At 62.7% G+C, this 54,196-nt stretch carries 58 protein-coding genes, 4 tRNA genes and 1 pseudogene (1 of these 63 cut by a window edge); 26 read left to right on the top strand and 37 right to left on the bottom strand.

The features are described 5' to 3' along the window. The first annotated feature begins 110 nt into the window (after positions 1-110). From PSEEN_RS21420 to PSEEN_RS21435, 4 genes are read left to right on the top strand one after another with little or no spacing between them, the layout of a single operon-like run. On the top strand, positions 111-1,160 hold the full coding sequence (locus tag PSEEN_RS21420) for an agmatine deiminase family protein (RefSeq protein ID WP_011535668.1): 1,050 nt from the start codon (positions 111-113) through the stop codon (positions 1,158-1,160). After that, positions 1,157-2,053, top strand: a complete 897-nt coding sequence (gene aguB / locus PSEEN_RS21425; RefSeq protein ID WP_011535669.1) for an N-carbamoylputrescine amidase — start codon at positions 1,157-1,159, stop codon at positions 2,051-2,053. Before PSEEN_RS21420 ends, aguB begins: the two co-directional genes overlap by 4 nt. Positions 2,054-2,056: 3 nt before the next feature. Continuing rightward, a complete protein-coding gene (locus PSEEN_RS21430) occupies positions 2,057-3,151 on the top strand; it encodes an extracellular solute-binding protein (RefSeq protein WP_011535670.1) in 1,095 nt (364 codons plus the stop codon). A gap of 4 nt (positions 3,152-3,155) precedes the next feature. Further along, positions 3,156-4,280 (top strand): agmatine deiminase family protein, encoded by a 1,125-nt coding sequence (locus PSEEN_RS21435; protein WP_011535671.1) that lies wholly within the window; start codon positions 3,156-3,158, stop codon positions 4,278-4,280. A gap of 84 nt (positions 4,281-4,364) precedes the next feature. On the opposite strand, the gene PSEEN_RS21440 is transcribed toward PSEEN_RS21435, so the two are convergent. Next, entirely contained in the window at positions 4,365-4,898 is a 534-nt protein-coding gene (locus PSEEN_RS21440) for a cytochrome b/b6 domain-containing protein (protein ID WP_011535672.1), read from the bottom strand. Next, a complete protein-coding gene (locus PSEEN_RS21445; protein WP_011535673.1) occupies positions 4,895-5,167 on the bottom strand; it encodes a PepSY domain-containing protein in 273 nt (90 codons plus the stop codon). The genes PSEEN_RS21440 and PSEEN_RS21445 overlap by 4 nt, the downstream gene beginning before the upstream one ends. 218 nt (positions 5,168-5,385) lie before the next feature. Here PSEEN_RS21445 and PSEEN_RS21450 point away from each other — a divergent pair, with 218 nt between their 5' ends. Beyond that, a complete protein-coding gene (locus tag PSEEN_RS21450) occupies positions 5,386-6,567 on the top strand; it encodes an acetyl-CoA C-acetyltransferase (RefSeq protein ID WP_044488455.1) in 1,182 nt (393 codons plus the stop codon). Between the two features lie 132 nt (positions 6,568-6,699). On the opposite strand, the gene PSEEN_RS21455 is transcribed toward PSEEN_RS21450, so the two are convergent. Beyond that, on the bottom strand, positions 6,700-7,407 hold the full coding sequence (locus PSEEN_RS21455) for an SDR family oxidoreductase (protein WP_011535675.1): 708 nt from the start codon (positions 7,405-7,407) through the stop codon (positions 6,700-6,702). Positions 7,408-7,483: 76 nt separating this feature from the next. Between PSEEN_RS21455 and PSEEN_RS21460 the strand changes: the two genes are divergently transcribed. Then, positions 7,484-8,437 (top strand): arsenic resistance protein, encoded by a 954-nt coding sequence (locus PSEEN_RS21460; RefSeq protein ID WP_011535676.1) that lies wholly within the window; start codon positions 7,484-7,486, stop codon positions 8,435-8,437. Positions 8,438-8,593: 156 nt separating this feature from the next. Here PSEEN_RS21460 and PSEEN_RS21465 read toward each other — a convergent pair whose 3' ends face one another. Beyond that, positions 8,594-9,118: a histidine phosphatase family protein gene (locus PSEEN_RS21465; RefSeq protein WP_011535677.1), complete on the bottom strand. Its 525-nt coding sequence runs from the start codon at positions 9,116-9,118 to the stop codon at positions 8,594-8,596. Positions 9,119-9,249: 131 nt separating this feature from the next. Next, positions 9,250-11,538 carry a 5-methyltetrahydropteroyltriglutamate--homocysteine S-methyltransferase gene (gene metE, locus PSEEN_RS21470; protein WP_011535678.1) on the bottom strand — a complete coding sequence of 763 codons (2,289 nt, stop codon included), beginning with the start codon at positions 11,536-11,538 and terminating at the stop codon, positions 9,250-9,252. A 291-nt stretch (positions 11,539-11,829) separates the two neighbouring features. Here metE and PSEEN_RS21475 point away from each other — a divergent pair, with 291 nt between their 5' ends. Further along, positions 11,830-13,311 carry a methylenetetrahydrofolate reductase C-terminal domain-containing protein gene (locus PSEEN_RS21475; RefSeq protein ID WP_011535679.1) on the top strand — a complete coding sequence of 494 codons (1,482 nt, stop codon included), beginning with the start codon at positions 11,830-11,832 and terminating at the stop codon, positions 13,309-13,311. Positions 13,312-13,320: 9 nt separating this feature from the next. On the opposite strand, the gene PSEEN_RS21480 is transcribed toward PSEEN_RS21475, so the two are convergent. Continuing rightward, entirely contained in the window at positions 13,321-13,656 is a 336-nt protein-coding gene (locus PSEEN_RS21480) for an HdeA/HdeB family chaperone (protein ID WP_011535680.1), read from the bottom strand. 171 nt (positions 13,657-13,827) lie between these two features. Between PSEEN_RS21480 and PSEEN_RS21485 the strand changes: the two genes are divergently transcribed. The 5 genes and pseudogenes from PSEEN_RS21485 to PSEEN_RS27405 form a co-directional block, all read left to right on the top strand. Then, positions 13,828-14,511 (top strand): hypothetical protein, encoded by a 684-nt coding sequence (locus PSEEN_RS21485; protein ID WP_011535681.1) that lies wholly within the window; start codon positions 13,828-13,830, stop codon positions 14,509-14,511. Further along, positions 14,508-15,377, top strand: a complete 870-nt coding sequence (locus PSEEN_RS21490; protein WP_011535682.1) for a hypothetical protein — start codon at positions 14,508-14,510, stop codon at positions 15,375-15,377. Before PSEEN_RS21485 ends, PSEEN_RS21490 begins: the two co-directional genes overlap by 4 nt. A 160-nt stretch (positions 15,378-15,537) precedes the next feature. Continuing rightward, positions 15,538-15,969, top strand: coding sequence for a DUF2846 domain-containing protein (locus PSEEN_RS21495; RefSeq protein ID WP_044488457.1), 432 nt, complete (start codon positions 15,538-15,540; stop codon positions 15,967-15,969). 200 nt (positions 15,970-16,169) lie between these two features. Next, positions 16,170-16,409: a type II toxin-antitoxin system RelB/DinJ family antitoxin gene (locus tag PSEEN_RS21500; RefSeq protein WP_011535684.1), complete on the top strand. Its 240-nt coding sequence runs from the start codon at positions 16,170-16,172 to the stop codon at positions 16,407-16,409. A gap of 26 nt (positions 16,410-16,435) precedes the next feature. Next, positions 16,436-16,546 (top strand): annotated as a pseudogene (locus tag PSEEN_RS27405) (type II toxin-antitoxin system mRNA interferase toxin, RelE/StbE family); the annotation flags it as partial. 2 nt (positions 16,547-16,548) lie between these two features. On the opposite strand, the gene PSEEN_RS21510 reads toward PSEEN_RS27405, so the two are convergent. Next, positions 16,549-17,322 (bottom strand): carbon-nitrogen hydrolase family protein, encoded by a 774-nt coding sequence (locus PSEEN_RS21510; protein ID WP_011535685.1) that lies wholly within the window; start codon positions 17,320-17,322, stop codon positions 16,549-16,551. A 233-nt stretch (positions 17,323-17,555) separates the two neighbouring features. On the opposite strand from PSEEN_RS21510, the gene PSEEN_RS21515 reads away from it, so the two are divergent. Further along, positions 17,556-18,596 carry a DMT family transporter gene (locus PSEEN_RS21515; protein WP_011535686.1) on the top strand — a complete coding sequence of 347 codons (1,041 nt, stop codon included), beginning with the start codon at positions 17,556-17,558 and terminating at the stop codon, positions 18,594-18,596. Positions 18,597-18,795: 199 nt separating this feature from the next. On the opposite strand, the gene PSEEN_RS21520 is transcribed toward PSEEN_RS21515, so the two are convergent. Beyond that, entirely contained in the window at positions 18,796-19,938 is a 1,143-nt protein-coding gene (locus tag PSEEN_RS21520; protein WP_231845282.1) for a helix-turn-helix domain-containing protein, read from the bottom strand. A gap of 144 nt (positions 19,939-20,082) precedes the next feature. Here PSEEN_RS21520 and PSEEN_RS21525 point away from each other — a divergent pair, with 144 nt between their 5' ends. Beyond that, a complete protein-coding gene (locus PSEEN_RS21525; RefSeq protein ID WP_011535688.1) occupies positions 20,083-20,679 on the top strand; it encodes a transglycosylase SLT domain-containing protein in 597 nt (198 codons plus the stop codon). A gap of 189 nt (positions 20,680-20,868) precedes the next feature. Here the strand turns inward: PSEEN_RS21525 and PSEEN_RS21530 are convergent, their stop codons facing one another. From PSEEN_RS21530 to PSEEN_RS21540, 4 genes are all read right to left on the bottom strand, one after another. Then, positions 20,869-21,099 carry a hypothetical protein gene (locus tag PSEEN_RS21530; RefSeq protein WP_011535689.1) on the bottom strand — a complete coding sequence of 77 codons (231 nt, stop codon included), beginning with the start codon at positions 21,097-21,099 and terminating at the stop codon, positions 20,869-20,871. A 644-nt stretch (positions 21,100-21,743) separates the two neighbouring features. Beyond that, positions 21,744-21,938 (bottom strand): hypothetical protein, encoded by a 195-nt coding sequence (locus PSEEN_RS21535; RefSeq protein WP_044488459.1) that lies wholly within the window; start codon positions 21,936-21,938, stop codon positions 21,744-21,746. A gap of 148 nt (positions 21,939-22,086) precedes the next feature. Next, complete coding sequence (locus tag PSEEN_RS26755; protein ID WP_158020272.1) at positions 22,087-22,566, bottom strand: hypothetical protein; 480 nt, start codon at positions 22,564-22,566, stop codon at positions 22,087-22,089. A 327-nt stretch (positions 22,567-22,893) separates the two neighbouring features. Then, positions 22,894-23,124 (bottom strand): hypothetical protein, encoded by a 231-nt coding sequence (locus PSEEN_RS21540; RefSeq protein WP_011535694.1) that lies wholly within the window; start codon positions 23,122-23,124, stop codon positions 22,894-22,896. Positions 23,125-23,871: 747 nt separating this feature from the next. Here PSEEN_RS21540 and PSEEN_RS26760 point away from each other — a divergent pair. Continuing rightward, complete coding sequence (locus tag PSEEN_RS26760; protein ID WP_158020273.1) at positions 23,872-25,170, top strand: hypothetical protein; 1,299 nt, start codon at positions 23,872-23,874, stop codon at positions 25,168-25,170. On the opposite strand, the gene PSEEN_RS21550 is transcribed toward PSEEN_RS26760, so the two are convergent. The 6 genes from PSEEN_RS21550 to PSEEN_RS21565 form a co-directional block, all read right to left on the bottom strand. Beyond that, complete coding sequence (locus tag PSEEN_RS21550) at positions 25,133-25,735, bottom strand: GNAT family N-acetyltransferase (protein WP_011535696.1); 603 nt, start codon at positions 25,733-25,735, stop codon at positions 25,133-25,135. The two genes, PSEEN_RS26760 and PSEEN_RS21550, sit on opposite strands and share 38 nt — an antisense overlap. Before the next feature lies 1 nt (position 25,736). After that, on the bottom strand, positions 25,737-26,153 hold the full coding sequence (locus PSEEN_RS26380; RefSeq protein ID WP_011535697.1) for an ASCH domain-containing protein: 417 nt from the start codon (positions 26,151-26,153) through the stop codon (positions 25,737-25,739). Beyond that, entirely contained in the window at positions 26,131-27,189 is a 1,059-nt protein-coding gene (locus PSEEN_RS21555; protein WP_011535698.1) for a hypothetical protein, read from the bottom strand. Before PSEEN_RS21555 ends, PSEEN_RS26380 begins: the two co-directional genes overlap by 23 nt. A 3-nt stretch (positions 27,190-27,192) precedes the next feature. Next, entirely contained in the window at positions 27,193-27,771 is a 579-nt protein-coding gene (locus tag PSEEN_RS26385; protein WP_011535699.1) for an ATP-binding protein, read from the bottom strand. A 1,264-nt stretch (positions 27,772-29,035) separates the two neighbouring features. Beyond that, a tRNA-Thr gene (locus tag PSEEN_RS21560) sits at positions 29,036-29,111 on the bottom strand. A gap of 58 nt (positions 29,112-29,169) precedes the next feature. Further along, positions 29,170-29,580 carry a pilin gene (locus PSEEN_RS21565; protein ID WP_011535701.1) on the bottom strand — a complete coding sequence of 137 codons (411 nt, stop codon included), beginning with the start codon at positions 29,578-29,580 and terminating at the stop codon, positions 29,170-29,172. Positions 29,581-29,807: 227 nt separating this feature from the next. On the opposite strand from PSEEN_RS21565, the gene PSEEN_RS21570 reads away from it, so the two are divergent. From PSEEN_RS21570 to yacG, 4 genes are read left to right on the top strand one after another with little or no spacing between them, the layout of a single operon-like run. Then, the gene (locus PSEEN_RS21570) at positions 29,808-31,016 is read left to right on the top strand and encodes a type II secretion system F family protein (RefSeq protein WP_011535702.1); all 1,209 of its coding nucleotides are present in this window, start codon (positions 29,808-29,810) and stop codon (positions 31,014-31,016) included. 2 nt (positions 31,017-31,018) lie between these two features. Beyond that, positions 31,019-31,885, top strand: coding sequence for a prepilin peptidase (locus PSEEN_RS21575; protein WP_011535703.1), 867 nt, complete (start codon positions 31,019-31,021; stop codon positions 31,883-31,885). Continuing rightward, positions 31,885-32,508, top strand: a complete 624-nt coding sequence (coaE, locus tag PSEEN_RS21580; protein ID WP_011535704.1) for a dephospho-CoA kinase — start codon at positions 31,885-31,887, stop codon at positions 32,506-32,508. Before PSEEN_RS21575 ends, coaE begins: the two co-directional genes overlap by 1 nt. Beyond that, positions 32,505-32,705: a DNA gyrase inhibitor YacG gene (yacG, locus tag PSEEN_RS21585; RefSeq protein ID WP_011535705.1), complete on the top strand. Its 201-nt coding sequence runs from the start codon at positions 32,505-32,507 to the stop codon at positions 32,703-32,705. The genes coaE and yacG overlap by 4 nt, the downstream gene beginning before the upstream one ends. 150 nt (positions 32,706-32,855) lie before the next feature. Here the strand turns inward: yacG and PSEEN_RS21590 are convergent, their stop codons facing one another. Then, the gene (locus PSEEN_RS21590) at positions 32,856-33,563 is read right to left on the bottom strand and encodes an energy-coupling factor ABC transporter permease (RefSeq protein WP_011535706.1); all 708 of its coding nucleotides are present in this window, start codon (positions 33,561-33,563) and stop codon (positions 32,856-32,858) included. An 86-nt stretch (positions 33,564-33,649) separates the two neighbouring features. Here PSEEN_RS21590 and PSEEN_RS21595 point away from each other — a divergent pair, with 86 nt between their 5' ends. From PSEEN_RS21595 to PSEEN_RS21610, 4 genes are all read left to right on the top strand, one after another. Beyond that, positions 33,650-34,081: a hypothetical protein gene (locus tag PSEEN_RS21595; RefSeq protein WP_011535707.1), complete on the top strand. Its 432-nt coding sequence runs from the start codon at positions 33,650-33,652 to the stop codon at positions 34,079-34,081. Positions 34,082-34,136: 55 nt separating this feature from the next. Beyond that, the gene (locus PSEEN_RS21600) at positions 34,137-34,766 is read left to right on the top strand and encodes a DUF1780 domain-containing protein (protein ID WP_011535708.1); all 630 of its coding nucleotides are present in this window, start codon (positions 34,137-34,139) and stop codon (positions 34,764-34,766) included. A 132-nt stretch (positions 34,767-34,898) separates the two neighbouring features. Next, entirely contained in the window at positions 34,899-35,072 is a 174-nt protein-coding gene (locus tag PSEEN_RS21605; RefSeq protein WP_011535709.1) for a DUF3094 family protein, read from the top strand. A gap of 84 nt (positions 35,073-35,156) precedes the next feature. Beyond that, on the top strand, positions 35,157-36,452 hold the full coding sequence (locus tag PSEEN_RS21610) for an NAD(P)/FAD-dependent oxidoreductase (protein ID WP_011535710.1): 1,296 nt from the start codon (positions 35,157-35,159) through the stop codon (positions 36,450-36,452). 143 nt (positions 36,453-36,595) lie between these two features. Here the strand turns inward: PSEEN_RS21610 and PSEEN_RS21615 are convergent, their stop codons facing one another. From PSEEN_RS21615 to rluD, 7 genes are all read right to left on the bottom strand, one after another. After that, the gene (locus PSEEN_RS21615) at positions 36,596-37,132 is read right to left on the bottom strand and encodes a dihydrofolate reductase family protein (RefSeq protein ID WP_011535711.1); all 537 of its coding nucleotides are present in this window, start codon (positions 37,130-37,132) and stop codon (positions 36,596-36,598) included. 101 nt (positions 37,133-37,233) lie between these two features. Continuing rightward, positions 37,234-37,309, bottom strand: a tRNA-Lys gene (locus PSEEN_RS21620). 6 nt (positions 37,310-37,315) lie between these two features. Then, a tRNA-Pro gene (locus PSEEN_RS21625) sits at positions 37,316-37,392 on the bottom strand. Between the two features lie 4 nt (positions 37,393-37,396). After that, positions 37,397-37,472, bottom strand: a tRNA-Asn gene (locus tag PSEEN_RS21630). Positions 37,473-37,929: 457 nt separating this feature from the next. Further along, positions 37,930-40,494, bottom strand: a complete 2,565-nt coding sequence (gene clpB / locus PSEEN_RS21635) for an ATP-dependent chaperone ClpB (protein WP_011535712.1) — start codon at positions 40,492-40,494, stop codon at positions 37,930-37,932. Positions 40,495-40,749: 255 nt separating this feature from the next. Continuing rightward, on the bottom strand, positions 40,750-41,487 hold the full coding sequence (gene pgeF / locus PSEEN_RS21640) for a peptidoglycan editing factor PgeF (RefSeq protein WP_011535713.1): 738 nt from the start codon (positions 41,485-41,487) through the stop codon (positions 40,750-40,752). Then, positions 41,484-42,446: a 23S rRNA pseudouridine(1911/1915/1917) synthase RluD gene (gene rluD / locus PSEEN_RS21645; RefSeq protein ID WP_011535714.1), complete on the bottom strand. Its 963-nt coding sequence runs from the start codon at positions 42,444-42,446 to the stop codon at positions 41,484-41,486. Before rluD ends, pgeF begins: the two co-directional genes overlap by 4 nt. A 149-nt stretch (positions 42,447-42,595) precedes the next feature. Here rluD and PSEEN_RS21650 point away from each other — a divergent pair, with 149 nt between their 5' ends. After that, positions 42,596-43,615 carry an outer membrane protein assembly factor BamD gene (locus PSEEN_RS21650; protein ID WP_011535715.1) on the top strand — a complete coding sequence of 340 codons (1,020 nt, stop codon included), beginning with the start codon at positions 42,596-42,598 and terminating at the stop codon, positions 43,613-43,615. 94 nt (positions 43,616-43,709) lie between these two features. After that, complete coding sequence (locus PSEEN_RS21655) at positions 43,710-43,940, top strand: PP0621 family protein (protein WP_011535716.1); 231 nt, start codon at positions 43,710-43,712, stop codon at positions 43,938-43,940. 120 nt (positions 43,941-44,060) lie between these two features. On the opposite strand, the gene thiO is transcribed toward PSEEN_RS21655, so the two are convergent. From thiO to pilV, 5 genes are read right to left on the bottom strand one after another with little or no spacing between them, the layout of a single operon-like run. Further along, on the bottom strand, positions 44,061-45,158 hold the full coding sequence (thiO, locus tag PSEEN_RS21660) for a glycine oxidase ThiO (protein WP_011535717.1): 1,098 nt from the start codon (positions 45,156-45,158) through the stop codon (positions 44,061-44,063). A 53-nt stretch (positions 45,159-45,211) separates the two neighbouring features. Further along, on the bottom strand, positions 45,212-45,610 hold the full coding sequence (locus PSEEN_RS21665; protein WP_011535718.1) for a type IV pilin protein: 399 nt from the start codon (positions 45,608-45,610) through the stop codon (positions 45,212-45,214). A gap of 1 nt (position 45,611) precedes the next feature. Next, positions 45,612-46,082: a hypothetical protein gene (locus PSEEN_RS21670; RefSeq protein ID WP_011535719.1), complete on the bottom strand. Its 471-nt coding sequence runs from the start codon at positions 46,080-46,082 to the stop codon at positions 45,612-45,614. After that, entirely contained in the window at positions 46,079-46,726 is a 648-nt protein-coding gene (locus tag PSEEN_RS21675) for a PilW family protein (protein WP_011535720.1), read from the bottom strand. The genes PSEEN_RS21670 and PSEEN_RS21675 overlap by 4 nt, the downstream gene beginning before the upstream one ends. Continuing rightward, positions 46,723-47,085 carry a type IV pilus modification protein PilV gene (pilV, locus tag PSEEN_RS26390; protein ID WP_011535721.1) on the bottom strand — a complete coding sequence of 121 codons (363 nt, stop codon included), beginning with the start codon at positions 47,083-47,085 and terminating at the stop codon, positions 46,723-46,725. Before pilV ends, PSEEN_RS21675 begins: the two co-directional genes overlap by 4 nt. A gap of 109 nt (positions 47,086-47,194) precedes the next feature. Between pilV and PSEEN_RS21685 the strand changes: the two genes are divergently transcribed. Continuing rightward, the gene (locus PSEEN_RS21685) at positions 47,195-47,674 is read left to right on the top strand and encodes a GspH/FimT family pseudopilin (protein ID WP_044488465.1); all 480 of its coding nucleotides are present in this window, start codon (positions 47,195-47,197) and stop codon (positions 47,672-47,674) included. A 1-nt stretch (position 47,675) separates the two neighbouring features. Here the strand turns inward: PSEEN_RS21685 and ispH are convergent, their stop codons facing one another. The 6 genes from ispH to murJ form a co-directional block, all read right to left on the bottom strand. Further along, positions 47,676-48,623, bottom strand: coding sequence for a 4-hydroxy-3-methylbut-2-enyl diphosphate reductase (gene ispH, locus PSEEN_RS21690; RefSeq protein WP_011535723.1), 948 nt, complete (start codon positions 48,621-48,623; stop codon positions 47,676-47,678). Between the two features lie 14 nt (positions 48,624-48,637). Continuing rightward, positions 48,638-49,075, bottom strand: a complete 438-nt coding sequence (locus PSEEN_RS21695; RefSeq protein WP_011535724.1) for an FKBP-type peptidyl-prolyl cis-trans isomerase — start codon at positions 49,073-49,075, stop codon at positions 48,638-48,640. Continuing rightward, on the bottom strand, positions 49,068-49,583 hold the full coding sequence (gene lspA, locus PSEEN_RS21700; RefSeq protein ID WP_011535725.1) for a signal peptidase II: 516 nt from the start codon (positions 49,581-49,583) through the stop codon (positions 49,068-49,070). The genes PSEEN_RS21695 and lspA overlap by 8 nt, the downstream gene beginning before the upstream one ends. Further along, the gene (gene ileS / locus PSEEN_RS21705) at positions 49,576-52,407 is read right to left on the bottom strand and encodes an isoleucine--tRNA ligase (RefSeq protein ID WP_011535726.1); all 2,832 of its coding nucleotides are present in this window, start codon (positions 52,405-52,407) and stop codon (positions 49,576-49,578) included. Before ileS ends, lspA begins: the two co-directional genes overlap by 8 nt. Continuing rightward, positions 52,404-53,354 carry a bifunctional riboflavin kinase/FAD synthetase gene (gene ribF, locus PSEEN_RS21710; protein WP_011535727.1) on the bottom strand — a complete coding sequence of 317 codons (951 nt, stop codon included), beginning with the start codon at positions 53,352-53,354 and terminating at the stop codon, positions 52,404-52,406. Before ribF ends, ileS begins: the two co-directional genes overlap by 4 nt. 119 nt (positions 53,355-53,473) lie before the next feature. After that, on the bottom strand, positions 53,474-54,196 hold the 3' end of the coding sequence (gene murJ, locus PSEEN_RS21715; protein ID WP_011535728.1) for a murein biosynthesis integral membrane protein MurJ. It continues 816 nt past the right edge of the window; 723 of the gene's 1,539 nt are visible here — the last part of the coding sequence; its start codon lies beyond the right edge, outside the window — the gene reads right to left on this strand; its stop codon occupies positions 53,474-53,476.

Consider the following 54,196-nt stretch of genomic DNA (forward strand, 5'->3'; position numbering starts at 1 on the left):
ATCCGCTAAATCTATCGTTTGTCGGGCCAGCTTCCTAGCCATAGCATTGACACCAACACCCGCGACGGCGGGCTTCGTTGATAAAAATCCCTAATAGATCGGAGTTCACTATGACCCTGTCCCTCGACAGCGGCTGGCGCATGCCCGCCGAATGGGCCCGCCACGCCGCCACCTGGATGATCTGGCCACACAACCAAGCGCTGTGGGAATCGGGCTGGGGCGTGACCCTGGCCGACGTGCAGCGCGACTATGCCCGTGTCGCGGCCACCATCGCCCGCTTCGAGCCGGTGAAGATGGTGGTCGACCCCTCGGCCATCGCCATCGCCCGTGAGTTGTGCGGCCCCGGTATCGAGCTGATCGAGCTGGCCGTGGACGACAGCTGGTGCCGTGACAGCGGCCCGACCTTCCTGACCCACCCGCAACACGGCGTGGCCGGCCTGAGCTGGCGCTTCAATGCCTGGGGCGGCAAGTCCGAGCACGGCAAGGACCGCAGCCTGGCCCGGCGCATCCTCGACCAGCTCGGTTTCGAAGGCCTGAGCACCCCGCTGTGCAACGAAGGCGGCGCCATCCATGTGGACGGCGAAGGCACGCTGATCACCACCGAGTCGGTGCTGCTCAACCCCAACCGCAACCCGGGCCTGAGCAAGGCCGAGTTCGAGGACTGCTTCGCCCGCCTGCTGGGCATCCGCAAGACCATCTGGCTGCCCGGCGACCCGCAGTACGTCACCGGCGACATGACCGACGGCCATGTCGATGGCGTGTGTGCCTTCGCCCGCCCCGGCGTACTGCTGGTGGACGCCACCCACGACCAGGGTTCGGAGTACGCCGAAGTGGCCCGCGAGAACCGCCGCGCCCTGGAACTGGCCACCGATGCCCAGGGCCGTGCGTTCGAGCTGCTCGACCTGTATGAAGCCAGCGCCGCCGTCGACCCGAACGCGGAAGTATTCTGCGCCTCGTACACCAACTTCTACCTGGCCAACGGCGCGGTGATCATGCCCGCCTATGGCATCGACGCCGACCAGGCTGCCGCCCAGCAGCTGGCCCTGGCCTTCCCCGGCCGCGAAGTCGTGCCGGTGCGCATCGACCACATCGCCCACGGCGGCGGCGGCATCCACTGCATCACCCAGCAGCAGCCGGCCTGGCAGGGAGCGCGCCCATGAGCACCCTGCGCATCGCCACCACGCAAATGGCCTGCAGCTGGGACCTGGCCGCCAACCTCGAGCGCGCCGAGCAGCTGGTGCGCCGGGCCGCCGCCCAGGGCGCCCAGGTGATCCTGCTGCAGGAGTTGTTCGCCACCCCGTACTTCTGCATCGAGCAGTGCCACAGCCATCAGGCCCTGGCCCAGGACTACCACGACAGCCCGCTGCTCAAGCGCTTCGCCGCCCTGGCCAAGGAGCTAGGCGTGGTGCTGCCGCTGAGCTGGTACGAGCGCGCCGGGAACGCCTTCTTCAATTCGCTGACCGTGGCCGACGCCGATGGCAGCCTGCTGGGTGTTTACCGCAAGACCCACATCCCCAACGCCATCGGCTACCAGGAGAAGGAGTACTTCAGCCCCGGCGACACCGGCTTCAAGGTCTGGGACACCGCCTTCGGGCGCCTGGGCATCGGCATCTGCTGGGACCAGTGGTTCCCCGAGACCGCCCGCTGCCTGGCCCTGATGGGCGCCGAGGTGCTGCTGTTCCCCACTGCCATCGGCTCCGAGCCGGGTGCCGCCGAGCTGGATTCGCGCGACCATTGGCAGATGGCCATGCGCGGCCACGCCGCCGCCAACCTGCTGCCGGTGGTCGCGGCCAACCGCGTCGGCCATGAAGTGGCGCGCACCGACGACAATCTGTCGATGCGCTTCTACGGCTCGTCGTTCATCTGCGACCACAAGGGCGCCATGCTGCAAGAGGCCGACCGCGACAGCAGCGGCGTCTGGCTGCACGACCTGGACCTGGAGCGCATGCGCGAGGACCGCCTGACCTGGGGCATCTACCGTGACCGCCGCCCCAGCATGTACGCGCCGTTGCTCAGCCTGGACGGCCGCACCCCACAGATCGCGAGGGCCTGAACCATGCCAAGCCGTCCATCGAAACTGCTCGCCATCGCCGCCCTGATGGCCTGCGCCGGTGTTGCCCAGGCCGAGCAGGAAGCCCTGCGCCTGTACAACTGGGCCGACTACTTTGCCGAGGACACCCTCAAGCGCTTCACCGCCGAAACCGGCATCCCGGTGATCTACGACGTCATGGACGGCAGCGAGGTACTCGAGGCCAAGCTGATGTCCGGGCGCAGCGGCTACGACCTGGTGTTCCCCGGCGACACCGTGGCTGAACGGCTGATGCGCGCCGGCAGCCTGCAGGCCCTGGACCGCAAGCAGTTGACCGCGCTCGACGATATCGAGCCCGGCCTGCGCCAGCTGCACGACCGCTACCCCAAGGCCAGCCAGGCCACCGTGCCCTACACCTGGGGCACCATCGGCCTGACCATGGATGCGAAGAAGATCCGCGAACGCATGCCCGACGCCCCGCTGGACAGCCTCGACCTGCTGTTCAAGCCGGAGCTGGCGGTCAAGTTCGCCGACTGCGGCATCTCGATCATCGACTCGCCCGACGAAGTGCTGGCCGTGGTGCTCCATTACCTGGGCCGCGAACCGCGCAGCGCCAAGCGCGAAGACCTGGCCGCCGCCAGCGAGCTGCTCAAGGGCATCCGCCCCTACGTGCGCAAGCTGCAGTCGCAGCCGGTCACCGAGCTGGTCAACGGCAACACCTGCCTGTCTCTGGGCTACAGCGGCGACGTGATCCAGGCCCAGCGCACCGCCGAAGCCGCGGGCAAGGCCATCGACTTCCAGTACCGCGTACCGCGTGAAGGCACCACCATCTGGATGGACACCATGGCCATCCCCGCTGACGCCAAGCACCCGGAATACGCCTATCGTTTCATCAACTTCGTCATGCGCCCGGAGAACATGGCCGCGATCAGCAACTTCACCGGCTACCCCACCGCCAGTGCCAAGGCCCGCCCCCTGGTGGACGCGCGCCTGCGTGACAACCCGGACATCTACCTCAGCGATGCCACCTACACCCGGCTGATCCCGGGCAAGGACATCCCCCAGGCCGACATGCGTGCGCGCATGCGCGTCTGGACCCGCTTCAAGACTGCACAGGACTGACCCCATGCCTACTCGCCGCACCTTCCTTCAACAGATGAGCGTCGTCGCCGGCCTCGGCGCCGCCGCCAGCTTTGGCCTGCCGTTGGGCAGCAACAGCGCCCGCGCCGCCGAAGCGGGCCGCTGGTTCATGCCCGACGAAGGCGAAAAGCACGCACGCGCCTACATCGCCTTCGGCGCCCAGGACGCCATCTGGGAAGACTTCACCGAAGACGTCCAGGCCGCGCTCGGGCGCATCGCCCGCGCCATCGCCGCCTACCAGCCGGTGACGGTGTTCTGCCGCGCCAGCGAGCGCGATATCGCCGAGGAAGAGTGCGGCAGCCACAACATCACCTACGTCGAAACCGAACTGGACGACATCTGGATGCGCGACATCGGCGCCAACTTCGTGGTCGACGACGATGGCGAGCTGGCGGCGGTGGACTTCAACTTCAACGGCTGGGGCGGCAAGCAGCAGCACCGCCAGGACGCCAAGCTCGCTGCTCGCGTGGCCAAGCTGGCCGGTGGTGGCTACCAGCGCAGCGAGCTGGTCGGCGAAGGCGGCGGCATCGAGGTGGACGGCCACGGCACCGGGATCATGACCGAGAGCAGTTGGGTCAACAGCAACCGCAACCCCGGCTGGAGCAAGGCCCAGGTCGAGGAGGAACTGAAGGAGCGGCTGGGGCTGCGCAAGATCATCTGGCTGCCGGGCATCAAGGGCAAGGACATCACCGACGCCCATGTGGATTTCTACGCGCGCTTCGCGGCGCCCGGGGTGGTGGTGGCGAACCTGGACAACGACCCGGATTCCTACGACCACGACGTGACCCGCGAGCACCTGGAGATCCTGCAGAACGCCACCGATGCCGATGGACGCAAGCTGGAGATCCACACGATGTCGCCGCCGCTGAAGCCGCGCAACAGCAAGTTCAGCAAGGGCAACCCGGATTTTGCTGCGGGGTATATCAACTACTTCGTGATCAATGGCGCGGTGATCGCGCCGCAGTTTGGGGATCGCAGTGCCGATGAAAAGGCCCGGGCCTTGCTGGAGCAGCTGTATCCGGGGCGGGACGTGGTGCAGTTGGACATTGATGCAATCGCGGCGGGAGGGGGCGGGATTCACTGCGTGACCAACCAGTGCCCGGCTGTGTGACCCATTCGCCGGCAAGCCGGCTCCTACGAGTCACACGCAGACCTGTAGGAGCCGGCTTGCCGGCGAACCTTACAGCCCCACACATCACGGCTTTTCAGACGACCGGCGCCGCCCCGTCACCATCGACAACGGCAGGTTCTCACGCAACCGCACGCTCTCCACCAGCGCCGCCAGCAGGTGCACGCAGACCAGCGCCAGCACGCCATCGGCCAGCCAGCTGTGCAGCGTATCCAGCCACTCGGCGCCCCAGAACGCATCCACCTCCAGCATCATCCAGCCCGTCACGCCCAGGCTGGCGATGCCCAGCATCATCAGCACCATCACCAGCGCACCGATCGGTGTATGCCCCAGGCGGTGATAATGCTCGCCACGCCACAGCGCCCGGCCATGCACCCTCAAACGCGCCGGCGTCGGCCAGAAATCCGCCCAGCGTGCACTGCGCGGCCCGACGAAGCCCCACACCACGCGCAACAGCAGGCATGCACAGGCGTAGTAGCCCAGCCACTGGTGCCAGTCGTCACCCACCTCGTTGAAAAAGTAATCGGCGAAGAACACCCCAGCGAGCGACCAGTGGCACACCCGCAGCAACGGGTCCCACAGCCGCACGCTGGCGGTCATTTATGGATCTCGGTCTTGACCGCCTTGCCACTCACCGGGTCGTGGTAGATCTCGACCTTGCGGCCGTCCTTGTCGAAGCCGTAGATCTCGTAGCAGTTGCCCTTGGTGACCTTGAACTTGTTGATCTTGTAGCCCTCGTCCTTGAGCTTGGCCTGGAACTGGTCGGCGTCCTGCCAGGTGGCCTTGTCGGCGGTGGTGCATTTCGGTTCGGCGGCGAAGGCAGCGGTGCTGGTGAGCAGCAGGATGGGCAGGATCAGGGTTCGGCGCATGATCGGGATTCCTTGCGGGTTGGAGAGAGGGATAGCGCCTGGCGTTGACCGGGTAGGAGCCGGCTTGCCGGCGAACAACTGCCAGCAAGCTTAGTTGCCCCTCGCCAAACCCACCCATTCATTTGAAATTCGGATCAATGGCAAAGAAAAACAAACTTCCCAAATAAGCGGCGCCCATGGATGCTGTGGCGATCACGCTCGTATCCCGGAGAACAACAATGAACGAAGTCGTCATCGTCGCCGCCACCCGCACTGCCATCGGCAGCTTCCAGGGGGCCCTGGCCAACGTGTCCGCCGTCGAGCTGGGCGCCGCCGTGATCCGCCAGCTGCTGGCCCAGACCCAGCTGGACCCGGCCCAGGTCGACGAAGTGATCCTCGGCCAGGTGCTCACCGCGGGCGCCGGCCAGAACCCCGCCCGCCAGGCCGCCGTGAAGGCCGGCCTGCCCTACGAAGTCCCGGCCCTGACCCTGAACAAAGTCTGCGGCTCGGGCCTCAAGGCCCTGCACCTGGCCGCCCAGGCCATCCGCTGCGGCGACGCCGAGGTGGTGATCGCCGGTGGCCAGGAGAGCATGAGCCTGGCGCCCTATGTGATGCCCTCGGCCCGTACCGGCCAGCGCATGGGCCACGGCCAGCTGATCGACAGCATGATCACCGACGGCCTGTGGGACGCCTTCAACGACTACCACATGGGCATCACCGCCGAGAACCTGGTGGACAAGTACGGCCTCACCCGCGAGCAACAGGACGCCTTCGCCGCCGAATCGCAGCGCAAGGCCGTGGCCGCCATCGAGGCCGGGCGCTTCAAGGACGAGATCACCCCGATCCACATCCCGCAGAAGAAAGGCGAGCCGCTGGTGTTCGACACCGACGAGCAACCCCGCCCCGGCACCAGCGCCGAGTCCCTGGCCAAGCTGCGCGCTGCATTCAAGAAGGACGGCAGCGTCACCGCCGGCAACGCCTCCAGCCTCAACGACGGTGCTGCCGCAGTACTGCTGATGAGCGCCGATAAAGCCAAGGCCCTCGGCCTGCCGGTGCTGGCCAAAATCGCCGCCTACGCCAGCGCGGGTGTTGACCCGGCGATCATGGGTATCGGCCCGGTGTCGGCCACCCAGCGCTGCCTGGACAAGGCTGGCTGGCAGCTGGGTGAGCTGGACCTGATCGAAGCCAACGAAGCCTTCGCCGCCCAGGCGCTGGCCGTGGGCAAACAACTGGAATGGGATGCCGCGAAGGTCAACGTCAACGGCGGCGCGATTGCCCTGGGCCACCCCATCGGCGCCTCGGGCTGCCGGGTGCTGGTGACCCTGCTGCACGAAATGATCAAGCGTGATGCCAAGAAAGGGCTGGCGACCCTGTGCATCGGCGGCGGCCAGGGCGTGGCGCTGGCGATCGAGCGCGGTTGATCCGGCTCGCCGGCAAGCCGGCTCCTACGAGGGGTCTATACGATACCTGTAGGAGCCGGCCTTGCCGGCGAATGGGCCACCCGCAGCGTCACCACCGTCCGGGTCTGCGGCCAATTGCCCATCAAACGCATTTCAGAAGCGCTCGTCCCGCAACGCCGGCAGGGTGACGTCGCGCACGTAGCTGGCCGACGACAGGCTCAACATCATCCGGCACACCTGCACCACGTCGTGCAGCGGGATCAGCGAACCCTCGCCGCGCTGCTCGGCTTGCGCCAGCGGCACGTCCAGCCCGTCTTCGGTATTCAGGTAGCCGAGGTTCAGGCAACTCACGCCAAGGCCCTGGTCGCGGAAGCCTTCACGCAGTGTCTCGGCGATGCCGCGCAAGCCGAACTTGCTGACGCCGAAGGTGACTTCAGGCCGACCGCTGCCCGGCAGGCCCGACGTGGAGCCGGTGAGAATGATCCGTGGCCGCTCGCTCTTGAGCAGCACCGGCAGCAAACGCTTGATCAACAGCAGTGGCGCGGTGAGGTTGGTGGCGACCATGCGCTCGATCTGCCCCTCGTCATCATCGAGGAAGCTGTAGCCGTCCTCGAAGGCCCGCTCTTCCCAGATTCCGACGTTGTACACCAGTACATCCAGCCCGCCGTCGGCCACCGCTTCATGGATGACCGCCGCGGCCTGGCGCGGCTGGCCGAGGTCAGCCTCGATCCAGTGCACCGAACTCGGCAACGACGCCGGCCGGGTACGCGACACGCCTGTCAGCGTATCACCCGCGTCACCCAGGCCCTCGACCAGTGCCTTACCCAATCCCTTGCTCGCACCTACCACTAGAATTCGCATCGAATTGCTCCCTATGGACTGAGCCAGATAGTACCCTGCCCCACCTAGTAATTCAGTCGGAAAAACCGGGCCATCCGTGGACAGAGATCAACTCGAACGCAATCAGATCCCCCTTTACTTCATCGCCGTGGTGCTCGCCGCCGCCATCGGCCTGCTTGCGCCGGGCGTTGCCCAGCCACTGGAGGCACTGGTGACACCTGCCATCGCGGTGCTGATGTACGCGATGTTCCTGCAGATCCCCTTCCTCGACCTGCGCGCGGGCCTGGGCAACCGGCGCTTCATGGGCGCGCTGCTGCTGGCCAACTTCGTGCTGGTGCCGCTGCTGGTGTGGGCTGGCACCCGTGGCCTGGTCGAACACCCCGCCGTGCTGGCCGGCGCGTTGCTGGTGCTGCTGACGCCATGCATCGACTACGTGGTGGTGTTCACCCATATCGGGAAAGGTGACTCGCGCCTGACCCTTGCTGCCACACCGGTGCTGTTGCTGGTGCAGTTGGCGCTGTTGCCGCTGTACCTGGCGTTGATGCTAGATAGCGGCCAGGTCGAGATTTCCGTCGCGCCCTTCGTCGAGGCCTTCGTGCTGCTGATCGTGCTGCCACTGCTGCTGGCCGTCGCCACCAGTGCCGGCGCACGGCGCTCGGTGCTGATTTCGAAATGGAACGACGCCTGGGCCTGGCTGCCGGTGCCGGCCATGGCGCTGGTGCTGATCGCGGTGATCGGCTCGCAGATCGGTGTGGTGGCCAGCCGGCTGGACGACCTGCTGCCGGTGGTGCCCGTATATATCGGTTTCGCCCTGCTGGCGCCGGTGCTCGGTTTGCTTGCGGCGCGGCTGTTCAAGTTGTCCACAGGCGAGGCCCGGGCCGTGACCTTCAGCGCCGCCACGCGCAATTCGCTGGTGGTGCTGCCGCTGGCGTTGGCGCTGCCCGAATCAATCCGCACACTGGCAGCGGCGGCAGTGATCACCCAGACGCTGGTGGAGTTGGTGAGCGAGTTGATCTATGTGCGCGCCGTGCCGGCGCTGGTCCGGCGCTAGGCATGCCCTGGGGCCGCTTCGCGCCCCTTTCGCGACACAAGGCCGCTCCCACAGGTACAGCACGCCCCTCAAGGGCACTGCTGAATCTGTGGGAGCGGCCTTGTGTCGCGAAAGGGCTGCGAAGCGGCCCCGGCAATAGCGGCCAATGCACAGTCGTCAGCCCAGTTGCAGCCGCCATTGGCCGTAATGGCTCAAGCGCACGCGGGCCAGGGGCGGCACGTCGATGCGATGGAACGACTCGATCGGCGCGCCCAGCGCATGCAGCATCGCGGCGCGGATGACGAAGGGGTGGGTGACGGCGATCCAATCACCCTCGCTCAGGGCGCTGTCCATCCAATGGGCGACACGCTGGCACAAGGCGGCAATCGATTCGCCGCCGTGGGGCGTGGCCTGCGGGTCTGTGAGCCACGCATGGAGCTCACGCTCGTCCAGTTGCTTGAGCGGCTGGCCTTTCCAGGAGCCCAGGTCGCAGTCGCGCAGGCCTTGATCGAGGGTCGCATTCAGGCTCTCGGCCGTCTGCCGAGCGCGTAGCTCCGGCGCGGTGAGGCAACGGGTGGTTGTGGACAGTTCGATGAGAGAGGACGGCGGATCGCGCAGTGGATCGTCGTCGAGGGCAAAGCGCCCCACCCGTTGCGCCTCGGTGCGGGCGTGGCAGATCAAGGTGAGGTGAATGGGCTTCATCGAGGGATTTCCGGACAGCAGGTCGGGCCACTCTAAATGAAGTATCGGGTTGGGTGAACCGTTCGCCGGCAAGCCGGCTCCTACAGGTATGGCGCACGCTCGTAGGAGCCGGCTTGCCGGCGAATGGGCCTTCAGGCCGTGGCGCGCAGTTCGCGGGCAGCAGCAACCATGTTCACCAACGCCGCCTCGGTCTCCGGCCAGGCGCGGGTCTTCAAGCCGCAATCCGGGTTGACCCACAACCGCTCCGCCGGAATCCGCTGGGCCGCCTTGCGCAGCAGCTTGACCATCTCCTCCTTGGTCGGCACCCGTGGCGAGTGGATGTCGTACACGCCAGGGCCAATCTCGTTCGGATAGTCGAACCGCTCGAACGCCTCCAGCAACTCCATGTCCGAGCGCGAGGTCTCGATGGTGATGACATCGGCATCCATCGCGGCGATCGACTCGATCACGTCGTTGAACTCGCTGTAGCACATGTGGGTGTGGATCTGGGTTTCATCCCGCACATCCGAGGCACACAGGCGAAACGCCTCGGTGGCCCATTCCAGGTAATGCGGCCAGGCACTGCGGCGCAGCGGCAACCCTTCGCGGAAGGCGGCCTCGTCGATCTGCACGATCTTGATACCCGCCGCTTCCAGGTCCACCACCTCGTCACGGATCGCCAGCGCCAGCTGGCGGGCCTGCACTTCGCGGGTCACGTCTTCGCGGGGGAAGGACCACATCAGCATGGTCACAGGGCCCGTGAGCATGCCCTTCATCGCCTTGCGGGTCAGGCCCTGGGCGTACTTGATCCACTCAACGGTCATGGCCTTCGGGCGGCTCAGGTCACCGAAGATCACCGCCGGTTTCACGCAGCGCGAACCGTAGCTCTGCACCCAGCCGAAGCGGGTGAACACATAGCCGTCCAGTTGCTCGGCGAAGTACTCGACCATGTCGTTGCGCTCGGCCTCACCGTGTACCAGCACATCCAGGCCCAGGTTTTCCTGGATCTCCACCGCGTGGCGGATCTCGCTGTGCATGGCCTCGACGTAGTCCGCTTCGGTCAGCTTGCCCTGCTTGAACGACTGGCGCGCCAGGCGGATCGCCGAGGTTTGCGGGAACGAACCGATGGTGGTGGTCGGAAACGCTGGCAGGTCCAGACCGGCGCGCTGCTTGGCGATACGCTGCTCGAAAGCGGTGGCGCGCTGGCTGTCGGCTGGTTTGATGGCCGCGACACGGGCCTGCACCGCAGGTTTGTGAATGCGTGGCGAGGTGGCGCGGCGGTGTTGCACGGCGCGGCTCTGCGCCAGTACGGTGACCACATCGGCAGCCTCGGGCTGGTTGATCGCTTTGGCCAGCAGCGCCACTTCCTGGCATTTCTGCACGGCGAAGGCCAGCCAGCTCTTCAGTTCGTCATCGAGCTTGTCTTCACGGGCCAGGTCCACCGGGCTGTGCAGCAGCGAGCACGACGGCGCCACCCACAGGCGATCGCCCAAGCGCTCGTGGGCATGGCGCAGCACCTCCAGTGCCTTCTCCAGGTCGCAGCGCCAGACGTTGCGGCCATTGACCACGCCCAGCGACAGCACCTTGTAGGCCGGCAGGCGGTCGAGGATGGTCGGGTACTGGTCCGGGGCGCGCACCAGGTCGATGTGCAGGCCATCGACCGGCAGGTTGGCAGCCAGGCCGAGGTTGTCTTCCAGGCCGCCGAAGTAAGTGGCGATCAGCTTTTTCAAAGGGGCGCGCTGAAGGATGTTGTAGACGCGCTCGTAGGCGTTCTTCCAGTCCTGCGGAAGGTCCAGGGCGAGGATCGGCTCGTCGATCTGCACCCACTCCACCCCTTGCACGGCCAGGCGGTTGAGGATCTGGTCATACAGCGGCAGCAGGCGGTCGAGCAGTTCCAGCTTGTCGAAATCGGCGCCCTTGGTCTTGCCCAGCCACAGGTAGGTCAGCGGGCCGATCACCACCGGCTTGACTGCGTGGCCCAAGGCCTTGGCCTCTTCGACTTCTTCGAACAGCTGCTCCCAGCTCAGGGCGAACTGCTGGTCGGCGGTGAATTCGGGGACCAGGTAGTGGTAGTTGGTGTCGAACCACTTGGTCATTTCCTGGGCATGGGCGCCGCCGCAGCAGCTGTCGCTCACGCCCCGGGCCATGGCGAACAGGGTCTGCAGGGTCGGCTTGGCACCGTCCTTGGCACGAAAGCGCTCGGGGATCACGCCAAAGGTCAGCGAGTGGGTGAGCACCTGGTCGTACCAGGCGAAGTCACCCACCGGCAGCAGCTCGATGCCGGCGGCCTTCTGCGCCTGCCAGTGCGCGGCGCGCAGGCCACGGCCCACGGCACACAGGCCGGCTTCGTCCAGCTCGCCCTTCCAGTACGCCTCCTGGGCTTTCTTCAGCTCACGGTCACGGCCGATGCGCGGAAACCCCAGGTTGTGTGCCAGTGCCATGTTGTCGTCCCTCGAACCTTGAAAGTGAATGAGGGAATTCTGGGCGCGCCGGCAAGGTGAGACAAACTCATAAAATTTGAGATGAACTCAAGATCTGTTCATGATGCATCGTATGGGTTCGCCGGCAAGCCGGCTCCTACCTGGCCCCTGTAGGAGCCGGCTTGCCGGCGAACCAATGGCCCAGGCAAACGAAAATGTCTCAACCAGCACAGTCCCCCGCGCATCCAGACATGCCTCCACCGCCAATATGCGCAAAACTGCCACCCTGCCCCAACCCGGTAGCCCGCCCCCATGAGCCTGCTGAAAACGACCCTGGACGCCAACGCCTTCGCCTGCATCCTGGAGTTCGTCCCCAAGCCCAGCGCCGAGCGTTTCGCCACCCTCGAAACCCTCATGGCCCGCACCCAGCTGTGCGGCTGGCCACTAACCGTGGCCATTGGCGACCGCGTCGGCAGCGCCCTGGACATGTCACCGCTGGAGGCCTTCAGCAGCCTCGCGAACCCCGTCCCCGCCCTGCTGCACTTCTCCGGCAAGGACCGCGAACGCCGCGACCTGCTCGCCCAACTGCAACGCATGGACGCCGCCGGCCTCGACCAACTGCTGCTGCTCACCGGCGACCGCCTGCCCGGTCACAACCCAGGCGAGCGCCCGGTGCGCTACCTGGAGTCCGTCGCCGCCCTGCAGATCGTCCGCCAAGCACGGCCACACTGGCTGCTGGCCGCCGCGCTAAACCCGTTCAAGTACCAGGAGGCCGAAGGCGGCGCGCAGTACTGCAAAGCCGAAAAGAAACTCGCGGCCGGCGCCGACCTGTTCATCCTGCAACTCGGTTTCGACTTCGCGAAACACCAGGAAGCCTTCGACTGGATGCAGCGCCAGCCCCGGCCAAAACCGCTGATGGCCTGCATCATGGCGCTGACCGAAGGCCGTGCCGGGATGCTCGATCACGTTGCCGGGGTGACCGTCACGCCGTCGATGCGGGCGCTGCTGGCCGCTGAAACGGCGGTGTCCAAGGCCTACGCCAAGGAGCGCGCCAACCATCGCCTGGCCTTGCAGGTGATCGGCCTGAAATTGGTGGGCTATGCCGGCGTGCACCTGTCCGGCATCCACGAGGTGGCGCAGTTCGAAGCGCTGGAACAGGCCATCGACACACTGCAACCGCAGTTCACCTCGCTGCAAGACTGGGCCCCGGCCTGGCAAGCGGCCTGGCAGGAACCTGACCTGACGCCGGTCACCTTCCACCCACCCGGGCATGCCTGGCGCCTCGGGCAACGGCAGATCAACGCCTCGAACAAGGAAAAGGCCCGCTACCACCTGCTGTCCGCGATGCACCATCAGCTGTTCAGCCGCACCACAGCCTTGAGCAAGGCCTTCGGCTGGGCCGTGACCCGACCGCTCTGGACCAACCCCACGGCAGCGCACTGGCTGCATCAACTGGAGCGACGCATCAAACGCCCGATGGTGGGCTGCGATACCTGCGGCAGTTGCCGGCTTGAAGACACGCTCTACACCTGCCCCGAGACCTGCCCCAAAGGCCTGGCCAACGGCCCCTGCGGCGGCACGAGCCTGGACCGTTGCGAATTTGGTGACCGGGAATGCGTGCACAGTGCCAAGTATCGGCTGGCGGTGAGTGTGGGGCGGACCGATGTACTGACCGAGCGCCTGATCCCCTGTGTGCAGGTGGAAAGCCGGCATCGCAGTTCGTGGCCCGCATGGTTCGACACGACGCTCGCCCCTGCCCCCCAAGTGAATGCCACGCCTGAACTCACCGAATAAGCGGGCACGCTAGATCTTCAGGGACAGCCACATGGCCGCTTCGAAGACACTCTTGTCGGGGTTCCTGGTGCAGTAGTCCACGGTGAACGCCTTGATCTCGGGAGGTTCCGGCAGGGCTTGCAACGGTATTTTCAAGTCGAGGTTGCGCTGCATGTTGACGCCGCTCAGGAAGCCCTGCAGCCACAGGATCGTGGCCAGGCTGGTGGTCTTGTCCTGGGTCTGCGCGTTCAGGAACCGCTCGCAAGAGATCGCGCCCGCCCCGGCGATGGCGTGTTCTTCAGCCTGAACGGCGCTGGCGGCCAAGGCCATGGACAGGGTGAAGGCCAGGCAGATGTTCCTTTTCATATTCGCTTCCTGTGATGCGCGCCCCCTGGCCTCGGCGCGTGATGCACCAGGCATGGAGGGCATGCGCGGGCCGGCATCATGCCATGCCGAAAAAATAATGTCTTATTGCCATCATGCTTGCCGGACACAGGCCGATACAGCGAGTCTCCACTACTCAAGGAATATTGTCCGATGCGTTACTTGCAGGGATGTGCGGTGCTCTTGTTGTGCCTGATCTTCACCGGCTGCGCCAATGTCCAGCCCCCGGTGGAGCTCGACCAGCAGTTCTGGAACGAAAAGGACCAGGTGATCGGCGTGGCCATGACCCCCGTCACCCCGCCCAAGCTGATGCTGACCGGCAACCAGGGGATCCTGGACCTTGCGATCAACACCGGGGTCAACAGCAAGCTCAGCGAGCATGTGAGCACCTGGGACCTGGCCGACGTCAACACCCTGCCCGACGCCATCATCGCCAAGCTCGAAGCCAAGGGCTACAAGACCAAGCGCATCGAAGAACGCATCGACCTGAGCAAGTACAAGGAAACCAAGTTCAAGGAAGGCTACATGGAGCGTGACATCAGCGCCCTGAAGGCCACCTACGGCATCGACCGCCTGCTGCTGGTGGCCATCGACAGCACCGGCGCCACCCGCAGCTACTACAGCGTGGTGCCCACCAGCGCGCCGATCCCGCTGGTGGCCGGCCGCGGCATCCTGGTGGACGTGCAGGACAGCCGCCTGCTCTGGTTCAAGCCCTTCGTGGTCACCCAGCCGGCCCAGGGCGAGTGGGACCAGCCGACCTATAGCAACCTGTCCAACGCCTTCTACCAGGCGGTCGACAGCAGCCGCCAGGTGATCGTCACGCCGTTCTCGCAATGAAACGCGGGCTGCTGCTGACCCTGCTGCTGGCGGGCTGCGCCCAGCAGGCACCGCGCCCGGCCGACATCCACGACCCGACGGCGCTGCGCTACCTGAACGAGCACGGCGCCCGGTTGGAGATACAGGTGCCGTCGGCGGGCTGGATCGACGCCAGCCTGATGATCGACGCCCAGGCCGCCGCGAAAGCGCGCGAGACCAACCAGTCCCTGGCCCACGGCGCCACCACCGGCGGTGGCGCTATCGGCTTGCTGCTGGCCAGCGCGATCAACACCCAGGTCGGCGAAGCCGCCTTGCAGCGCGAAGCCGAGCGCGATGCCAAGCAGGCGGCGCAGACGATGGCGGTGGTGCTGGCCGAGCATCCCTACAACGGCAAGCTCCAGCAGCGCTACGGCGAGGCGGCCGGCAATGCCGGGCTGCGCCCCTCCACCGGCGGCGTCAGCGCCAGCCTGCGCATTGCCCCGCAAGTGGTGGTAAGCCCTGATCGCGGCAGCTTCGTGCTGGTCAGCCAGGTGGAATTGCAGGACATCGCCGGCAGCCTGCTGTACCGCACGCGCCTCGAGGTGCAGAGCCTGTCGGTGCGCCGCTGCGGCGAGCAATGCATCGACGACGGTGGGATGGATGCACAGAAGGTCGATGCGCTGCTGGGGATCTGCATCGACGAGTCGATGCGGATGCTGGCGCAGGACCTGAACCGGGACCCGTCGGCCCAGCGGGGCAAGGCAGAAACGGTGCGCTACCTGCTCGACGGGCGGCGGATGGTGGAGCGTGGGCAGTTGTTGCCGGCGTCGGGGGAGTACACCCGCTACCGCAACCTGGATGGTGCGCTCAAGGCTGTGCCGTTGGTGTTGGTCAAGGCGGCGCAGTGAGGCCATTGGGCCGCGCAGTGCCTGGCCGAGTGTGGGCGACTGCCTGCCTTCGACGGCACCACGGCCAGCCGCAAACCCGCTTGTTGGAATACCGCTGCACAACGCGTATAACGCATGCCAACCTGGCCACGCGCCGTTTTTGTGAAGATAAGGAAGTCCGATGAAGAAACTGCTCGCCGCTTCGATGCTGATGCTGCTGTCTGCCTGTGTCACCGTGCCTAAAGGTGACCCCATGGTGGATGCTCAGATGAAGCGCTTCGAGACCGTTCCAGGCATGACACGGGTCTACATCTATCGCAATGAAACGATGGGAGCCGCCATGAAGTACGACGTGCTGATCGACGGGCGCATGATCGGCGCAACGGCGGCCCACACCTACCTGGTGGCGGAAGTGCCGCCTGGGCCGCACACCATTGCTTCCGACGCCGGCACCTTGAGGGTGATCAAGGTCGAGGCCCAGCCGGGCAAGAACCTGTTCATCTGGCAGGAGATGAAAATGGGCTTTGGCGCCGCCGATGCCAAGTTGCACGTGGTTTCCGAGGCTGTTGGCCGCAAAGGCGTGCTGGAGACGAAGTTGGTGGGTGGGCTGTGAGCATTTTGCGCGGCAGGAACGGCTAAGGAAGCGGTCCGGCGCGTGCGGGGATCGCCTGGCTTGCGGAGCTAAGCTGCCACATGGATGGTGGTATGCGAGCATGGGTTGACACGCCCGTCGGCAATCGCGTCGGCCCTCTTGCTCAATTGCCAGCCTTGGCCCATTGTACAGACCATTGTCATTACAAAGAGGTTGCAAGCATGGCGTCCATCAATGTGCGTATCGACGACGACCTCAAGGTGCGCGCCTACCGTGAGCTGGAAAAGCTGGGTGTGACCCCTTCCGAACTGATGCGCCAGGCACTGCAATATGTGGCTGAGCGCGGACAGTTGCCATTCAAACCCGTGTTGCTGACCGAAGAGGACGAAGCATTGCTCGCCACGGTACGCGAGCGCTTGGCCGCGCCGCAGAGGGTGAAGGTAACGCTGGATGACCTATAGCCTCGAATTCGATGCACGCGCACTCAAGGAAGGTCTATCAGGCCATCGATCTTGAAGTCGTGGTATTCGTGGTTGCCGTGGATAAACGTGAGCGGGATCAGGTTTACCGTAAGGCGGCCGAACGCCTGAGCGAGTAGCTTCAGGCTGACTCAGCGACACCCAGAGGCACGAACACCTCGTGCCCTCGCCATTCGCCCGCCTGTCCGGAAACAACCAACAGCCGATTCCCGCTCCCTGAGGCAGCCGCTACACACCGCCCCTGCTCGTCCCAGAACGCGCTGCGCCCAGCCGCCGCCCAGCCGCCCGTGGTGCCGCCATGATTGGCCATGAGCACTGCCATCGCATGCCGCTGTGCATGCCCCTGCAGCAACGCGCTGTCCGCCGGATACCCGCCCTCCCCGATCAACACGCCCGTCGCATACACCTGCGCGCCGCGCTGCGCCGCCTGGGCGGCATGCTCGGGATGGCTGAAATCGGCACACACCGACAAGGCCACGGACAGCCCGGCGACGGACAACAACTCGCCGCCGCTCCCGGCACTGAAGAACATGTCCTCGCCGGTATGCAGATGCTGCTTGGTATAGGCGGCAATCGAGCCATCCGGGTGGAGGATGCAAGCCGCAATTCGAGGCTTGTCCTGACCCGGCACCCTGAGCGGCATCCCGACCACCGTGGTCATGCCCGCTGCCTGGGCGAGCTGGCGCAGGGGCGCCAGCAGCGGCGTATCCAGGTCCTGCGCCAGGCCACTGGACACGGCGGGGGCGTAGCCCGTGAGGGACAGTTCGGGGAAGAGCAACAGGTCCACGCCTTGCTCATGGGCTTGGCGCATGAACGCCAGGTGCAAGGCCAGGTTGGCGGGGATATCGCCATCACGAATGGCGCATTGGGCGGCGGCGAAAACGGCTGGTGGCATGGGCGTCTCCTGACAAGGTAGGCAGACTCTGCTTGACCGCTATCCAGAAGACAACATCGACATCAACGATACGAAACCATGGAGAGTTTGCGTGGGAGCGGGCTTGCCCCGCGATTGGGCCACAGGGCGCCCCAGCATCCAGCCGGACGTGAGTCCACTCTTCACATAACGCATACCCAGGCAACGCTATGATGCTCCCCTGCACGCAATGAGCCTGACAGGACAGCCCCATCATGAATCTGAGTGTTCTCTACGCGCTGGTTGCAGCGGCGCTGTTCGGCGCAAGCACACCGCTCGCCAAACTGTTGGGTGTCGATACCCCGCCCATCCTGCTGGCCGGGCTGCTCTACCTGGGCAGTGGCGTCGGCCTGACCCTCGTCCGTCTGGTGCGCGATCGCGGCTGGCAGCGGCCCGGGCTGCCTGCCGGAGAATGGTCCTGGTTGCTGGGTGCGATCTTCTTCGGCGGCGTGCTTGCCCCTGTGGCGCTGATGTTCGGGCTCACTCGCACAGCGGGGGCCACTGCATCGTTGATGCTCAACCTTGAGTCGGTCCTGACGGCAGTGCTGGCATGGGTGGTGTTCAAGGAAAACGCCGACCGCCGGATCGTGATCGGCATGGTTGCCATCGTCCTGGGCGGTATCGTGCTGTCATGGCCACAAGAGACCGCAACCGCCCATGACTGGACCGGGCCGCTGGCGGTGGCATTCGCCTGCCTTTGCTGGGCGATCGACAACAACCTGACCCGCAAGGTCTCCGCCTCGGACGCGCTGTTCATCGCTGGCAGCAAAGGCCTGGCGGCGGGCGTGGTCAATGGCGGCCTGGCCTTGGCCATCGGCTCGCAACTGCCGGCCCTGGGCACGTTGGGGTCGATCCTGCTGGTTGGGTTTCTCGGCTACGGCGTCAGCCTGGTGCTGTTCGTCCTGGCCCTTCGCGGATTGGGGAGTGCGCGAACCGGAGCATACTTTTCCACGGCGCCGTTCCTGGGGGCTGCGGTCGCGATCCTGATGCTGGGTGAGACGGTTTCCGTGATGTTCCTGCTCGCTGCGGCGTTGATGGCCTTGGGTGTGTGGATTCACCTGATGGAGAACCATGTTCACGAGCATCAGCATGAGGCCCTCGATCATAGCCACCGGCATACGCACGATGAGCACCATCAGCATGAGCACGACTTCGAGTGGGACGGTACCGAGCCGCACAGCCACCCGCATGTGCATGCACCGCTTCGACATAGCCATGCGCATTTTCCGGATGTTCATCATCGGCATAGGCACTGAGCCAGTCAGGGTAAGGGGACTGGTTTTTCTCATCCGTCAGCGGTAGAGAAATTCGTCCTCTTTTCCGTTCGACGAATCGCCGCCTGTTAACCATTTTTTTGACTTGTTAACTGCTCAGGTTTACAGCACAAAAAATCACTTAACACCACACATCCTCGACATGGCCAAATCACACAAGGAAACCAAGCGTCACCTTGGGTCAGTCCTTGGTATGTCCACTCAGAGCAGCTGCATCCAGTAACTCCAGTTTGCGCGCCTGGTGGAACTGATAGACCGTCATGCCCAGCAGCTCCGCCGCCTTGGACTCTCCGACAATCCCCTCCCCCAGCGCACGGTAAACCAGTTGCTGGAACAACCGCGTGGTTTCCTGCCGGTATGCAGCCCCTGGCTCCTGCTTACGCCAACCCTGTTTGACGAACACCATGAACAGCCGCTCACGCACGGCGTGCGGGATGATCTCCAGGTCGCCAGCGCGATACAGGCAACCCTGCATGCTGAGGCCAAATTCCGCCTTGAGCAGATACAACTCGCGCACCTCCAGCATGTGGCGTTTGACGCCCAGATGCTGCCGCATGGCGCTGGCAGGCACCAGCAATGCCGAGGCAAAACGGTTACAGGCCTTTTCCTCGTCCAGCCCTTCGGCCAACCGACCGTGCATCAGCAAGTGACCTAGTTCGTGGGCCAAGGTGAACCGCTGCCGGTCACCCGGCCAGTCCGCCGACACCACGATGACCGGCTGCCCCGCCACGCTGGCCTGCAAGCCATCGAACTTCGCCTGTGCATCGACCTGGGTGATGATCACCAGAATCCCGTGCGTCTCCAGCACGTCGATCAAATCGGGAATCGGGCTCGCTCCCAGGCCCCACAGCTGCCGCACCTGGTCCGCCAGGTTGTCGACCGCCTGCAGCGAATCCAACTGCGCGGGCATCCCTGCCGGCGCGCTGAACGCCTGCACGGGATAATCCGGCCATAGATTGGTCAGTTCCTGCCAGCGCTCCGCCTGATCCAGCACATCGGCCTCGATGCGCTTGAGGATCGCCTTGGGTGTGCTGCAACGCTTGCGATATTCGACACCCGCCAGCTCGACCTTGGCAGGGCGGAAGAAATACTCGGCGCGCACCGACAGCGCCTTGCACAGACGCACGAGCACGCCGGAACTGGGCATGCTCTGGTCATGTTCATACTTCTTGATCATGTTGGCGCTCACGCCCACCTGATCACCTAGCGCCTGCATCGACAGGCCAGCAGCAGCGCGGGCACGTTTGAGCCGCTCGCCGATCATCGGCTGTCTCCCTCGGTTTACGATTCCATAAAATTTCAAAGAAATATAAACCCGATACACTTACCCGTCGAGCCATGGGCGACGACCGTCCCACCGCGTCCAGCTCGGCATCGCGCAACAGTCCCCTGATTCATATGCCTCCCCAAAGCCTGTATAAAGCGCCAACCACCTGCGCCCCCGACGTCTGCCAAAGGAAACCCCTTCATGCTTCGGCTCTTGATGCCAGCCCTGCTCCTGCTGCTTGCCGGCTGCGCCACCAAGCCCCCGGCCAACCCCGACAACCTCTGCGAGATCTTCCGCGAGAAGCCGAAATGGCACGAGGCGGCGCTGAAGATGCAGGCGCGCTGGGGTGCGCCGGTGCAGGTGCCGATGGCGATGATGTACCAGGAGTCCTCGTTCAAGCACGACGCCCTGCCGCCGCGCTACTACTTCCTCGGCTTCATCCCCTGGGGCCGGGTCAGCACCGCCTACGGCTACGCCCAGGCCAAGGACGAGACCTGGGCCGACTACAAGCGCGATGCCGGCGGTTGGGGCGCCGCCCGCGACGACTTCGCCGACGCTATCGACTTCATGGGCTGGTACATGCAGAAGAGCCAGCAGGTCAACGGCGTGTCCAAGTGGGACGCCTATGGCCAGTACCTGAATTACCACGAAGGCTGGGGCGGCTACCGCAACCGCAGCTACGACGCCAAGCCGTGGCTGAAGAACGTTTCGCAGAAGGTCCAGGCCCGGGCTTCGGTGTTCGGGGCGCAGTATCGGAGCTGCGAGCAGGAGCTCGCGCGGGGTGGGTGGTTCTGGTAGGGCCTGACGCAGGTGTGCTTTGAGAATTTTGGCCTGCTCAGTTAGCGCGTCATCGCCACTAACGAGGCTGCAGTGCAGAGCGCACCGCCGCTCAAACAGGACTGCGCAAAATCTAAAGCTAACGCCGTACCTGTAGGAGCGGCCTTGTGTCGCGAAAGGGCCGCAAAGCGGCCCCAATATCCCGCAGCATCAATCCCCAGAAACACTCTCCTCCTTCATCGCCTCCAGCTTGCCAAACTGCTCACTGGCCAACCGGCTGATGATCCGGATCGCCTGGTGAATCCCCGCCGTATTGCGAAAGCTCAGCTGCGGGTTGTGCTCGCACTCCAGCACCTCGTCATGCTGCACCAGCGCCTCACCGAGCAGTTCGAGGGTCCAGACGTAGCTCTGGAGGGTAGACAGGCGTTCATGGTCAGGCATGGGGCACCTCCCGGTTGGTGCGGGTGGCGAGGGAGTGGCTGTCGATCGGGTAGAAGGTTGGGGATGGGGTGGCCGCGGGGGTTGGGCGGCGGAGAGCGGATGCGAGGATCCTGTACAGACGTGTGATGGTCATGCATGAGACTCCAAGTTAGGTTGGAACCACCACGCACTGTCGCCAAACAATGGGTGGCAGCTGTACGCAGGTTGGCGAACCGGGAACTTGGAACCCGGCAGACCCGAAGGTCTCCCGCGCACAGCCGCCATGGCACGAGGCTGCGGACGCAAAAAAAGCGCCTGCAATCGTGTGGGGCGCTGCTGCGCCAAGTTTATCCGGGTCGCCAAACCCGGTCGCGGAATTTGCCGCGACTGGTAGGGAATTTATTCCTTGGGGGCTTCTGGTGCAAGGTTCTTGGGGTTAGGAAATGGCGATGGAAAGCGTAGGAAATGGCTTGCAGGAAGGAGTTAAGTGGCAACAGTGCGTTGGCCGAGCGGGACGAATGAGACCGGTACACCGGAGGTGTCCAACGTACTTCCTCCATGGTGAAAACCCGTGCGACATAGATAGCGTTCTGCGTGGTGAAGGTGACCGCTGTCATGGGACAGGCCCAAGATTAGCCGGCAGACTTGAAAAAATGGGGATTAATTTATTGTTCAGCAGAGGCTTCAAAAACAAATCCGTCCCCTTCTTGCGCTATTTGCGCTGTCCCTTTTTCGCGCTTGGCTTCCTCAGTAGGCTGGTTGGGCTCGGCTTCGTGGTACTGCTGCATGACATCGACGCCCTGCTGAATCAGCGGCTCACCAGGCTGTACCATTCCTACAAAGCTGCGCTTGTTGTCCACGTCCCTGCTCCGTCTTGACGGGAGATCAATATAGGCTTCCCTGCGGAACCCTACCGCCTCGTATGCCAAGCCCGCTATTCGGCTTCGATCAAACGCTGCCGCGAAGTCGGGAGTTTCGTAAAGTAATTACTTATACAGATTTCTGCGATCAGCAACTGCCCCACCCTCCCCAGTGTGAAGGATTGACAGTTTTAGTGGTGATGCTCTCCTTGACAGTTCCTTTTACGCAAGATTCAAGAGAGCTCTTGAATGTTGCAGCCGCGGCGGAAAGACCAGCTGCCCCCCCCGTTGCATAGCCCGTAATGAGTCCGGCAGCTGCACCAGATACAGCGGCTTCAGAAAAACACCTATTCACTTCATTCTTTGCTTCTTCTCCGTCAGGCCCCTCAACTACAACCGCAAGCTCTGAGTACATATAATTACATTGACTTGTCGGAGCCACGCATATTTTCGCACCCGGCCACGGATAAGCCCAATTAGAGCACCCTCCCTCTTTAACCTGCGGCAATGTAAAAGGGTCTCTACCATTATGAATTACCGAACGAAAAAGCTCTGCCGAAACGGCTAATTGTGAAACAGAGACAATAAGAGACAGCAAAGCAATCTTGGCGAGCTCAAGTCTATGCATTTTAGCGCCCTCAAACCGGTCTATGTTAGCCAGTTCGGCGAGCAATCAACAACCACCCAAACCAGCAACTTAAATATCGAATACGGTGACAATATTATCAAGCAAGCCTAATACTTTATCGGAATAAAACATAATTCTTTTTGCTTTAACTCAACTCTCTTAAACAGGTCCAACAAAGCCCGAGGCAAATTTGGATTACACTGAATTTAAAAATTTGTAGCCAATGGGGACCAGCCCAGATGTTATTTCTCGGTGACGGTTCATCTGGAGCCCGATCAGGACGGGCCACACAATAGGGCCGCAAAGCGGCCCCGATGATGCGCGGTATCAGTCTCTAGATACACATTCTTCTGTCATCGCCTCCAGCTTGCCGAACTGCTCACTGGCCAACCGGCTGATGATCCGAATCGCCTGGTGAATCCCCGCCGTGTTGCGAAAGCTCAGCTGCGGGTTGTGCTCGCACTCCAGCACCTCGTCATGCTGCACCAGCGCCTCGCCGAGCAGTTCGAGGGTCCAGAGGTAGCTCTGGAGGGTGGACAGGCGTTCATGGTCAGGCATGGGGCACCTCCCGGTTGGCGCGGGTGGCGAGGGAGTGGCTGTCGATTGGATAGAAGGTTGGGGATGGGGTGGCCGCGGGGGTTGGGCGGCGGAGAGCGGATGCGAGGATCCTCAGGATCTTGGTGGTCATGCATGAGTTCCTTTCGTTGTGGAACTGCCACCGCTCGCGGCCAAGCAAGTTTAGGTGGCAGCAGTACGCGGGTTGGCCGACCGGGACGAAAGGGGCCCGGCACACCCGAAGGTGTCCCGCGCACCACCGCCATGACGCGACATCGCGGGCACAAAAAAAGCGCCTGCGATGAAGACTGGGCGCTGCTGCGCCTTTCGATTCCGACCGGCCAAGGTCGCGTCGCCGATGCTTCGGCGACGGAGGGAATACCAACACGAAAGGGTCTGAATTCAATGGGTATTATTCTTAAGGATACAACTCTTTATCTCTAAAATTATCCCCAGCCTATTTTTAGGATCCCGACCACTGCGAGAAAGGCATGACAGGATGATGGAAAACGGCTACCCATTCGCCAAATCCAGGCTCAAGCTCATCAGGGGAAAGGCAGCTATCGACCCATTGTGGACGTTCATTTTCGCGACCAATCGCCGGCAAGCGCGGCTCCTACATGTATGGCGCGGACCTGGAGGCTCCATCTAATCTTACGGAACGGTGCCCGAGCAGGCTGGTCTCGTGCTGTGAAGACGGGCCCGATTGATGTATCCTTTAGAACCTTGCGCCATCTCAGGAAGGACCCTTTGAACCATTCATTTTCCGGTATTTTGGTTCGCTATCTCCTTAAAAAAAAGGACAGCACGGCAGTGGTAGCTGAGGCCCAGAGCGCAACTGGGACAGCGGTTACTACCGAAGTTGAGACTGCGGAATCAAAAGACGCGGGCCTTGGGCCACGACCGCTTCATTTACACGCAGCCCGAAAAGACGAGTTGCATGTCAACCTTTGGGAGACTGGTCAAGGGCACTTTTCGCCTTTTCTCGATATCGGCGTTATGGTCGGGATGCGTGCGGACGTTGAGGCCGTTGTAGTCGATCTTCCATGGTTGCTTGATGAAAAGCATGTCAGTGACCTTGGGTCGCGGCTGAATGGCGAGAAAAGCGTCGCGGCCATCTTCAACGAGGTTGTTCATTACGATGGTTTTGCGGAAGGAAATTTCGCAAATATTAGCTTTAGGAAAGATGGTCTCGATCACAAGCCATTTTCGCTTTTGAGGCTAAATTCGAACTCATTTAAAATTGAGCGAACCTACTGGAGTGAGGGTGGAAGCTGCAGTCGGCTGGTGGTCAAGCTTCCCGAGATGAATCAAGATACGGTGAAGGAAGAAGATAGGCGAAAATCTGCATATATTCGCTTTCGCATAAGAAATATTCCTCCATCAGTTTATTCGGTTAAGTTTAATCAAAAAGATCGGGCGCTTATTAGTTCGACGAATGAGACAAGAATCATTGATTTTCGTATTAATGTTTTGCGTGGTGTGCCTGAAGAGCTAATAAGCACAAATGTGCCGCTGTCGTTCCCGAAATTTGAAAGGATTCATTGCTTTCTTACCACGTTGAGAGATGAAGAATGCGCGTCGGTAACCAATCATTATAAGGGATATCGGTCTCTGATGGATGAAGACGTCTGGAACGAATACATTCGCCTGGATAGCTCCGTCGCTATATCCGACTCGAACAGTGTAAGGAATTATTTGGGGTATCAGTGGACCGCTTCGGCTGGGAAGGAGGCCGGTTCTTACGCAAAAGATCTGGTGGTTTTAGGACGATTTACGAAGCTGCGTTCAAATTATTGGTCGATCACCAGATTTATTTTCTTGGTAATTCTCTTCGGGGCGGCCGGAAGTGGCATATGGGACATTGGTACAGTTTGTGCGTTTGTCGATCCTCCGCCTAAGGATGTCGACTGTTCGCGCAAATACAGTCTCCTAACAACATACATTATCTGTGGTATTGTAATTATCGGCGCCATGCCATTTTTACGTTATCTTTGGAATTCTGTTCGGCCTAAGCTTGCCGCTTCGCTGGAAGAATTAACCCGCTAGGGGAAATTCTGGAGCTGATAGGCACCGGGATAAATTTAGGCTCAATCAGGCCATTGAAGCTAAGTTCGTCTTTCAATGGCCTGTAGTAGCTTTTGTATTCCTTCGCCAATTCAAAGCCATAGTGAGAAAAAAGCTTTTTGAAAGTGTCTCTTTGCTCTTCTGCTATGGAGAGAAGTGGCATATCGTTTTCTAGGTGTTCAAATGCTCGCTCAAATAGTCGAAGCCCGGTGCCAGAGCCTTGGAACTCGGGCATGACTCGCAAGCAACAAAGCTTCTGCTCTATCCCATCGTCCTTTATTATCGCCAGGCCCGAAAAGCGGCGCCGATAATATTCCACTAAGATGCTTCTTTCGCCGGACAGTATTCCCGGCAATACTTTGGACTCCAGCCACTGATCGAAAAGCGGATAGTATCCGGACAGTCCGAATAGAGAAGTTCTTATAAAACCCCCTATTTGAGGAAAAGAATCCGGATTCGCAATTATGAAATCTCGATCAATAATCTTGGTCGAATTCAAAAGCAGGCGCAACTCCGAGTTAGCATTAAGTAATGACTGATTGGCCATGCTACACCTCTAGCTCTCGCTGCTTATACCTGGCGAATTCATCACTCTTAATATATCTGAAAGACTGAGGGGGAGTAGTGCCAACCCCCAGCTCGGAAAGGCATTTGGGCTCTGCGTATTGTTTAACCTCTCCAACGGCAATCGCCACAGCTTGTTCTTTGCCGTGGTAATACGAGTCGAAGAAATGCCTATCGATACCTGCGTGCCTCTTAGTGCGCTCCCATATTTTAGAGGGCGAGTCAATGAGGATTCGAAGAATTTCGAACTCGCCAACAAGTTTCCCAATAGGCTTGGTGGCGTAGATAATAACTGTGCTAACGCTACTATCGTTAAATCCGACTTTTCTGAATTCGAATTTCTTCTCGCCGCTTAAAATCTTTCGAGCATATTCAGGTTTAATCGATAATAATACTTTCATTAATTTCGCCCTTCTCCGCGATCCACCTAATTTGAGTTTCGTTGAGAGCAATAAAATCCCATCTAGTCCGGGTGCTAATATTGCATTCCTCAATGAGGCGGCCGCGAATGATTCTTTTTTTCAGGGCGGCACTATATGTAAAGCGTATTATATACGATCTTTGCTTGTTAGTAAAATATTCTTTTAATTGCTCAGTGGTGAATATGCTGTAAGGCTTGGTGTATTTAATGAATTGCGACTCAGTGGCGAAGGATTTTATCTGTCGAACTTCCTCTACTACTCCAATTGAAGAAACCACAGATCGATAAAACGCCTTTCCCTTTCCGTCGGATGTTCGATAAATGGCGACCGTATCGCCTGGTTTCATTACCTTGGTCCGTGAGATTCCTGAGATGTAAACCTTGTGAATGCTGTTGGTGTGTGACACATCCTGAACAATGTCGTGGTTTTCGTTGTTTAAGATGGAGTCTGGGAGGAAAGAGGAGTGGTACTCCGGGTAGATGGCTAGCAAATAGTGTTTGCGGCCAGCAATACTGAAGTGGGGGAAGTCCTTGGTCACATCACTCGTTAGTGTTTTGAGCTCTCGGACATAAACGTTTTCAATGCCGTTTTTCCCAATTTTTCTTCCGTGTAAAACAAAGCCATAGCGCTCAATCAATGAAATTAAGCCGCTATGTTTTTCAAAAATGGTAACGTACATATAGTCGGCACGTTCAATCATAGCATGGTCGAAGGCTTTTTTTAAAAAACGCTCTCCAAGCTTGGTGCCATGTGCGTTTATTTTTAACGTCCCGACTTTTACGCTAAGTCCGCCTGGCAGTGGCGGCGAAATCTTGTCGTCGGGCTGATCCTCTCTTTTGAGATAGAGGAAACCATCAAGACGCTTGCGAGAGTTGAAGAAAACGTAGGCTTCGGCGCCGTCTTGGGCCTTTCTTTTGAACCACTCTTCAAATTCGGCGTAATCTGATTTCAACGAAGAGAAGAAGTCGTCAGAAATATCAATATTACTAAATTTTTCATATTTAAGGCTTTTCAATCCCTAGCTCCTTGGACTGACGTTTTTTGGCCATGCTGATACTTCGTACAGAAAACCATCATCCATGTCAAGTGGCGTATCGCCATTACGAATTACGTAAGGGATTTCTCTGGATAGACAGTATTTGATTGCCTGCTCCCTCTCTGCGTTCATTAGCTCAACTATTAGAGGGATTTTCCAGGTTGCCCTGTCTCGCAAGGTCAGTCGTTCGGCCACAATCTCAGGTGCCGACTGAACTAGGATGGTGCCGGTGATTTGCAGTTCGTCAAAAACCTTTGAGTCTATGCTTGTGGCTGATCCATCACTGCTGAGTAGTACGAAATGACCGTCCAGTATGAAAAATGGGGTGTGGCGTTTTACTGCGTTCACAGCCGAAATCAGAGCGTGTTGGTTTTCTCTAATTTGGCGTGCTCTCTTGTCCTCGCTCCATGACTGATCCTTACTCCATGCCTTTATGAGGGTGCTCGCGGAGTAGGTAGGTACCCCTAAAGCCTTTGATAGGCCAGAGCAGAAAGTCGTTTTGCCCGATCCATGAATTCCCGCAACGAATATCACATCCGCTTCCTTAGTCTGGAAAACCATAATATATAGCCTTTGGTTCTAGCTATTTAGAAAATTAGGAATAACGGTGACTATTCATCTAATCGTATATTAATCGCTCAGCTTTTTGGATAGTTCACGATGTTGCTTGGGGTGAGCGCGCGCCTGCGACGCTTTGGGTCTAGGAGCACGAGGGGCGTGGCAGCAGATACGCCTTTTTGGACTTCGAGAGCTGATGGGAGGCTTAGGAGCCGAATTCGATGCGCGTCCACTCTAGCTAAAGGAGAGCGCTGATTGAACCCTATGCGCAGACCAGCAAGAAATCCGAGGCAGGTATCGCGGCACTCGCGGCTCAATTCATTGATTTGGCGATCACAGAAATCCGCAATACGGATGGATGAGCCTGATCGAAGCCGCGAGCGCGGCAGATGAAAAATTCCCAGGCCGAAGCGAAGGTGGCAGTTGATGCGCTTGATGGGCTGCTCCAGGCGGAGCTTAGTTGCTGGGCAGCGTTCCGATTAGATGGAGCTTCCAGGTCCGCGCCATACCTGTAGGAGCCGCGCTTGCCGGGCGATTGGCCGCGAAGTAGGTAAACGAGACAGAGGCGGTCGAGCAAGTGGCCACGGGCTCCTGCACATCTAGCATGGAAAGAAAGCGTTTCTACGCAAAAGGGGGATCAAAAACCCGGATCAGCTGGCGGCTTTCATCGCCTCACTCATGGCAAAGGGCACCGAGATCTACCACGACGCCAATCATCCTCTAGCGTCTAAAAAGCGCATCACACTGCTGCAAACGCTAGACGGGACGCTAACGCTAGAACCACGCGAGGGAGATCGCGTACTCGGATTCCATGACTCGGTAGTGACCTGGACGCCCCAGCCCACCCCATGAGGAACCAAAGTCAGTGAAATCATGATCGATTGGGCAAAAGAAAAGGCGACCCTTGTGGGGTCGCCTTCGGATGTGAATGAGGCTGTAGTCGCAGCGATTCTTTAGTTTCCAGATCTACGACCCTTAAGGTCAGAACCCAGTCAAATCAACGGCCATATGGTGGGGCCTATCGACTGTCCCTACGTCAGTGAGTGCCAGCTTCACTGCTGCCGGATTCGGGGGGCCAATTACTGGCAAGCCATGCCCAAACATGCACGGTTGCAGTCCTCGGTGCTCATCCTCGAAGATTTGCATGGATAGGTCAAACCACCAGTACTCGGTAATTTGTTTCAGCGGGCGACTCGCCTTGCCCTGGGCCTATCGACTTTTTCGAAGCACAAAAAAGGCCTGCATCGCTGCAAGCCTTCTTGATTTCTGGTGCCGGAGACAGGAATCGAACCTGCGACCTTCGCGTTACGAGTGCGCTGCTCTACCGACTGAGCTACACCGGCGTGTTGCGCAACGTACCATTGCCGTGTCCGTTACGCAAACCCCTGTTTCACCTCACTTTCACGGCGCCTTGCAGCCATTCGGCGCGAGGTCTTCCTCCACCGTGGTCACACAACTCCACCCGGCCTGGGTGCGAGCCAGGGTCACGGTCTTGCCCAACACATTGGCCGGTGCGTCGGCCAGGGTGCAGGCGATGCTGGCGGTGCCGTCGGCCGCCGTGCCGCTGGCGGTGATCGCGCAATGGGTGGTGGCGGGCTGGCCGCCGAGGCTGGCGACGTCGGGCACATCCTTGCCTTCGTTCAGGCGGATGTCCATCGGTGTTTTCAGCGCGGAGATTTCCAGCAGCGCCGCCGCAGCTTTGGCCCGGGCCTGGTGGTTGGTGTACATGGGGATGGCGATGGTCGCCAGGATGCCGATGATCGCGACGACGATCATCAGTTCGATCAGGGTGATACCTCGTTGCCCTTTCATGAACGGTCTTCCTTCGTAATACATGGAGGCGCGGTCGGCGCATGTTCAACTTTTCGGCGCCCCGGCCGGCAGGCGCGCAGTAGGCCTGAACCGACACCTTTTGTCACCCCTGCACGGCAGGGCGTCATCTTCGCTGAACTACTCTAGTGAGCGTCATGGAAACGCGCTCGCCCTCGGGCCCGGCAAGCTGTTACGGGGCTTGTCGCCGCACTGCAAAGGACCTTCGCATGCCACCGTCTACCCGCCTCTACGCCTGGGAGGGCATCGATGCCTCCGGCGCTCGTCAGCACGGCCAGCAACCGGGGCGCAGCCCTGCATTCGTGCAGGCCTGGCTGCAGCGCCAGGGCATTCGGGCCACGCGGGTGAAGTTGGCGGGTGGGTTCCAGTGGCGCTGGCCGCAGCGGGCGGGCAAGCCGGATGCGCCGGGGTTCAGCCGGCAACTGGCGACCTTGCTGACGGCGGGAGTGCCGTTGTTGCAGGCGTTCGAGGTGATGGCGCGCAGCACGGTGGACAGCGGCATGGCGGTGTTGCTGGCGCGGTTGAAACAGGATGTGGCGGCGGGGCTTGGGCTGGCGGAGGCGTTGCAGCGGCATCCGGCGTGGTTCGATGCGCTGTATTGCAACCTGGTGCGGGTGGGCGAGCAGTCGGGCACGCTGGACCGGCAGCTGGAGCAGATGGCGGGGATGCTGGAGAAGCGCCAGGCGCTGCGGCAGAAGGTGCGCAAGGCGATGCTGTATCCGGCGGTGTTGCTGCTGACCGGGCTCGGGGTGGCGGCGTTGTTGCTGTTGGAGGTGGTGCCGCGCTTTCAGGGGCTGTTCGCCAGTTTCGACAAGGCGCTGCCGGCGTTCACCCAGTGGGTGATCGATTTATCCACAGGGCTGGGCAATCACCTGGGGTGGCTGGTGCTGTTGATAACTGTGTTGGGGATTGGTGGGCGGGAGGTTTATCGGCGGCATCTGCCGGCGCGGCTGTGGATGGTGCGCTGGGGGCTGCGGGTGCCGGTGGTCGGCACCTTGCTCGGGCAGGCGGCGTTGGCGCGGTTTGCGCGCAGCCTGGCGACATCTTATGCAGCGGGCGTGGCGTTGCTGGATGCGCTGGCAACGGTGGCGCCGGTCAGTGGCAACTGCCTGCATGAGCGGGCGATCCTGGCGTTGCGCCAGCACGTGGCCAATGGGGCCAGCCTGCAACAGGCGATGGAGGCGGACGGGCTGTTCCCGCCGCTGCTGCGCCAGCTGGTGGCGGTCGGCGAGGCCAGTGGCACCCTCGACACCATGCTGGACAAGGCCGCGCTACATTACGAAGAGCAGGTGAGCCAGGCGCTGGAGCAGTTGACCACGCTGCTGGAGCCGGCCATCGTGCTGATCCTCGGGCTGCTGGTGGGGGGCCTTGTCGTGGCGATGTACTTGCCGATCTTCCAGTTGGGTAGCCTGATCTGAACATGAATGCCTGGGCCGTCGTCGTCGATCATCCGCCGTTCTTTTACACCCTGGCCGCGGTGCTGGGGTTGCTGGTGGGCAGTTTTCTCAATGTGCTGGCGTATCGGCTGCCGGTGATGCTCGAGCGCCAGTGGCAGCGGGAGGCGCAGGAGGTGCTGGGGCTGCCGCAGGCCGAGTACGAGCGCTTCGACCTGTGCTTGCCCGCGTCGCGTTGCCCCCACTGCCAGCGCCCGATCCGGGCGTGGGAAAACATTCCGGTGTTGAGTTACCTGGCCTTGCGCGGGCGTTGCTCGGGGTGCAAGGCGCGGATCAGTGCGCGTTATCCACTGGTGGAGCTGGCCACCGCCCTGCTGTCGTTGCTGGTGGCCTGGCATTTCGGGCCCGGTGTGGAAGCGCTGGCGGTGATGCTGCTGACCTGGGGCCTGATCGGCTTGAGCCTGATCGATGCCGAGCACCAGTTGCTGCCGGATGTGCTGGTGCTGCCGCTGTTGTGGCTGGGGCTGGTGGTCAATGCCTTCGGGCTGCTGGTGCCGCTGGCCGACGCGGTGTGGGGCGCGGTGGCGGGTTACCTGAGCCTGTGGGCGGTGTACTGGGTGTTCAAGCTGGTGACCGGCAAGGAGGGCATGGGCTTTGGCGACTTCAAGCTACTGGCCATGCTCGGGGCCTGGGGTGGTTGGCAGATCTTGCCGCTGACCTTGATGCTGGCCTCGCTGGTGGGGGCGCTGATCGGGCTGGCGCTGGTACGTTTGAAGCGCACGCAAATGGGCGCTGCGCTACCTTTCGGGCCTTATCTGGCGATTGCGGGGTGGATCGCCGTGCTCTGGGGTGATGAAATAGTCGCTTCTTACCTGCAACTGCTTGGAACCTGATGAGCACAGCGCCTTTCACCCCCTGGATTCTCGGCCTGACCGGCGGCATCGGCAGCGGCAAGAGCGCCGCCGCCGAGCGTTTCGTCGAGCTGGGCGTGCACCTGGTCGACGCCGACCAGGCCGCGCGCTGGGTTGTCGAGCCGGGGCGCCCTGCCCTGGCCCGTATCGTCGAGCGCTTCGGCCCCGGCGTGCTGCTGGAGGATGGCCAGCTCGACCGTGGCGCCCTGCGCCAGCAGATCTTCGCTGACCCTGCGCAACGGCAATGGCTGGAGCAGCTGCTGCACCCGCTGATCGGCCAGGAGATTTTCAGCTACCTGGCCAAGGCCGAGACGCCCTATGCGGTGTATGTGTCGCCGCTGCTGATCGAGTCGGGGCAGTTCAGCAAGACCCAGCGCATCCTGGTGATCGATGCGCCGACCGAGTTGCAGGTGCAGCGCACTCTGCAACGGGACAACACCAGCCCCGAGCAGGTGCAGGCGATTCTCAAGGCCCAGCTGGCCCGGGAAGAGCGCCTGCGCCATGCCGATGATGTGGTGGTCAATGATCGTGACCTGCAATCGCTGCACGACGAGATCGACCGCCTGCACCACTTTTACCTGACTTTGCGAGGAGGCCAGCCATGAGCCAGCCGATGACCGTTGATTGCCCGACCTGTGGGGCGCCTGTGGAATGGGGGGAGAAGAGCCCGTTCCGGCCGTTTTGCTCGGACCGCTGCAAGTTGATCGACCTGGGGGCCTGGGCGGCCGAGGAGCATAAGATCGCGGGGGCCGAAGAGTCCGAGGATGAGTTGTATTCGGGGGATCTGGAGCCGCGGCATTGACCTGGTTTTTGGGTTGGCTGTGATGGCCTCTTCGCCGGCAAGCCGGCTCCTACAGGGCTTGCGGCCTGCCCCGGCCCCGTAGGAGCCAGCCTTGCTGGCGAACCAGGCGACGCGGTGAATGGCTCGACGATTGAGCCCCGCGATGCACGTTCAGCGTTCTTCGTCCTTCCAGGGCGCCTGCAGATAACGGGAGCGGTTGAAGGTTTCCAGCCACTCCGGGCAAAACACCACCAAAGCACTGATCACAGTGCCGTTGATAAACGCCTCGGGGAACATCATCAACCACAGGTAACCGACAAAGTCGCTGAGCCACTCGGGCATGGCGAAACGCTCGTCCATCCACAGCAACCCCAACCCGGCCGCCAGGCACACCAGCACGGTCAGCGCAGCGGGAAAGAACCCAGAACAGAAGATATACACGAACAGGTTACGCGGCTGGGCGCGCTCGACCAGGATCGCGCACACCTCGGTGACCAGCACCGGTAAGCCGACGATCAGCAGGCCGTTCACACCGATGGCGGCAAGGTCCTGACGACCGAGCAGCAACAGGCCGAGCTGAGCCAGGAAGCCACCGAGCACCGCCAGCGGCCAGTCTAGCAATAGGGTCACGGCGGTCATGCCGATGAAGTGATACGACACGCCAGTGTCGAAGTCGCGCCGTACCAGCCATAGCACGAACAAGCAGAACACCGTGCCGAACAGCAGGTGCTGGCGGCGGGTGTCGGTGAACAGCTCCACCCAGCGCGTGCGGCTGGCAGCCCAGACCAGCAGGGGCACGTAACCGAGCCAGCCAAGGGTGAGGCTGGTGCTGGACAAGACCTGTGCGCTGATCACCTGAACACTATCCCTGTCGGCCATGTGGACATGCCTGAGTCTACACCCATTCTCCCTTTCGTCCGGTTGCTATAGGCTGGCACCTCCTTTCAGTGCAGGACGCATTACCGATGACCGAAGGAATCAACCTGCCCTTGCTGCTGGGCGCGCTGTTCAGCGCCATCGCGGGGGTGCTGCATCTGATGGTCATCGCCGTGGGTCCGCGCTGGTACCGTTTGTTCGGCGCCGGTGAACGCATGGCCCGGGCCGCCGAACAAGGGCGCGCCTACCCTGCCCTGGTCACTGCGGCGATCGCGTCGGTACTGCTGGTCTGGGCCGCCTACGCGCTGTCGGCGGCCGGTGTGATCGCGCCCTTGCCGTTGCTGATGCCGATCATCTGCCTGATCACCCTGGTGTACCTGGCCCGTGGCCTGCTGGGGCCGCTGTTGCTGGCCGGCACCGGGCGCAGCCGGCGCTTCATCGCGGTCAGTTCGGCCATTTGTGTGGGTGGCGGGCTGCTGCACCTGTTCGGGGTTGTCCAGCAATGGCTGGTGCTGGGCTGATTCCCACGCACAAACAGCATCTTACCGTCATCAATTAGCGACTAAGCTTGTCCCCATGGATGACTCAGACTACCTGCGCCTGCTTACCATCCAGGCCGAACAAGCCAATGCGTTCCTGTCCAATGCCCGCAAATGGGAACGCGAGCGTTGGGTCTGCCAGCGCCTGCTGCAGGGGCTGAACATTCCCTACCGCAGCGAGGACTTCACCCCGGCCGGGCAGGAGCCGCCAGACGTGCTGTTCCGCGACGCGGCGTTCGAGGTGTTCTTCGTGCTCGACGAAGGCCGGCGGCTCAATGATGAATGGCGCGAAGAGCTGCAACGTCGGCGCAGCGCGTTCTCCCTCAGCCAACTGGTGCGCCGCGAACAGCGCCCCCGGCGTATCAGCGCCCAGGAACTGCTGGCACGTCTGGCGCCCACGCTACGCAAGAAATCGCACAACTACCGCGAACGCGGGCTGGACCTGGGCGAGCTGGACATCATCGCTTTCGCCAGCCTCAAGCGCGAAGTGCTCGACCTCAACAGCCATTTCCCGCCGCCCACCGAATACTTGCGCCAGGGCTGGCGTTCACTGTCACTGGTGGGGCCGACCTTCGCCCGGGTGCTGTTCGCCCACCCGGACGCGCCGGATTTCCTGCGCGGCAACCTGGGGCGCAGCATCGTGTTCGACGTCGGGATCAGTCTTTGATCCAGTGCCGGGTGTCTTTGCGATCACGTACACTCGGCGCCAGGGATAGAAAGCATTATCATTCGACCTATGCGTTTGCGTGAGCGCTGTAGCGTTTGCGCATCCACCAACGTCTATCTGACGAGGCCCACCATGACCAGCCGCCTGAATCCTGAAGATCAGCGTCGCGTCGATGAGTACTTGCGTGCCCCCCAGCATCGTGTCGAGCGCAGGCCTTTCCGGCCGTTGCTGCTCCTGTTGCTGGTGGTGGCCGTGACCATCGGTCTGGGCCTGTTGAGCCGCCTGCTGAGTGGACTGGTGCTATGAGCTGCCTTGCGCTCGCCCTCCCCTCGTGCCGGACGCGGCCGGGCCTTGTGCCCACGAATTCCGTAAAACTTGTGAGATATCCCCATGACTCATCGCATCGTGATTGTCGGCGGCGGCGCCGGCGGCCTGGAACTGGCGACCCGCCTGGGTAAAACCCTGGGCAAGCGCAAACAGGCCGAGATCACCCTGGTTGATGCCAACCTGACGCACATCTGGAAGCCACTGCTGCACGAAGTGGCGGCCGGCTCGCTGAACTCCTCGGAAGACGAACTGAACTACGTGGCCCAGGCCAAGTGGAACCACTTCAACTTCCAGATGGGGCGCATGAGCGGCCTGGACCGTGAAAACAAACTGATCCAGCTGGCCGCGACCCTCGATGACGAGGGCCGTGAGCTGTTGCCTGCGCGCACCATCGGCTACGACAGCCTGGTGATTGCCGTGGGCAGCAACACCAACGACTTCGGCACCCTGGGCGCGGCGCAGCACTGCCTGTTCCTCGACAGCCGCAAGCAGGCCGAGCGCTTCCACCAGCAACTGCTCAACCACTACCTGCGCGCCCACGCGGGCGATGTAGCCAGCGAGAAGATCAGCGTGGCCATCGTCGGTGCCGGCGCCACGGGTGTTGAGCTGGCGGCCGAGCTGCACAACGCCGCCCATGAGCTGGCGGCCTATGGTTTGGACAAGATCCAGCCGAAGGACATGCACATCACCCTCATCGAGGCCGGTCCACGGGTGTTGCCAGCACTGCCGGAGCGCATCAGCGTGCCCGTGCACAAGACCCTGGAAAAACTCGGCGTGACGGTGATGACCAACGCCGCGGTCAGCGAAGTGACCGAGGATGGCCTGAAGACGGCGGCCGGCGAAGTGATCCAGGCCAGCCTGAAGGTGTGGGCGGCGGGTATTCGCGCGCCGGGCTTCCTCAAGGATATCGACGGCCTGGAGACCAACCGCATCAACCAGCTGGTGGTGCGCCCGACCCTGCAGACCACCCGCGACGACAACATCTTCGCCTTCGGCGACTGCGCCGCCTGCCCGCAGCCGGGCAGCGACCGCAACGTGCCGCCACGGGCGCAGGCTGCGCACCAGCAGGCGTCGTTGCTGGCCAAGAGCCTGAAGGCGCGCCTGGAGAACAAGGCGCTGCCGACCTACGAGTACAAGGACTACGGCTCGCTGGTGTCGCTGTCGCGGTTCTCGGCGGTGGGCAACCTGATGGGTAACCTGATGGGCAGCGTGAAGCTGGAGGGCTGGCTGGCGCGGATGTTCTATGTGTCGCTGTACCGGATGCACCAGATGGCGTTGTATGGGTTCTTCCGCACGGCGATGATGATGCTGGGCAGCAAGATTGGCCGGGGCACCGAGCCGCGTCTGAAGCTGCACTGATAGCCTGACGCGGTTCGCCGGCAAGCCGGCTCCTACAGAAGCGCTGTCCGTAGGAGCCGGCTTGCCGGCGAACACCGGCGTAGCCGGTGCCATGCACCGCGGCGCCTGGTTCGCCAGCAAGGCTGGCTCCTACAGTTTCTATTTCAACGCACGATGCGATACGTGCTCTGCACGAACCCACTCTCGTAGCTGGTCGTCTTCATGTGCTGCAACAGCACATCCTTCGCCAACCCGCCGAACAACGGAATCCCCTGCCCCAGCAACACGGGAATGCGGGTGATGGTCAGTTCATCCACCAACCCCTCACGCAAGAACCCCTGGATCAGCTTGCCGCCGTCCAGGTACAGGCTCTTCGCGCCCGTGGTTTCCAGGTGCTCGAGCAAAGCCGGGATCGGCCCAGGATGCAGCTCGACCCGCTCGGGCGAATGTTGAGGCAACGCAGGCAGGGTACTGCTGACCACCACGACGCGTACATCAGGATAAGGCCACTGGCCGAAGGTCATGACCTTGTCGAACGTCCCCCGCCCCATCACCAGCGTATCGACGCCCGCCATGAACCCGGCGTAGCCGTGGTCGTCGGTGGATTGAGTGGCGCCCATCAGCCAATCGAGGCCGCCGTCTTCACGGGCGATATAGCCATCCAGGCTGGTGGCGATGAAAACACGGGCTTTGAGGGACATGTGCGGCGCTCCTGCGGGCAGAAGCCACAGGGTAGCAAGGGTAGGGAGATAAATCGCGGGCAAAAGAAAAAGGGCATCTCAGTCGAGATGCCCTTTTTACATGGTGGGTCGTGTAGGATTCGAACCTACGACCAATTGGTTAAAAGCCAACTGCTCTACCAACTGAGCTAACGACCCGGAAAATGGTCGGGGTGAGGGGATTCGAACTCCTGACATCCTGCTCCCAAAGCAGGCGCGCTACCGGACTGCGCTACACCCCGAGATTGGCTCCGCGACCTGGACTCGAACCAGGGACCCAATGATTAACAGTCATTTGCTCTACCGACTGAGCTATCGCGGAACTGAACTTCGGTACATCTTTACTGCTTCGAAGCCTGTGTTAGCTTCGAACTCTTTAGCTGCTTCGCTTTCGCGTTGTCGCTGCTGAGGCCGGCTATTCTACATTCTTCGTTTTGCTTGTCAACCACTTTTTTTCATTCAACTTACTGATTTGTAAGTTGTTTTGCGATCTCCGATGTTGCTGGTGATTCGCTCAGTGCCTGACAGCGGGGCGAATATTAGGGGCACTCTGATTTTTGTGCAAGCATTTTTTTCAAAAATTTCAGCAAGTTATCTGGAAAGCCCGAAAAGCCCGGGTTTTCTGGGCCTGTGCGGGCCTCATCGCGGGTAAACCCGCTCCTACAGGTTTCAAGGCCTGTGCTGATCCTGTAGGAGCGGGTTTACCCGCGATGAGGCCAGTACAGGCAAATATGCAAAAAAAGCCCCGCACATGCGGGGCTCTTCATTGATTGCCGTAATCAGGCAAAGACGATCTCATCGCCCTCCACCTTCGCGGTGATTGCCGCGCCAGGCAGGAACTCGCCTCCCAAGATCAACTGCGCCAGCGGGTTCTCGATCCAGCGCTGGATCGCACGCTTGAGCGGCCGTGCGCCATACACCGGGTCGTAACCGACGGCGATCAGCTTGTCCAACGCCTCCGGGCTCAGGCTCAGCGACAGCTCGCGCTCGGCCAGGCGGCCGCGCAGGCGGCCAAGCTGGATCTCGGTGATGCCGGCGATCTGCTCGCGGCCCAGCGGTTCGAACACCACCACTTCGTCGATGCGGTTGATGAACTCCGGACGGAAGTGCGAACCCACCGCGTCCATCACCGCCGCGCGCTGTGCCTCGCGATCACCGGCCAGTTCCTGGATCTGCGCCGAGCCCAGGTTGGAGGTCATCACGATCACCGTGTTGCGGAAGTCCACGGTACGGCCGTGGCTGTCGGTCAGGCGGCCGTCTTCCAGCACCTGCAGCAACACGTTGAACACATCCGGGTGGGCCTTCTCCACCTCGTCGAGCAGCACCACCGAGTACGGCTTGCGACGCACGGCCTCGGTCAGGTAGCCGCCCTCTTCATAACCCACGTAGCCTGGCGGGGCGCCGATCAGGCGAGCCACGGAGTGTTTCTCCATGAACTCGGACATGTCGATGCGCACCATGGCCTCTTCGGTGTCGAACAGGAACTCGGCCAGCGCCTTGCACAGTTCGGTCTTGCCCACGCCGGTCGGGCCGAGGAACAGGAACGAGCCGCTGGGGCGGTTCGGGTCGGACAGCCCGGCACGGGAACGGCGCACGGCGTTGGCCACGGCGGTCACCGCCTCGTCCTGGCCGATCACCCGCTCATGCAGCAGGCTTTCCATCTTCAGCAGCTTCTCGCGCTCGCCTTCGAGCATCTTGGCCACCGGGATGCCGGTCCACTTGGAGACCACTTCGGCGATTTCTTCCTCGGTGACCTTGTTGCGCAGCAGCTGGTTGTCGGTCTTGCCGTGCTGGTCGACCATCTGCAGGCTGCGCTCCAGGTCCGGGATCACCCCGTACTGCAGCTCGGCCATGCGGCTGAGGTCGCCCTTGCGGCGGGCGGCTTCCAGCTCCTGGCGGGCCTGCTCGATCTTCTGCTGGATCTGCGCCGAACCCTGCACCTCGGCTTTTTCCGAGGCCCAGATCTCTTCGAGGTCGGCGTACTCGCGCTCCAGGCGGTCGATTTCCTCGGTCAGCTTCTCCAGGCGTTTCTTCGCCGCTTCGTCTTCTTCTTTCTTCAGTGCCTGGGACTCCACCTTCAGCTGGATCAGGCGACGGTCGAGGCGGTCGAGCACTTCCGGCTTGGAGTCGATCTCCATGCGGATGCGGCTGGCGGCTTCGTCGATCAGGTCGATGGCCTTGTCCGGCAGCTGGCGGTCGGTAATGTAGCGGTGGCTGAGCTTGGCCGCGGCAATGATGGCGCCGTCGGTGATGGCCACCTTGTGGTGCACTTCATAGCGTTCTTTCAGGCCGCGCAGGATGGCGATGGTGTCTTCCTCGCTCGGTTCCTCCACCAGCACCTTCTGGAAGCGGCGCTCGAGGGCGGCGTCCTTCTCGATGAACTGGCGGTATTCGTTGAGCGTGGTGGCGCCAACGCAGTGCAGCTCGCCACGGGCCAGGGCCGGCTTGAGCATGTTGCCGGCGTCCATGGCGCCCTCGCCCTTGCCGGCACCGACCATGGTGTGCAGTTCGTCGATGAACAGGATGATCTGGCCTTCCTGCTTGCTCAGTTCATTGAGCAGCGCTTTGAGGCGTTCTTCGAACTCACCACGGTACTTGGCGCCGGCAATCAGCGCGCCCATGTCCAGGGCCAGCAGACGCTTGCCTTTCAGGCCGTCGGGCACCTCGCCGTTGATGATGCGCTGGGCCAGGCCCTCGGCGATGGCAGTCTTGCCCACGCCGGGTTCGCCGATCAGCACTGGGTTGTTCTTGGTCCGGCGTTGCAGCACCTGGATGGTGCGGCGAATCTCGTCGTCACGGCCGATCACCGGGTCCAGCTTGCCCTCTTCAGCGCGCTTGGTGAGGTCGACGGTGTACTTGTCCAGGGCCTGGCGCGATTCCTCGGCGTTGGCGTCGTTCACCGCCGCGCCGCCGCGCAGGTTGTTGATGGCGTTCTCCAGGGCCTTCTTGCTCACGCCCTGGCCGAGCAGCAGCTTGCCGACCTTGCTGTTCTCGTCCATGGCGGCGAGCAGCACCAGTTCGCTGGAGATGAACTGGTCGCCCTTCTGCTGTGCCAGGCGGTCGGCCTGGTTGAGCAGGCGCGCCAGGTCCTGGGACATGTTCACGTCACCGGTCGGGTTCTGGATTTTCGGCAGCTGGTCGAGCTCTTTGGTCAACGCCTTGCGCAGGCTGTTGATGTCGAAGCCCACCTGCATCAGCAGCGGCTTGATGGAGCCGCCCTGCTGGTCGATCAGCGCCTGCAGCAGGTGCAGGGGCTCGATGGCCGGGTGGTCCATGCCCACGGCCAGGGATTGGGAATCGGATAATGCCAGTTGCAGCTTGCTGGTCAGTCGGTCTATTCGCATGGGGGATACCTTCCTTTAAAGGGCAGGCGGAGCGATGGACAGCACCTTTTATGAAGAACCTGCCTGAGATGACCAATAGATAAGGCTGATTCTGGAAGATTCAAGCTTAGCGGGGTTGACAGAGGTCAGCAGGCGGGGGAATGGCTGGGGGCGCTTTGCGCCCCTTTCGCGGCTAAAGCCGCTCCTACAGAGGATTGCGCTCCCCTGTAGGAGCGGCTTTAGCCGCGAAAGGGCTGCAAAGCAGCCCCGGCGTCCTTACGACTGCAACCAGACCAGCGAAGCGAAACGCCCACCCTGCGGGGTACGGCGATAAGAGAAGAAGCGCGGGTCGCTGACCGTGCAGAAGCCACCGCCATAAACAGCCGTGACACCACGCGCCGCCAGGCGAATCCGCGCCAGCTTGTAGATATCGGCCATCAGCTTGCCCGGACGCTCGCCCGCCACAAAGGCATCAGCCGCTTCAGGATGCACGGCCGTGAAGGCATCGCGCACCTCTAGACCGACTTCGAACGCCTGCGGCCCGATCGCTGGCCCCAACCACACCAGTACCTCTTCAGGCGGCGTAGCCAGGCGGTCGAGGGTGGCCTCCAGCACACCACCCGCCAACCCGCGCCAGCCGGCATGGGCAGCCGCCACACGGGTGCCGGCGCGGTCGCAGAACAACGCGGGCAGGCAGTCGGCGGTCATCACGGTGCAGGCAATACCGGGCTGGTTGGTCCAGCTGGCGTCGGCTTCGGCGACCACGGCGGGGTCGGCATCCGCCACCACCAGGCCATGCACCTGCTTGAGCCAGGCGGGCTGGATGGCGAACTCGTCGCTGAGGCGACGACGGTTCTCGGCCACCGCCAGCGGGTCATCGCCCACATGGTCGCCAAGATTGAAGGATTCGTAGGGCGGCAAACTGACGCCGCCCTCACGGGTGGTGACGCAGGCGCGAACCGAGGCCGGGGCCGGCCAGTCGGGGATGATCAGCGACTGCGTCAGGCCGCTCATCCGATAAAGCTCTCGCGGTCGTCGTTGAGCAGCGACAACAGCCAGAGGAAATCGTCCGGCAGCGGCGAGGCCCATTCCATGCGTTCACCGGTGGTCGGGTGGTCCAGCGCCAGGAAGCGCGCATGCAGGGCCTGGCGCGGGAAGTTCTTCACCGCCTCGACCATGGCCACGCTGGCGGCCGGCGGAATGCGGAAGCGCACGCCATAGGTCTGGTCGCCGACCAACGGATAACCGACATGCGCCATGTGCACGCGGATCTGGTGGGTACGGCCGGTTTCCAGCTTGACCCGCACATGGGTGTGCGAGCGGAAGCGCTTGAGCACGCGGTAGTGGCTGACGGCCGGCTTGCCGCCGTCAGTGACCGCCATGCGCTGGCGCTCGCCACCGTGGCGGCCGATCGGGGCGTCGATCTTGCCACCGGCGATCACCACGCCGACCACGATGCACTCGTAGATGCGGCTGACCGAGCGCTTCTGCAGCTGGTCGACCAGATTGGTTTGCGCCTGCAGGGTCTTGGCCACCACCATCAGGCCGGTGGTGTCCTTGTCCAGACGGTGCACGATACCGGCGCGCGGTACGTTGATGATGTCCGGCACATGGTGCAGCAGGGCATTGAGCAGGGTGCCGTCCGGGTGGCCGGCCGCCGGGTGCACCACCAGCCCGGCGGGCTTGTTGATCACCAGGATCTGGTCGTCTTCATAGACGATGTCCAGCTCGATGTCCTGGGCCACCCATTCGCCCTGGGCTTCCTGCTCGGCCTCGAGGGCCAGGATGGAGCCACTGTGGACGGTGTCGCGCGGCCGCAGCACCGCGCCATCGACGGTCAAACGGCCATCTTTGATCCACGAGGACAGGCGCGAGCGCGAGTACTCGGAGAACAATTGGGCGGCGACCTGGTCGAGGCGTTGGCCGCCCAGTTCGGACGGGACCTCTGCGCTAAGTTGAATGATCTCGGACATGCTCGAATCGACGGGCGTTCAGCCTTTGGTTTCGGCTGCGCGCTTGTGGTTAAATACGGCTTCTTTTGCCCCGGGGTTTGGCCGGGGGCGCTCATCATAACAGGACGGCACCGCCCAAGACAGCGGCCGTCAAAGGGACGCAAGCCGCCATGCAAGTGAAACACCTGCTGCTGATCGCCATCCTCGGGCTCACCGCTGCCTGTTCCTCGAACAAGGAAGTCATTGACGAGAACCTCAGCGAGGCCGAGCTGTACCAGCAGGCGCAGGCCGACCTGGACAACTCCAGCTACACCAGCGCCGTGAACAAGCTCAAGGCCCTGGAGTCGCGCTACCCGTTCGGCCGCTACGCCGACCAGGCCCAGCTCGAGCTGATCTACGCCAACTATAAAAACTCCGAGCCCGAGGCCGCCAAGTCCGCCGCCGAGCGCTTCATCCGCCTGCACCCGCAGCACCCGAACGTCGACTACGCCTACTATCTGAAAGGCCTGACCTCGTTCGACCAGGACCGCGGCCTGCTGGCGCGCTTCCTGCCGCTGGACATGACCAAGCGTGACCCGGGTGCCGCGCGCGACTCGTACAACGAGTTCGCCCAGCTGACCAGCCGCTTCCCCAACAGCCGTTACTCGCCGGACGCCAAGCAGCGCATGATCTACCTGCGCAACCTGCTGGCCTCCTACGAAATCCACGTGGCCAACTACTACCTCAGCCGCGAGGCTTATGTGGCCGCCGCCAACCGTGGCCGCTACGTGGTCGAGAACTTCCAGGAAACCCCGTCGGTGGGCGATGGCCTGGCGGTGATGGTCGAGTCGTACCAGCACATGCACCTGGACGAGCTGGCCGCCACCAGCCTCGAGACCCTCAAGCTCAACTACCCGGACCACCCGAGCCTGGTCGATGGCCAGTTCGTGGTCAAACAGGACGAGAATGGCAACCGCTCCTGGCTGTCGAAGGCGACTTTGGGCCTGATCGATACCAAGACTCCGCTGCCGCCAGGTGAGACCCGCGCCAACCAGGACGTGGTCAAGCAGTTCCAGGACGCTCGCTCCGAGATGCCGGAAGAGCTGCTGCCCAAGGACGAGAACGGCGACCCGATTCTGCCGGCAGGTCCCAAGGAAGCCGAGCAGGACCGTTCGTGGTTCAGCTACATGACCTTCGGTCTGTTCGACTGATCACACACGCTAAAAGAAAGGGAGGCCTGAGGCCTCCCTTTTTTATTGCCTGCGTCCTAGACTGTCGGCTTCTTTTCTCGACAAGCTGGACACCATGGTTCGCCTACTATTCTGGATCGCCCTGATCGCCGCCGCGTTCTGGCTGTGGCGCAAGTTCAAGACCAGCCAGCAGTCCCCCGCCGAGCCGCGGCTGGATGACCCGCTGAAGATGGTGCGCTGCGCCCATTGCGGCGTACACCTGCCCAACGACCGGGCGTTGCAGCAGGGCAAGGAGTGGTATTGCAGCCAGCAGCATCTGCAGCAAGGGCCGGGCCAGCAGCGCTGACCCGTGAAGCCCGCCCAGGCATCCCCCTGTAGGAGCGGGTTTACCCGCGATCACCAGCAAAGCTGGTGCCAGGCACCGCGGTGCCTGCTTCGCGGCTGAAGCCGCTCCTACACGGCGGCCTCAGCCCAGGCGGCCTTCAGGCGCATACGGCGCCGGGTCGATGATCGGCTCACGCCCCAGCAACAGGTCACTGAACAACTGGCACGACGCCGGCGCCAGCACCAGGCCATTGCGGTAATGGCCGCAGTTCAACCACAGCCCTTCATGCCCTGGCACCGCGCCGATATACGGAATGCCTTCTGGCGACCCCGGACGCAAACCCGCCCAGTGCCCAACGACTTCGGCATCGGCCAATGCCGGCAACAGCTCGATGGCCGACGCCTTCAGGCTCTCCAGTGCATCCTCGGTCGGGGTCTTGTCGTAGCCGGCATACTCCAGGGTGCTGCCCACCAGGATATGCCCATCGCGGCGCGGGATCGCGTAACGCCCCTTGGCCAGGACCATGCTGGGCAGGAAATCCTCGGCGCACTTGAACAGGATCATCTGACCCTTCACCGGCTCCACCGGCAGTTCCAGCCCCAAAGTCTTCAGCAGGTCGCCGCTCCAGGCACCAGCACTGAGCACCACCTCATCGGCAGCCAGCACGCCATCACCCGTGCGCACGCCCGTGACACGCCCGCCATCCTGCTCGAAGCCGGTGATCTGGCAGTGCTCGCGCAGGGTGACGTTGGGTAGCGCCAGCAGCGCGGCCTTGAGCGACTTGACCAGGCGCGGGTTGCGCACATTGGCCACCCCCGCCATGTAGATCGCGTGCTTGTAGCCCGCCCCAAGCACCGGCACCGCATCGTAGGCTGCCGAAATGTCCACTGCACTCAACGGCCGCTGCTCCCGCACAGCCCAGACCAATGCCTCCGCCTCGTCGTCCAGGTCCAGCCAATAGAGCCCGGTGGTGTGTACTTCGGGGTCGACTCCGGTGCTGGCGAACAGGCGCTCGCCCAGCTGTGGATAAAAGTCCTGCGACCAGTGCGCCAGCGCGGTCACCGCCGGGCTGTAGCGCCAAGGATACAGGGGCGAGACGATGCCGCCCCCTGCCCAGGACGACTCTCGGCCCACTTCACCTTGATCACACACCACCACCCGGTCGACCTCAGCGGCCAGGTTGAACGCCGTCAGCAGGCCAATGACGCCGCCGCCAACAATCACTACTTGCTTGCTCATCGTTCGATCCAACACCTGAAGTAATTCCACGGTGCGCAGGCACCTTCTGACCTTCAGCTTCCCCAGCAGGCCACAGCCGCTTCGCTGCCGCCCGGATTGCTGCGCACGCCCGTGTGCTCAAGCTGGAAATCGCCGCAGCGGTCGTGCGCCATCAGGGCATTCGGCAGGCGAATGGCGAGTAACGCGAACGTCTCGCTGTCGCGCCGGGCCTGCAGCCGGTAATAGCGATTACCGGCCGGCAGGGGCGTGGTCAACTGATCGTTGTCCACATACTCACCGGCGCGCGCACGATGCTGTTCCAGGCGCAACGCTGCGTCCTGCAGCAGGCCGACCACCTCGATGCGCGCGGCGCGCCGGAGCTGGTCGCTATAACTGGGGTAGGCAATGGCTGCCAGCATGCCGGTCAGCGCCACGACAATCAATAATTCGATCAGACCAAGACCGCGTTGCATCTCAATGCTCCACCAGGCGCTGGCGCCAGCTGACCCGTCCCGGGAACCGCGAGCCGTCCAAGGCATACACGGCTTCCAGGAACTGCCGTCCCTGTGATTGCCGGCTGATGGCCGTCACCCGAACCAGGGCGGCGCGCTCATCCACCGGCCGTCCGGCTGCGCGCGTACTCTGCCCCAGGTTCTGCAACAGCACGAAACCGCGCTCTGTGCGCAGCCATGGCAGGCCGGGCTCGCCATCAGGCAGGGCCGGTGGCAGACAGACCTGGCACAGGGGAGGAGGCGCTTCGAGCAGCAGTAACAGCCCCTCGGCCAAGCTCGCCTGCGCCTGCTCGAAGGCCAACACCAAGCTCCGCTGCTCACCTGCCAGGCGCTTCTGTATCAGTGCCTCCTGCAACGCCATGGTGCTGAGCAGGCCGAGCAGCAGGCTCAGGGTCAGCGCCGTCAGCAGGACCACACCTTGCTGCGCGCTCATGCATCGCTCCACGGATTGCGCACGGCCACACTCATTTCATGGCGCTGTTCGAGGCGATGCTGCCGGTCATGCAGGATCAACCGGATATCAACCCGCTGGCCTTCCCCGGTTTCGACCTGACTCACTTCAAATGCCCGCACGTTGTCGATAAGGCCGACATGCTGGGCATTGCTGGTGAACATCAGGCGACCATTACGCAGCCGATAACTCAGGCGACGAACAGGCAGTGCCAGGACCTGTGCCCCACCAGCGTGCGGCCCTGCCTCGACCCTGGCCCAGGTGCGGCAATCAGTCAGCACGGTCCAGTCCGCCGCCCCGAGCAAACCGGGCAATTCAGCCCCCACCAGTGTCAGGCCGTCACCGGTGATCTCGATTGGCCTGGCAAAGGCCTGGGCGGCCAGCGGGTCGGCGAAGTCCTCGGGATCCAGGCGCAGGCAACCGAACATGCCGGCCATGCGGATATCCTCCACCAACCGTTGCAGGACTAGCCGGGCATCGTCTTGCAGGCGCGCCTTGACACCTTGCAGGCGCCAGGCCTGGTGGGCCGCCCCGAACAGCTGGCCTGCCGCCGCCAGCAACAGCAGGCCCAAGGCAAGGGCGAGCAAGACTTCAATCAGGCCGAGCCCCTCCTGCCCCCCCCTCACGGCAACACCCTGCCCTGCAGGTTCAGCGAAGGGCGATGCGCCTCACCTGGTGCCGACCAATTTAACTCCAGCGACAGCCCGCCTGCTGCCCGACTCACCCGCCCTTCGGCCGACGAACCCAGCACCTCCACCACTTGGCGCCGCCAGGCAGCTTCATCACTCGCCGTCAGCGTACCGGCAGCCCTCGCCGTCTCAAGCAAGCGTTGGGCAAGCTGCACGGCCTGGGCATCGAGATGCGCGCTGTCGCTCACCTGCAAGCTACGCAGTTGCAAAGCGGCTGAGGCAAATACCCCCAGCGCCAGCACCGTCATTGCCAGCAACACCTCCAACAGCGTCATGCCCGCTTCACTGACCCGCATCCCCTGCCCTCCCCGGAGCTTTCCTCGCCATTTGCCCGAACCGGCCGACTGGCACCCTTGGCCATGCCGCCGGAAGCTTCAGCGAAGCAGCTCTTGGGAGGAATGCACGGTGAGGCAACAGGGCGTAACACTGATACAAATGATGTGTGCACTGGCGGTGGCAGGACTTCTCACGCACCTGGGCACGTCGGCCTACAGCGCCTTCAGTGAAGTGCTTCACCTGTCCGCCACGGCCCGGGAGCTGGCACAAACGCTTCGCGCCACACGCAACGAGGCCATGCTGCGGCATCAGGCAGTACGGATACGCCCATTGGAGGGCAATTGGGGCATGGGCTGGGGGGTGTCGCTGGAGCACGACAATCAGCTGCTGCGGGAGCACCGGCTGGCACGGCCACTGAGAATCACCGCGAGTTCAGCCAGGGAAGTGAGGTTCAGCCGGCGCGGCGCACCGCTGGGGGAAGGGTTTGGTGGGATCACGCTGGACATCTGCCAGCGTACCACCCTGCTCAGCCGCCACCAGGTGGTATTGAGCCCCAGTGGCCGGGTAAGCCTGCGCAGCGACGAGGGCCGCCGCTGCGCAGGCCCCTGAGTCAGATCAGCGAGCGCACCCGCAACTCCTTGGGCATGGAGAAGGTGATGTTCTCCTCGCGCCCGTCGAGCTCTTCGGCGCCGGTGGCACCCCAGGCCTTGAGCTGGTCGATCACGCCACGCACCAGCACCTCGGGGGCGGAAGCCCCGGCGGTGATGCCGATGCGCTGGGCGCCATCGAACCAGCTGCGTTGCAGGTCCTCGGCACCATCGATCAGGTAGGCCGGGGTGCTCATGCGCTCGGCCAGCTCGCGCAGGCGGTTGGAGTTGGAACTGTTGGGGCTACCCACCACCAGCACCACGTCGCACTCGTCGGCCAGCTGCTTGACCGCGTCCTGGCGGTTTTGCGTGGCGTAGCAGATGTCGTCCTTGCGCGGGCCGCCGATGTTCGGGAAGCGCTCGCGCAGGGCATCGATCACCCGGCTGGTGTCGTCCATCGACAGGGTGGTCTGGGTGACGAAGGCCAGGTGGTCCGGGTTGCGCACCTGCAGGGCGGCGACGTCCTTCTCGTCCTCGACGAGGTAGATGCTGCCGCCGTTGCTGGCGTCGTACTGGCCCATGGTGCCTTCGACCTCCGGGTGCCCGGCGTGGCCGATGAGAATGCACTCACGGCCGTCGCGGCTGTACTTGGCAACCTCGATATGCACCTTGGTCACCAGCGGGCAGGTGGCGTCGAACACCTTCAGGCCACGGCCAGCGGCTTCCTGGCGCACGGCTTGCGAAACGCCATGGGCGCTGAAGATGACGATGACGTCGTCCGGCACCTGGTCCAGCTCTTCGACGAACACCGCGCCACGGTTGCGCAGGTCTTCGACGACGAACTTGTTGTGCACCACTTCGTGGCGTACGTAGATTGGCGGGCCGAAGACCTCCAGGGCGCGGTTGACGATCTCGATCGCCCGGTCGACCCCCGCGCAGAAGCCGCGCGGGTTGGCGAGTTTGATTTGCATGCTCGGCTCCCGGCTCACAAGGCCTTCACGTCGAGGATCTGCACCTCGAAGTTCAGGGTCTTGCCGGCCAGTGGATGGTTGAAGTCGATAGTCACCTGGTTGTCGTCGAACACCTTCACCACGCCTGGCAGCTCAGTGTTGGCGGCGTCGTTGAAAATCACCAGCAGCCCTTCGGACAGCTCCATGCCTTCGAACTGCGAACGCGGCATCACCTGCACGTTCTGCGGGTTGTGCTGGCCGAAAGCGTTCTCCGGGGCGATGGTCAGCTTGCGCTGGTCACCGGCCTTGAAGCCGAACAGGGCACTCTCGAAACCCGGCAGCAGGTTGCCGTCGCCGACCTTGAACGTGGCCGGGGCCTTGTCGAAGGTGCTGTCGACGGTGTCGCCGTTTTCCAGGTGCAGCGCGAAGTGCAAGGTGACTTCGGTGTTCTGGCCGATGCGGGTCTCAGTCATGGACAGTTTCCTCGGACTTCTTGCTCTTGAACATGTCCAGCGCCAGCATCACCGCACCCACGGTAATGGCGCTGTCGGCCAGGTTGAAGGCCGGGAAATAGTGACGGTTCTGCCAGTGCACCAGGATGAAGTCGACCACATGGCCCAGCACGACGCGGTCGTACAGGTTGCCCAGCGCGCCGCCCAGCACCAGCGCCAGCGCCACGGCCAGCCAGGTTTCGTCGCGCCCCAGGCGCTTGAGCCAGACCACCAGCACGGCGCTGACCACGACGGCGATCACCGCGAACAGCCAGCGCTGCCAGCCGGAGCTGTCGGCCAGGAAGCTGAACGCCGCGCCGGTGTTGTAGGCCAGGGTCCAGCTGAAGTAGTCAGGGATGACCACGATCTGCTGGTACAGGCTCAGCGCGCCTTCGAAGTAGACCTTGGTGGCCTGGTCGAGGACCAGGACCACCAGGCTCAGCCAGAGCCAGGCAAGGCGCCCGAAGCGCCCCGCGGAAGCATTAGGCATAGTGGCGCACCTCACCAGAGCCGTTCAGGTTGTCGACGCAACGGCCGCAGATTTCCGGATGCTCCGGGTGGCTACCGACGTCGGCGCGGAAGTGCCAGCAGCGGCCGCACTTGGCGTGGCCGGACTTGACGACCTTCAGCTTGAGGCCTTCGACTTCGGTTGTCACGGCGTCGGCCGGGGCCTGGACGAACGGCACCACGCTGGCGGCCGAGGTGATCAGCACGAAGCGCAGCTCGTCGCCCAGCTTGTTCAGGTCGGCGGTCAAGCCTTCCTCGGCGAACAGGGTGACTTCGGCCTGCAGGTTGCCGCCGATGACCTTGGCGGTACGCTGGTTCTCCAGCTCCTTGTTGACCGCCGCCTTGACCGCCATAACACGGTCCCAGTAGGCGCGGTCCAGTTCAGCGTCGGCCGGCAGTTCGCTCAGGCCTTCGTACCAGGTGTTGAGCATCACCGATTCGTTGCGCTCGCCCGGCAGGTACTGCCAGATCTCGTCGGCGGTGAACGCCAGGATCGGCGCGATCCAGCGCACCAGCGCCTCGCTGATGTGATACAGCGCGGTCTGGCAGGAACGGCGGGCGACACTGTTGGCGCCGGTGGTGTACTGGCGGTCCTTGATGATGTCGAGGTAGAAGCCGCCCAGCTCCTGCACGCAGAAGTTGTGCACCTTGGAGTAGACGTTCCAGAAACGGTACTCGCTGTAGTGCTCTTCCAGCTCGCGCTGCAGCAGCAATGTGCGGTCGACCGCCCAGCGGTCCAGGGCCAGCATGTCTTCGGCCGGCAGCAGGTCGCGGGCCGGGTCGAAGCCGGACAGGTTGGAGAGCAGGAAGCGCGCGGTGTTGCGGATGCGGCGGTAGGCGTCGGCGCTGCGCTGCAGGATCTGCTCGGAAACGGCCATCTCGCCGGAGTAGTCGGTGGCCGAGACCCACAGGCGCAGGATGTCGGCACCCAGGGTGTCGTTGACCTTCTGCGGCTCGATGGTGTTGCCCAGCGACTTGGACATCTTGCGGCCGTTCTCGTCCACGGTGAAGCCGTGGGTCAACAGCTCGCGGTACGGCGCGTGGCCGTCGATGGCGCAACCGGTCAGCAGGGAGGAGTGGAACCAGCCGCGGTGCTGGTCGGAGCCTTCCAGGTACAGGTCGGCGCGTGGGCCGGTGGCATGGCCGATGTCGTGGGAGCCGCGCAGTACGTGCCAGTGGGTGGTGCCGGAGTCGAACCACACGTCGAGGGTGTCGGTGATCTTGTCGTACTGGCCAGCTTCGTCACCCAGCAGTTCCTGGGCGTCCAGCTTGAACCAGGCCTCAATGCCTTCCTGCTCGACGCGCTTGGCCACTTCTTCCATCAGTTCGACGGTGCGCGGGTGCAGCTCGCCGGTCTGCTTGTCGAGGAAGAACGGGATCGGCACGCCCCAGTTGCGCTGACGCGAGATGCACCAGTCCGGGCGGTTGGCGATCATCGAGTGCAGGCGCGCCTGGCCCCAGGCCGGGACGAACTTGGTCTCTTCGATGGCCTTGAGCGCGCGCTCGCGCAGTGGCTCGCCGGTGCTCGGCTGCTTGTCCATGCCCACGAACCACTGCGCGGTGGCGCGGTAGATCAGCGGGGTCTTGTGGCGCCAGCAGTGCATGTAGCTGTGGCTGATGGTTTCGGTGTGCATCAGCGCGCCGACTTCGCTGAGCTTGTCGACGATGGCCGGGTTGGCCTTCCAGATGAACTGGCCGCCGAAGAACGGCAGCGACTCGACGTACACGCCGTTGCTCTGCACCGGGGTGAGGATGTCCTCGTTGACCATGCCGTAGCGCTTGCAGGTGACGAAGTCGTCTTCACCGTAGGCCGGCGAGGAGTGAACCACGCCGGTACCGGCGCCCAGCTCGACGTATTCAGCCAGGTAGATCGGCGACAGGCGGTCGTAGAACGGGTGGCGGAAGTTGATCAGTTCCAGCGCCGAACCTTGGGCGGTGGCGATGACCGAGCCTTCCAGGTTGTAGCGCTTGAGGCACGACTCGACCAGCTCTTCAGCCAGCACCAGCAGGCGCTCGCCGGTGTCGACCAGGGCGTACTTGAAGTCCGGGTGGATGTTCAGCGCCTGGTTGGCCGGGATGGTCCACGGGGTGGTGGTCCAGATCACGATGGCGGCGGGCTTGGCCAGCGCGCTCAGGCCGAAGGCGGCAGCCAGCTTGTCGGCATCGGCGACCGGGAAGGCGACGTCGATGGTCTGGGATTTCTTGTCGGCGTATTCGACCTCGGCTTCAGCCAGCGCCGAGCCACAATCGAAGCACCAGTTCACAGGCTTCAGGCCCTTGAACACGAAGCCTTGCTTGACCATTTCAGCCAGGGCGCGGATTTCGCCGGCCTCGTTGGCGAAGTTCATGGTCTTGTACGGGTTGTCCCAATCACCCAGCACGCCCAGGCGGATGAACTCGGTCTTCTGCCCTTCGATCTGCTCGGCGGCGTACTCGCGGCACAGCTCGCGGGTGCGGTCGGCGGTGAGATGCTTGCCGTGGGTAACTTCGACCTTGTGCTCGATCGGCAGGCCGTGGCAGTCCCAGCCCGGCACGTAGGGGGCGTCGAAGCCGGACAGGGTCTTGGAGCGGACGATCATGTCCTTGAGAATCTTGTTCAGCGCATGACCGATGTGGATCTTGCCGTTGGCATAGGGCGGGCCGTCGTGCAGGACGAACTTCGGACGGTCCTTGCCAATCTCGCGCAACTTACCGTACAGGCCAATACTGTCCCAGCGCTGCAGGATCTGCGGTTCGCGCTGAGGCAGGCCGGCCTTCATGGGGAAGGCGGTGTCCGGAAGGTTAAGCGTGGCTTTGTAGTCGGTCATTTCAGGCTCTTCGTTAGCGGTTGAGCGTGCCAGTGGGCACGTGCGGCGGCGATGTCCGCGTCGATCGCCGACTTCAGCGCCTCCAGGGAGGCGAAACGCTGCTCTTCACGCAGCTTGTGGTGGAACTCCACCGTCAGGCGCCGGCCGTACAGGTCGCCGGCGAAGTCCAGAAGATGAATCTCCAGGTGGGGGCGCCCGTCACCGCTGACGGTGGGGCGCACGCCGATGTTGCCGACACCCGGCCAGGCCTTGCCATCGATCTCGATGCTGGCCAGGTAGACCCCGGACAGCGGCACGCGACGGCGCTTGAGCTGGATGTTGGCAGTGGGTGTTCCGAGCTGGCGGGCCAGCTTCTGGCCGTGCAGTACCCGGCCGGTGATGCGATAAGGGCGACCCAGCAGGTGCGCGGCCAGTTCGAAGTCGCCATCGGCCAGGGCCTTGCGCACTTCGGTGCTGCTGACCCGCAGGCCGTCCTGGATCACGGTGTTGGCGGCTTCGACGGTGAAACCGTGCTGCTTGCCGGACTCGATCAGGAAGCCGAAGTCGCCGGCGCGATCGCAACCGAAGCGGAAGTCGTCCCCCACCTCGAGGTGGCGCACGCCCAGGCCATCGACCAGGATCTGCTCGACGAACTCACAGGCGCTGAGCTTGCTCAGGCGCTGGTTGAAGGCCAGGCACAGCACCCGGTCGATACCTTCGCCAGCCAGCAGCTCGACCTTGTCGCGCAGGCGCGCAAGGCGGGCCGGCGCGGTGTCGGGGGCGAAATATTCGCGCGGCTGGGGTTCGAAGATCACCACGCAGGTGGGCAGGCCCAGCGCCTGGCCGCGTTCGCGCAGGCGCGCGAGGATCGCCTGGTGACCCCGGTGGACCCCGTCGAAGTTGCCAATGGTGGCGACACAGCCCCGGTGCTCGGGGCGCAGGTTGTGAAGACCTCGAACCAGCTGCATAACGCGCTTCTTGCTCATAAAGTGGCCGATTATAACCACACCCGGGCGCTGACGACAGGCGGCAGCGCCCCCTTGGGGCATGGAATGCGAAAAACCGACGCCTGACCCTTTTTACCGCCTCAGTGCAACGCCTTGCGGGCGAAATGCCGTGGGCGGAAACCACACAGGAACAAGCAGCCGAAGTAGGTCACTACGCCGGCCGCGATCAGGCCGCCCAGGCGCAGGAAGCGCGCCAGCATGTCGCCCTGCGCCCAGGCCGGCAGGTAGTGCATGCCCAGCAGCAGCACGGCCGACATCAAGGTGACCGCCAGTACCAGCTTGAGCAGGAACACTGTCCAGCCCGGCTGCGGCTGGTACAACCGCTGGCTGCGCAGTTTCCAGAACAGCAAGCCGGCGTTGAGGCAGGCCCCCAGGCTGATCGCCAGGGCCAGGCCGGCGTGAGCCAGCGGGCCGACCAGGGCCAGGTTGAACAGCTGGGTGCAGACCAGGGTGAAGATCGCGATCCTCACCGGCGTGCGGATATTCTGCTGCGCATAGAAGCCAGGTGCCAGTACCTTGACCAGGATGATTGCCAGCAGGCCTACCGAATAGGCGATCAGCGCGCGCTGGGTCATGGCAGCGTCAAAGGCCGTGAACTTGCCGTACTGGAATAGCGCCACGGTCAACGGCTCGGCGAGGATCGCCAGGGCCAGGGTGCAGGGCAACACCAGCAGGAAGCACAGGCGCAGGCCCCAGTCGAGGATCCGCGAATACTCTTCACGGTCCTTGTTGGCGTAGGTCTTGGCCAAGGTGGGCAGCAGGATGGTGCCCAACGCCACGCCCAGCACGCCGGAGGGCAGCTC

Source organism: Pseudomonas entomophila L48 (assembly GCF_000026105.1).
Classification (GTDB): domain Bacteria; phylum Pseudomonadota; class Gammaproteobacteria; order Pseudomonadales; family Pseudomonadaceae; genus Aquipseudomonas; species Aquipseudomonas entomophila.

Excerpts from the sequence above, each read along its gene's own strand:
- PSEEN_RS21420 (WP_011535668.1), top strand. The coding sequence starts at position 111 with ATGACCCTGTCCCTCGACAGCGGCTGGCGCATGCCCGCCGAATGGGCC.
- aguB (WP_011535669.1), top strand. The coding sequence starts at position 1,157 with ATGAGCACCCTGCGCATCGCCACCACGCAAATGGCCTGCAGCTGGGAC.
- PSEEN_RS21430 (WP_011535670.1), top strand. The coding sequence starts at position 2,057 with ATGCCAAGCCGTCCATCGAAACTGCTCGCCATCGCCGCCCTGATGGCC.
- PSEEN_RS21435 (WP_011535671.1), top strand. The coding sequence starts at position 3,156 with ATGCCTACTCGCCGCACCTTCCTTCAACAGATGAGCGTCGTCGCCGGC.
- PSEEN_RS21440 (WP_011535672.1), bottom strand. The coding sequence starts at position 4,898 with ATGACCGCCAGCGTGCGGCTGTGGGACCCGTTGCTGCGGGTGTGCCAC.
- PSEEN_RS21445 (WP_011535673.1), bottom strand. The coding sequence starts at position 5,167 with ATGCGCCGAACCCTGATCCTGCCCATCCTGCTGCTCACCAGCACCGCT.
- PSEEN_RS21450 (WP_044488455.1), top strand. The coding sequence starts at position 5,386 with ATGAACGAAGTCGTCATCGTCGCCGCCACCCGCACTGCCATCGGCAGC.
- PSEEN_RS21455 (WP_011535675.1), bottom strand. The coding sequence starts at position 7,407 with ATGCGAATTCTAGTGGTAGGTGCGAGCAAGGGATTGGGTAAGGCACTG.
- PSEEN_RS21465 (WP_011535677.1), bottom strand. The coding sequence starts at position 9,118 with ATGAAGCCCATTCACCTCACCTTGATCTGCCACGCCCGCACCGAGGCG.
- metE (WP_011535678.1), bottom strand. The coding sequence starts at position 11,538 with ATGGCACTGGCACACAACCTGGGGTTTCCGCGCATCGGCCGTGACCGT.
- PSEEN_RS21475 (WP_011535679.1), top strand. The coding sequence starts at position 11,830 with ATGAGCCTGCTGAAAACGACCCTGGACGCCAACGCCTTCGCCTGCATC.
- PSEEN_RS21480 (WP_011535680.1), bottom strand. The coding sequence starts at position 13,656 with ATGAAAAGGAACATCTGCCTGGCCTTCACCCTGTCCATGGCCTTGGCC.
- PSEEN_RS21485 (WP_011535681.1), top strand. The coding sequence starts at position 13,828 with ATGCGTTACTTGCAGGGATGTGCGGTGCTCTTGTTGTGCCTGATCTTC.
- PSEEN_RS21490 (WP_011535682.1), top strand. The coding sequence starts at position 14,508 with ATGAAACGCGGGCTGCTGCTGACCCTGCTGCTGGCGGGCTGCGCCCAG.
- PSEEN_RS21495 (WP_044488457.1), top strand. The coding sequence starts at position 15,538 with ATGAAGAAACTGCTCGCCGCTTCGATGCTGATGCTGCTGTCTGCCTGT.
- PSEEN_RS21500 (WP_011535684.1), top strand. The coding sequence starts at position 16,170 with ATGGCGTCCATCAATGTGCGTATCGACGACGACCTCAAGGTGCGCGCC.
- PSEEN_RS21510 (WP_011535685.1), bottom strand. The coding sequence starts at position 17,322 with ATGCCACCAGCCGTTTTCGCCGCCGCCCAATGCGCCATTCGTGATGGC.
- PSEEN_RS21515 (WP_011535686.1), top strand. The coding sequence starts at position 17,556 with ATGAATCTGAGTGTTCTCTACGCGCTGGTTGCAGCGGCGCTGTTCGGC.
- PSEEN_RS21525 (WP_011535688.1), top strand. The coding sequence starts at position 20,083 with ATGCTTCGGCTCTTGATGCCAGCCCTGCTCCTGCTGCTTGCCGGCTGC.
- PSEEN_RS21530 (WP_011535689.1), bottom strand. The coding sequence starts at position 21,099 with ATGCCTGACCATGAACGCCTGTCTACCCTCCAGAGCTACGTCTGGACC.
- PSEEN_RS26755 (WP_158020272.1), bottom strand. The coding sequence starts at position 22,566 with ATGCATAGACTTGAGCTCGCCAAGATTGCTTTGCTGTCTCTTATTGTC.
- PSEEN_RS21540 (WP_011535694.1), bottom strand. The coding sequence starts at position 23,124 with ATGCCTGACCATGAACGCCTGTCCACCCTCCAGAGCTACCTCTGGACC.
- PSEEN_RS21550 (WP_011535696.1), bottom strand. The coding sequence starts at position 25,735 with ATGGCCAATCAGTCATTACTTAATGCTAACTCGGAGTTGCGCCTGCTT.
- PSEEN_RS26380 (WP_011535697.1), bottom strand. The coding sequence starts at position 26,153 with ATGAAAGTATTATTATCGATTAAACCTGAATATGCTCGAAAGATTTTA.
- PSEEN_RS26385 (WP_011535699.1), bottom strand. The coding sequence starts at position 27,771 with ATGGTTTTCCAGACTAAGGAAGCGGATGTGATATTCGTTGCGGGAATT.
- PSEEN_RS21565 (WP_011535701.1), bottom strand. The coding sequence starts at position 29,580 with ATGAAAGGGCAACGAGGTATCACCCTGATCGAACTGATGATCGTCGTC.
- PSEEN_RS21570 (WP_011535702.1), top strand. The coding sequence starts at position 29,808 with ATGCCACCGTCTACCCGCCTCTACGCCTGGGAGGGCATCGATGCCTCC.
- PSEEN_RS21575 (WP_011535703.1), top strand. The coding sequence starts at position 31,019 with ATGAATGCCTGGGCCGTCGTCGTCGATCATCCGCCGTTCTTTTACACC.
- coaE (WP_011535704.1), top strand. The coding sequence starts at position 31,885 with ATGAGCACAGCGCCTTTCACCCCCTGGATTCTCGGCCTGACCGGCGGC.
- yacG (WP_011535705.1), top strand. The coding sequence starts at position 32,505 with ATGAGCCAGCCGATGACCGTTGATTGCCCGACCTGTGGGGCGCCTGTG.
- PSEEN_RS21590 (WP_011535706.1), bottom strand. The coding sequence starts at position 33,563 with ATGGCCGACAGGGATAGTGTTCAGGTGATCAGCGCACAGGTCTTGTCC.
- PSEEN_RS21595 (WP_011535707.1), top strand. The coding sequence starts at position 33,650 with ATGACCGAAGGAATCAACCTGCCCTTGCTGCTGGGCGCGCTGTTCAGC.
- PSEEN_RS21600 (WP_011535708.1), top strand. The coding sequence starts at position 34,137 with ATGGATGACTCAGACTACCTGCGCCTGCTTACCATCCAGGCCGAACAA.
- PSEEN_RS21605 (WP_011535709.1), top strand. The coding sequence starts at position 34,899 with ATGACCAGCCGCCTGAATCCTGAAGATCAGCGTCGCGTCGATGAGTAC.
- PSEEN_RS21610 (WP_011535710.1), top strand. The coding sequence starts at position 35,157 with ATGACTCATCGCATCGTGATTGTCGGCGGCGGCGCCGGCGGCCTGGAA.
- PSEEN_RS21615 (WP_011535711.1), bottom strand. The coding sequence starts at position 37,132 with ATGTCCCTCAAAGCCCGTGTTTTCATCGCCACCAGCCTGGATGGCTAT.
- clpB (WP_011535712.1), bottom strand. The coding sequence starts at position 40,494 with ATGCGAATAGACCGACTGACCAGCAAGCTGCAACTGGCATTATCCGAT.
- pgeF (WP_011535713.1), bottom strand. The coding sequence starts at position 41,487 with ATGAGCGGCCTGACGCAGTCGCTGATCATCCCCGACTGGCCGGCCCCG.
- rluD (WP_011535714.1), bottom strand. The coding sequence starts at position 42,446 with ATGTCCGAGATCATTCAACTTAGCGCAGAGGTCCCGTCCGAACTGGGC.
- PSEEN_RS21650 (WP_011535715.1), top strand. The coding sequence starts at position 42,596 with ATGCAAGTGAAACACCTGCTGCTGATCGCCATCCTCGGGCTCACCGCT.
- PSEEN_RS21655 (WP_011535716.1), top strand. The coding sequence starts at position 43,710 with ATGGTTCGCCTACTATTCTGGATCGCCCTGATCGCCGCCGCGTTCTGG.
- thiO (WP_011535717.1), bottom strand. The coding sequence starts at position 45,158 with ATGAGCAAGCAAGTAGTGATTGTTGGCGGCGGCGTCATTGGCCTGCTG.
- PSEEN_RS21665 (WP_011535718.1), bottom strand. The coding sequence starts at position 45,610 with ATGCAACGCGGTCTTGGTCTGATCGAATTATTGATTGTCGTGGCGCTG.
- PSEEN_RS21670 (WP_011535719.1), bottom strand. The coding sequence starts at position 46,082 with ATGAGCGCGCAGCAAGGTGTGGTCCTGCTGACGGCGCTGACCCTGAGC.
- pilV (WP_011535721.1), bottom strand. The coding sequence starts at position 47,085 with ATGCGGGTCAGTGAAGCGGGCATGACGCTGTTGGAGGTGTTGCTGGCA.
- ispH (WP_011535723.1), bottom strand. The coding sequence starts at position 48,623 with ATGCAAATCAAACTCGCCAACCCGCGCGGCTTCTGCGCGGGGGTCGAC.
- PSEEN_RS21695 (WP_011535724.1), bottom strand. The coding sequence starts at position 49,075 with ATGACTGAGACCCGCATCGGCCAGAACACCGAAGTCACCTTGCACTTC.
- lspA (WP_011535725.1), bottom strand. The coding sequence starts at position 49,583 with ATGCCTAATGCTTCCGCGGGGCGCTTCGGGCGCCTTGCCTGGCTCTGG.
- ileS (WP_011535726.1), bottom strand. The coding sequence starts at position 52,407 with ATGACCGACTACAAAGCCACGCTTAACCTTCCGGACACCGCCTTCCCC.
- ribF (WP_011535727.1), bottom strand. The coding sequence starts at position 53,354 with ATGCAGCTGGTTCGAGGTCTTCACAACCTGCGCCCCGAGCACCGGGGC.